The sequence below is a fragment of the Clostridium sp. AF34-10BH genome (assembly GCF_003478095.1).
Classification (GTDB): domain Bacteria; phylum Bacillota; class Clostridia; order Lachnospirales; family Lachnospiraceae; genus Acetatifactor; species Acetatifactor acetigignens.
Genome location: NZ_QUEC01000013.1, coordinates 33,739 through 91,037 on the forward strand (window position 1 = coordinate 33,739; position 57,299 = coordinate 91,037).

Sequence of the window (57,299 nt, forward strand, 5' to 3'; positions counted from 1 at the left end):
GAGAGAAGGAAAAGTAGAAATAAGCCCCGGGGAAGTCAAGAAGCCGGGGCGTGAGAGGAAGAAAAGTAAGAATAAGCCCCGGAGAAGTCAAGAAGCTGGGGCGTAGGAGAAAGAAAAGTAAGAATAAGCCCCGGGGAAGTCAAGAAGCCGGGGCGTAGGAGAAAGAAAAGTAAGAATAAGAGTCAAGTCCAAATTTGTGTGTACATTCATCTTCCAGCTATGTTAGTCCGTCTATGCTGCCTTTATCTTCAGGAGATTTGATTGAATGGAGCTTAGTTTGTCATAGTACTCTTTCATATCAAAAATTCTGTGACCGACACTCCAATCATTATGATCATCCTGAAGAACTGCACCAATCAGTCGAATAATAGATTCCGTATTAGGGAAAATCTGAATGACCTTTTCTCGTCTTCTGATCTCTCTGTTTTCACGCTCTATTATGTTGCTGGTTCTTAATGCAATACGATATTTTGAAGGTAATGCCATGATTGTTATGCTATCTTCAAACCCTTCATCAAGGACAACCATTGCTTCATTTGCAACGTCCTGATATTCATCGTATATTGATTCTTTTAGTCGACGGGCTTCTTCAATAGTAGTTGCATTGAACATATCTCGCAATTCAGAAGCTAAACCAGTGCTATATTTTTTGGGACACTTATCTATGATATTTCTAGTAAAATGAGCCTGACAACGCTGCCATGAAGAACCAGAGAAGCATTCCTTTATTGCTTCAACAAGCCCTGCGTGTGCATCTGATATCACAATATCCACGCCACGTAAGCCACGACTTTTAAGACTTTCAAAGAAGTCCTTCCAGGTGTTTACTTTCTCAGAATCGTATACTTCAAAACCGAGTACTTCCTTGTGACCTGTATTGTTTATCCCAATAGCGACAAACAATGCTTTGGACTTGACACGATGATCTTCGCGAACTTTTAAATATATCGCATCGACAATAATAAATGGATAATGTTCCGGCAGTAAACGTTCTTTAAAATGTTTAATTGGAACATCAAGTTCCTTACAAATTTCAGAAACAGTAGATTTAGAGAAAGACTCTCCACAGAGTTCTTCAGTTACTTTTTTGACATTTCTGGTTGATATACCCTGCACTACCATTTCCATCATGGTTGTAATTAAAGCTTGCTCATTACGCTGGTAATTCTCGAATAAGGAAGTCTTAAATGGGACATTACGATGTCTAGGAACTTGTAATTCAATCTTTCCGATGCGAGTGGTTAATGACCTTGTCCGGGTTCCGTTTCTGTAATCAGAACGTTCCTGCGAACGTTCATAGTTATTAGCACCAAGTTGTTCGGTAGATTCAGCTTGAAGAACCTGATTAAGTAAAGCTTCCATAAGTTTGCCAAATGCTTCATCCTTAGTTTCTGAAAAAAGTCCTACAAAAAAATCACTATCTAATGTAAAATGTAATTGAGCCATGGGTTTCGTCCTTTCAATTATGTTTTGTGTGGTAACTTAATTATAACTGAAAGATGAGCACTTGGCTCTTTTTATATAGATTTGTAATTTACACCATTATATAGACTTTATCAGAATAAGCCCCGGGGAAGTCAAGAAGCCGGGGCGTAGGAGAAAGAAAAGTAAGAATAAGCCCCGGAGAAGTCAAGAAGCCAGTGTGCAGAAGGAGGAAAAGTGAAAACTACACGCGAAAATATAAAAAACAGAATAGAAGAAATTAATAAGGAATTAGAAAAGATAACAAAATTGGACAAAAAATTTCCGCAAGGAGAATTGCAATGCTTCAAAAATGAAAACCGCTACAAATGGAAAGTAAAAGAGGAAAATGGAATACGCTATCTTCCGAAAACCGAAAGAAATCAGGCAGAAATACTGGCATTGAAGAAATACTATGAGTATAGAAAAAAGGAATTGGAGAGTGAAGCAGCGGGATGGGAAGCCTACTTGAAGAAGACAGACAAGATGAAAATAAACTCCGAACATCTATTAAATCATCCGGAATATGGAAAATTGCTGGCTAAGAATTTCAGACCATTGGATAAGGAACTAGAGCGGTGGCAGGAGGAACCCTATGAAAAATGTACAAAGCATCCGGAAAATTTATTGGTACAAGGAACGCATGGGAAGATGTTGCGGTCTAAATCAGAAGCAATTATTGACAGAATGCTATATCAAAATAAAATACCGTTTCACTATGAAGAAAAACTGGTTTTGGATGGAATAATTTTATATCCAGATTTCGTGATACGACATCCCTTTACGGGACAATATTTCTATTGGGAGCACTTTGGGATGATGGATAATCCGGATTATTGCAATCATGCTTGTGACAAAATAAAGCTATATTGCCGACATGGTATCATTCCTTCGGTAAATCTGATTCTCACCTATGAAACAAAGCAGTGTCCTCTGAATGCAGACAAAGTAGAAATGATCTTGCAGGAATATTTTGGTTGTAGCAAATGGGATGCCGTGGTAGGATAAAACATATCAGTAATAGTAAAATAAGGGGGATATGCAAAATGAAGCACCTGATCATTGTAAAATTTAAAGAGAATATATGGAACCGGGAGGATGCGGCGAGCAGGGAGATGCTTGCGGACATAAAGAAGATCTTCAATCGGACGAAGCAGATAGAAGGCGTTCATACGGTGAACATTTATGAAAATGTGACACCGAGACCGAACCGGCATGATCTGATGATCGAGATGGAAATGGATCCGGAGGCACTGTCTGTGTATGATGCTTCCGCAGATCATCAGGAATGGAAGGCAAAGTACGGGAAGTATATTCAGACTAAGGCCATTTTTGATTACGAATAAAAGAAAATCAGCATGAAAGAATACCAACATCTGATCGGCAGGATAATCATTGTGGCAGCTATTGTGATTGCGGAAGATTGACCGCACATGCACTGGAGCAGCTGAATGGAAGTATTGGTGCAGGTTTTAATACGATTGCAAGTCAGATCCATTAACAGATGACAGAAGGGCTGGAGGCAGCTATGGAAGAATTTGATATCAGAGAAGCTACACCGGAAGATGCGGAGAAGATCATCGCATATTTAGCGCAGGTAGGTGGAGAGACAGATTATCTGTCCTTTGGAAAAGAAGGGCTTCCTATTTCGACAGAAGAGGAAGAGAAATTTATACAGAATATAAATAAGGAGGAACATTCCGTTCTCTATGTAGTATGGAAAAATGGAGAGATTATCGGAGATGCCAGTCTAAGCGGATTTTCCAGAAGGATGAGCCACCGCGCCGAATTCGGAATCTCTGTGGTCAAGTCGGAATGGGGGCAGGGAATTGGCAGTGCTCTATTGCAAAAGATTATTGATTATGCAAAAGAACATACGATAGAACTGATCAATCTGGAAGTTAGAAGCGATAATATACGAGCTATTCATGTCTATGAGAAATATGGCTTCCGGAAAATCGGGACCTCGCCGGCGTATTTTAAGATCGACGGGGAATACTACGATTTTGATCTGATGGTATTAGATCTTAGATAGGAAAGCTACAAAGAAACACAAAGGAGCCATAACACCATGGAATTTTTTGACATCGTAGATGAAAAAGGCATTCCCACAGGGGAGAGCATAGAACGCACACAGGCACATAAAAAGGGTGTCCGCCACAGAACCGCCCATATCTGGATCGTGAGGGAACAGAACGGAAAAGCCCAGCTGTTATTGCAGAAACGCTCTGCAGAAAAAGACAGCTTTCCGGGGCGGTTCGATACTTCTTCCGCCGGACATATTCAGGCGGGGGACGAGCCGGAGGAATCTGCAATACGGGAACTTCACGAAGAACTGGGAATCCAGGCATCTAAAGAGGAATTGCAATTCGCCGGATGCTTTGATATTCAATACGAAAAGGAATTTCATGGAAAAATGTTTCGGGACAACGAGGTTGCATTCGTCTATATGTACACTAAGCCGGTAGATGCTGCGAAGCTTATCCTGCAAAAAGAGGAAGTGGAGAGTGTGGAGTGGTTCGATATGGAGGAACTGGATACCGCATTGCAGCCGCCTAGAGATCAGCGATTCTGCGTCCCCACGGAGGGCTTCCGGATTGCTAAACGTTGGTGGGAGAGCAGAAAATAAAAGCTGAACGGCACGCATAAGCAGTAAGTCCCGAGAAAAGAATTGTCGCACAGTTGACGAGGGCGGGGAATTTCGGCAGACAGAGGCCGGGGATGTGCAGGAGTACATGGTAGAAGATAAGCAAAGCATAAGAGTGGACAATAAAAAGAGGGTATGGAAAGAGAAAAATCCGTGTGTATAAAAAATGGATGTACGGATGGATCTGGAGGATCTGTTTACCAGACTGGTGATTAATTACGGGAAATAACAAAAGAGCTGCCCTCATAATGAGGACAACTCTTTTATGTTAATAAGATTTTCACCAGATGAAATTACTTCACAGTCACGGAAGTGATGTGAGGGTTCACACCTTCGTACCAGTACAGGAAACCTTCCATATCGATGGTGTCACCGATCTTTAAGTTCTTTACAGCGTTGTAAACATCGGTGGTGTTGTCGCACAGATAAGACTCAACGGTGAAGGTATAGGTCTGACCATTCAGAGAAACGTTGAAGTACAGGTCGTTACCGTCTTCACCGGAACCATCGTAGTTGTACAGGAAAGCAACATCATTGCCGGTGGCATCCTGGCTGGCTTCTACAGTCATACCCTTGAAAGCTACGAACTGGTTCTGATAGTTGATCAGATCATCAGTACCTAACAGATCGGTCACATCGGTAACGGGAGCGATGTAGCTGCCCTCTTCGATCTCGAAGGTAGCACCTTCAGCAATCTCTACTTCACCGGACCACTCGGTCTTATAACCGGTTACTTTGATCTTGGTACCGGGTACCAGCTTAGCATAATCCTCTTCGGAACATACGGAATTGTAGATGAAGTAAGCACCATCCTGATCCTGGGTGTACAGGGTAGCCTTATCTTCCCACCAGGACTGTTTAGCCTGAACATAAGCCTCGATCACAACTTCGGAATCGAGATCAGCAGCCATGTACTCTTCGTAGGTCATAACACCCTCGGACTTCTCATCAGCAACAGCTTCAGCAGCCTCGGTAGAAGCTTCCGTAGCAGCGGCTTCGGTAGTAGCGGCTTCGGTAGTAGCAGCCTCGGTGGTGGCAGCAGCGGTAGATTCAGCAGCAACGTCTGCATTGCTGTTTCCACATGCAGCGAGAGACAGAACCAGAGCCATAGCCATGGTTAATGCAAGTGTCTTCTTTTTCATAATAATCCTCCATTCCTGCGCTTGTGGCGCATATGGGTCTGTGCAGATACACAGACATCTCCTCAATTTATCCGGCGCATTCAGACACCGAACAGTTCCATTATACCTGAAACGTAAGATAAATCAAGGCTTTTTGCAAAAAGAGCCCCATGCGCAGGATAATACCACCAGATATTATCTTACGAATGGGGCTGAAAAATTACTTCTTTCTGTTTTTTAAATATTCCCGCCCTACATACAGGAGGATCAGAACCCAGGTGACTGCAAGTGTGCTTAACAGGATCACGGAAGCCCGGGGCATGGCACCCAGTTCCTTTTTGCCGAAGGAGGCATCACTTCCCTGACCGAGACGGTACAGGCTTTCTACATCGCTGTAAAGCTTTTGTATGTAGGTATCATCCACAGTCTCTTTTCTGCGGGTGGACTTCACCACGTTTTCAATCAACTGTCCGGAGGCATCACGTAAGGATGCGGAACCGTTAAATACCGGTGTAACGAAGGTGTTGTCTACGTTGTCAAGCAACAGTTTGGAAGCCTCAATTTTCACCGCATAATGCGTACTGTTATCCGCACCGCATTCGGACAGATAATCCTGATACTCTGCGGAGTTCTGTGCCTTAGAGGTTACAGGTACATAGCCTTCTGTCTCGGAATAAGCAATCTGCACATCGTTGGTGAGCAGATACTGGGCAAACAGCCAGGATGCCAGTACTTCCTGAGAGTCTGATTTATTGAAGACGCAGACGGAAGGACCCTGAGAGATCATTTCGGGATGCTCCGGGTCAAACTGGGGAATCATCCGCACGGCGGTCTCAAACTGCACCAGAGAATCCTCGCTGATATCCGACAGCGGAGCGTCCGTACCCATCCAGGTGGCTCCGGCGGTGGAATCAATGGCGAAAATACATTGCCCGGCATTCAGGAAGTTCGCAGGATAACCGGAGATCTTGAAGGTGGAAAAGGCACCGCTTTTTACATGTCCGGCAATACCATACAGGAGATCCGTGGTAGTATCGTTGAAAAGTTCAATGCTGCCGTCAGCCGTGGAATATCCCGCATTCTTTTGCTTTAACATCTGGATCATCATGTTATCGGTGGACTTGTAGATAAATGGGATCAGTACATTCTGCCCGTTGACCACATAGGTGCCGTCCGCATTTTGGGCGGTGGCAGCCTCGGAGACTTCCCAAATGAAGTCCCAGGTCAGTACATCCGGCAGAGTATATCCAAGATTTTCCACGTAGGTCTTATTCACGTAGCAGGCCTCGGTGGAACGCATGTAAGGAACGGCATAGTAATGACCGTCGATGGAGCATTCATTCAAAAACTGAGGAATGACTTCTTCTCTGGCAGGACCGTCATAGGCAAGCTCCGTGCCGCCCAGACCGTATTTTTCATCGGCAAACAGGTCATCCAGAGGAACTACGGTATTCTGCCCGGTGAGGTAGGTGGCAATGTGATCCGGGTAGGTGATGCAGACATTGGGTGTCGTATTGGTGGAAATATTGGTAATGACATCGTTGTAAATTTTGCCGTAATCCGTGTATAGATTCAGGTTCACCGTGATATTGGGATACAGGGCTTCAAAATCCGCAATGGCTTTCTTGTAGATTTCCGTCTGGGTTTTGTTGGTATCATTTTTCGCCCAGAAGGTGATCTCATAGTTCCTGGAAGTATCGAAATCCTCAGGAACAGTGAATTCCGGCAGACCTTTCGAACCATGGCAGCCGGTCAGGGACAGAGACAGAGTGCCCACGGCACATAATAATGCCAGTTTTTTGCTGAATCGACTCATCCTTTGGTACCTCCTCTGGCAACGCCTGCCATGACTTTTTTACGGAATACGAGGAACAACACCACCAGAGGAACGGAAATCACGACCACCGCAGCCATCATGGCGGGGATGTTCTCTCTGCCGAAACCATTCTCACGGATCTCCTGGATGCCGTTGGATACCAGATAGTAATCCGGATCATCGGTGATCAGTCTGGGCCACACATAGGAGTTCCAGCATTCAATAACCTTCAGAATCACGATGGTGATCAGCGTGGGTTTGCAGATGGGCACCATGACCTTGCGCAGATATCGCAGATCGGAAGTACCGTCTACCTTGGCGGCATAATACAGCTCGTCCGGAATCTGTGCGAAATTCTCCCGCAGCAGATAGATATAAAATACGCTGGTCACGGAAGGCAGGATCAGACCGGTGAAGGTATTGCGCAGATCCAGATTCGTGATGGTGGTGAAATTCGTAATGACCACCAGTTCATTGGGAATCATCATCAGAGATAAAAATAACGTAAAGATCAGATCTTTTCCGGCAAAGTTCAACCTTGCAAAAGCGAAGGCTGCCAGGGTGATGACCACCAGCATGATGGCAGTGGTGACCACGGTGAAAAACAAAGTGTTCCACAGGTATCTTCCCAGAGAAACAGTGGTAAAAGCGTCCACGTAGTTCTGCAAAGTGGGAGACAGGGTGAAAAACTTCGGAATATATTCTGCATTATAGGAGCCGTAGCTTTTTACGGAGGTCAGTACCATCCAGTAAAAGGGGAACAGTACGATCAGCGCCCACAGACACAGAAAAAAGTAGATGACCCCATTGCGGATATTGCCGTGGATCCGGGTGCGTTTCTCGATTCTTTCATAATCAGATGTAACATCAGACATCACAAAGACCTCCTTTCCTATACATAGTGGACATGCTTTTTGCTGACCAGCAGATTGATGCAGGTGATGGTCAGGACGATGGCAAACAGCAGGATTGCCGCAGCGGAAGCATAGGAAGGATATCCGCCACTGTCGCCGTAGAGCATGTCGTAGACGTAGCCGACGATAGTATTCATCTCTGCGGCATTTAAGTTCGTGCCGAAGAGTGCCACGGCATCACTGTAGGCTTTGAATGCGCCGATAAAGCCGGTGATGATCAGGTAGAATACCATGGGGGAGATCATGGGCAGTGTGATCTTGGTGAACATCCGGAAACGGGAAGTGCCGTCCACTCTTGCCGCATTGTAGTATATGGGGTTCACACTGGCGAGAGCACTGGTCAGGATCAGGATCTTAAAGGGCATAACGATCCAGATGGTGTAAAAGCACAGCACGAACATTTTCACCCAGTAGGGCCCGTCGATGAAATCCACGGAGCTGCCGCCGAAAAACTGGATCAGTAGATTGATCAGACCGTCGGAGTAAGGAGTCTTTTTGAAAAGAATCATGAAGACCAGACCGACCGCCAGAGTATTGGTCACATAGGGCAGGAAAAATATGGTCTGGAACAGATCCCGCAGCGGTTTGATGGAGCTTAAGGCGGCGGAGATCAAAAGCGCCAGTCCGGTGGAGACCGGAACGGTGATGATGACCAGAATAAAGGTATTTTTCAATGCCTGTAAAAAGTACGGATCGTGGAGCACATAGGAGTAATTGTACATGCCTATGCCGTAAAAGGTCTGGGATGCAGAATTGTAACCCTCTTCAAAGGAGTACACGAATACGTCGATAAGAGGATAGATCATAAAAGCACCCAGGAACAGGAATGCCGGCAGGAGATAGAGCCAGGCTTTCAGATTTTGCTTTTCCATAGGATATCTGCCTTTCTAGAAACGGATGCGTTCTTCGGTGTCGGTACTAAAGAGAAATACTTTTGCGGGCTTTAAGGCAAAATGTACTTTCCCGGTGGGAAGAGATCTGCCTTCGTCCGCATCAATGATGGAACGGATGGTAACGTTCTGGGATTTCTCATGGGTGGAAACAATACTCACATCCCGGCCCATGACTTCCAGACGCACCAGGTCACAGGAGAGCGGTCCGTCCTCTTTTAAGATGAAGCCTTCCGGGCGGATGCCGACATGCACGGGCTGATCCGATACTCCGGGAGTGGACAGGACAGCTTCGGAGCCAATATATAACTGCTCATTTTTTACCTCACCGGAAAATACATTGATGGGAGGTGTGCCGAGGAACTTTGCAACGAACAGATTCACGGGATCATCATATACGTTCTGGGGCTTGCCGATCTGCTGTACGATACCGTCCTTCATCACGACGATCATATCGGAGATGCTCATGGCTTCGTCCTGATCGTGGGTAACGAAGATGGTGGTGATCTGCGTCTCCTGCTGGATCCGGCGGATCTCTTCTCTGGTCTGGAGACGGAGTCTGGCATCCAGATTGGAGAGAGGCTCGTCCAAAAGAAGAACGCGAGGCAGCTTGACTAAGGCTCTGGCGATGGCAACACGCTGCTGCTGACCGCCGGAGAGCTCATTGGGTTTGCGCTCTAACAGGTGATCGATCTGTACCAGCTTTGCCGCTTCCAGCACGCGCTTACTCATCTCTTCTTTGGAAAGTTTGTCAGCACCCTTCAGATTCTCTAGAGGGAACTGAATGTTTTTTTCCACAGTGAGGTGGGGGTAGAGGGCATAGTTCTGGAACACCATGCCGACACCGCGGTTCTCGGGCGGAAGTCCGGTGACATCATCTTCGCCGAAAAAGATTTTGCCCTCGGTGGGTTTCAGCAGACCGCAGATCAGATTCAGGGCAGTACTTTTGCCACAGCCGGAGGGACCTAAGAGTCCGATCAGCTTGCCGTCGGGGATCTCGAAGTCGAAGTCATTCACGGCAATGACATCCTCGCGATTCTTCCTGCCGCGGACAGGACCGCGGGCGGGGAATTTCTTGGTCAGATGCTGTAATACGATTTTCATGTGTATATTTCCTTTCTTAATTAATGAATCTAAATCCCATAGGAGTCCTTCAAATCACTGGATATATGATCCAGGTCGGGGTATACGAAGCTTTCGGAGATGCCGAATACCCGCAGGCTTTCTATAAAGTATTGTTTCCGCCCGGAGGGAATAATGATCTTATACAGCATATTTTCATCGCAGATGTCTTCCAGACGTTCCAGAGAGTTATGTACGGTGAAGTTGGAGTACTGGGAATACATGCGGAGGTTGTTTTCTGTGGAGCTGCAAGCCAGGATCTTGTTTTTCAATTCCGGATTGTGGTGGTTGTGTTTGAAGGCGGGCAGCAGCATTTCCTGGGTGGTGTCCGCATCAATGGGATAGATGCAGTTGCCGAAGCCTTCCTTCTCGTTCAACAGACCCGGTGTCAGTACCCAGACGCAGGCATCGGTGTCTGGAGTCTCCCGGTAAGTCTCCGTGGCGAAAAATACGGCGATCAGGGGAGACTGAGTCCAGTCTAACATTCTCGTGGGCAGACCGTAGTGCTGCATCAGGGAGACCCAGCCGGCGTAATTGTGTTTGTCGGGAGGATTGTCCAGGATCTGTCTCGCCCGGATATAGAAATCATTGGCAATATAGCGTTCGGAGTCCAGTCTTTTCTGGCTTCGTTGGATGGAAGGGATCAGAGTCAGATCCGCGTTCTCTTCCCCGCGGAACCAGAGGCGGACGCCGTGCTTTTGGCGTAACGTACTGACGAACTGCAGGAGTTCATCGATGGTGCTTACTTTTTGTGTTAACATGATAGACCTCGTTCTTATTTTATCCTAGTTGGATGCCTGCGGATTGTTTTGTGCTATTCGCATATCGGGGCATCAAGCTACTTTATTATAGATGGTTTTTCTCAGTTGTACAAGTATCCATTCTGTGGTATGGTAAAAGAAAGAATACGGAAAACGTTTTTATAATAAAAATAAAGCACACAGGAAGGAGTACACTATGGCAAAATGGCTTGATAATGCAATCTTTTATGAAATTTATCCCCAGTCTTTTCTGGATACCAATGGTGACGGTATCGGTGATTTTCAGGGTATCATAGAAAAACTGGATTATATTAAGGAACTGGGATGTAATGCGATCTGGATGAATCCCTGTTTTGCATCCCCCTTCGGAGACGCAGGCTATGATGTGGCGGACTACTATCAGGCAGCTCCCAGATACGGCACCAATGCGGACCTGAAGCGCCTGTTTAACGAAGTACACAAGCGGAATATGCATATCCTGTTAGACCTGGTGCCGGGACATACATCTGTGGCACATCCCTGGTTTAAGGAGTCCTGTAAGGCAGATCGTAATGAATTTACTGATCGTTATATCTGGACCGACAGCACCTGGGGACAGTTGGAGAATATGGGAAGTCTGTGCGGTATCTCCGAGAGAGAGGGCTCAGTGATCGTGAACTTTTTCGCACACCAGCCGGCACTCAATTACGGATTTTATAAAAAGACACAGGACTGGCAGCAGGATCCCGATGATCCGGGTCCTAAGGCAACACTTGCTGAGATGGAAAATGTCATGCGGTTCTGGATTGGCATGGGTTGTGACGGCTTCCGTGTGGATATGGCAGGTTCGCTGGTGAAAAACGATGAGGACGGCAAGGGAAACATCGCTCTGTGGAGAAAGGTAAGAGCGTTCCTGGATGCGGAGTTCCCCGACGCAGTGCTGGTATCCGAGTGGGGAGAACCGGACAAGTCCCTGCAGGGTGGCTTCCATATGGACTTTTTACTTCATTTCGGACCGTCTCATTATAACGATCTGTTCCGCTGCGAGGAGCCTTTCTTCTCCGGAAGAGGAAAAGGTGATGTGGCAGCCTTCGTGGAGAAATACAAGGAGAATTATGAAAAAGCGCAGCGGAAAGGTCTGATCTGCATTCCTTCCGGCAACCACGATATGGACCGTCTGGCGAGAAGTATTCATGGGGATGAGCTAAAGGTGGCATTTGCCTTCCTGCTGTCCATGCCCGGTGCCCCCTTCCTGTATTATGGGGATGAGATCGGTATGCGTTATGTGGAAAATCTGCATTCCGTAGAGGGCGGTTACGGACGTACCGGTTCCCGCTCGCCTATGCAGTGGGATCATACCACCAACGCCGGCTTCAGTGCGGCACCGAAGGAAAAGCTCTATGTAAAACAGGACGAGGCTGCAGATCGTCCCACGGTAGAGGCCCAGATGGCAGATCCGGATTCCCTGTACCATGAGATCCGGAAACTGATCGATATCCGTCAGGCGCACAGCGCATTGCAGAGCCGTGGAGAGATCGAGTTCGTCTATGCGGAGGAAAAGCAGTATCCTCTGGCGTATCTGCGCAGCGACGACAAGGAGAAGATCCTTGTTATCATCAATCCGGCGGACAGAGAGGTCAGCTTTGACGGAGACTGTGCGGTGAAGGAAGCTCTGTATACCTTCGGCGACGAAGCAACATTTGCAGGTGGAAAGGTTACCGTGCCCGGGGGCAGCGCCGGATTTTATCTGTTGTAATTGTGTGAATGTGCCTTGTGAAAATGGATGATCTGTCCGGCATAGTGGATGATTTGCGTAAAAAATATTGCGGATTGTCCGGTGAAGTATGCTATAATGAGCGCAGGCAATGGGCACTGCGAGAGTATTGCCGGAAAGAGAACCGTATGAACCAGGTAAATTATCAGAAAGAATTAGAGAAAATTTTAAATACCTTACAGGAGAAGGGCGAGGCAGCGTCGGATTACCGACCGCCCCGCCTGTTTCTGCATAGCTGCTGCGCACCCTGCAGCAGTTATTGTCTGGAATATCTGTGCCGTTATTTTTTGATCACGGTATTTTATTACAATCCCAACATTTCCTTTTCGGAAGAATATCGAAAGCGCGTGGCGGAGCAGAAGCGTCTGATCGCAGCTTATAATAAAGAAGAAAAGGGCTGGCCCATCGACATCGTGGAGGGAGATTATGAACCGGAGCGTTTTTATGAGATGGCGAAGGGGTATGAGAACTGCCCCGAGGGAGGAGAGCGGTGCTTCCGCTGCTTCGATCTGCGGCTGCGTAAGACGGCGGAACTGGCGTTTGCCGGAGGCTTTGATTATTTTGCAACGACCCTGACCATCAGCCCTCTGAAAAATGCGGCGAAGATCAATGAGATCGGGCAGGCACTGTCCGGGGAATATGGTATCCCCTGGCTGCCCTCGGATTTCAAGAAAAAGAACGGGTATAAGAGATCCATCGAACTGTCCGCAGAGTATGAGCTGTACCGGCAGAATTACTGCGGCTGTGCCTTTTCCAAGGCGGAGCGGGAAGCACAGATTATAAATGCGTAATTGCGTCTTGCGGGATAGGGGATTTTAGGATATAGTAGAAATATTGAAAACAGCGCGGCAGCGTGAGAGATAGAACTTGTGACTGCACAAGATATTCCGGTACATTACAGGAAGTAACGGAATACCGGCAGATTACTGAAAGGTATGAGGATTGACTGACATGAAGAAATTTTTAGAAATGCTGACAGAGGAAATGCAGCAGGCATTTACCGCAGCAGGCTATGACGGAAGCTTAGGAAAAGTAATGCTTTCCAACCGTCCTGACCTGTGCGAATATCAGTGTAACGGCGCCATGGCGGGAGCCAAGCTGTATAAAAAAGCCCCCATCATGATCGCAAACGACGTGGCAGAGCAGTTAAAAGACAGCAAGGTATTTTCCGAAGTGGTGGCAGTAGCCCCCGGATTCCTGAACCTGAAGGTCAGTGAGGCATTTTTGCTCACCTATTTACAGGGCATGGAGGCAAATGAAAAATTCGGTCTGGAGAAGCCCGAACATCCCAAGAAGATCATTATCGACTACGGCGGCCCCAACGTGGCAAAACCTCTGCATGTGGGACATTTACGTTCCGCAGTGATCGGTGAGAGCGTAAAACGCATCAGCCGCTATGTGGGACATGAGGTTATCGGTGATGTGCATCTGGGTGACTGGGGATTACAGATGGGTCTGGTGATCACCGGTTTACAGGAGAGACAGCCGGAACTGGTATATTTTGATGAGAACTACGCCGGGGAATATCCCGAGGAAGCTCCGTTTACCATCAGTGAACTGGAGGAAATCTATCCCGCAGCCAGCGCCAAGTCCAAGGAAGATCCCGAGTACAAGGCAAAGGCCATGGAAGCAACCTTCAAATTACAGAGCGGTGTCAGAGGATATCGTGCGCTGTGGAAGCACATTATCAATGTGTCTGTGAACGACCTGAAGAAGAATTATTCCAAATTAAACGTAGAATTCGATCTGTGGAAGGGAGAGAGCGATGTCCATGACATCATCCCGGAAATGGTTGCCTATATGAAGGACAACGGTTATGCGCACTTAAGCGAGGGTGCACTGGTGGTGGATGTCAAAGAAGAGACCGACACCAAGGAGATCCCTCCCTGCATGATCTTAAAGTCCGACGGGGCCTCTCTGTACAATACCACAGACCTGGCTACTATTATGGAGCGTATGAAGCTGTATCATCCCGACGAGCTGATCTACGTGGTGGACAAGCGTCAGGAATTGTACTTCGAGCAGGTATTCCGCTGTGCCCGCAAGACGAAATTGGTAGAACCCGAGACCGAGCTGAAGTTCTTGGGCTTCGGTACCATGAACGGCAAGGATGGCAAACCCTTCAAGACCAGACAGGGCGGTGTTATGCGTCTCGAGAATCTGATCAAGGATACACAGGATGAGATGTACAAAAAGATCAAGGAAGGCCGCGACATGGAGGATGCCGAAGCGAAAAAGGTAGCGGACGTGGTAGCTATCTCCGCATTAAAATACGGTGATCTGTCCAATCAGGCATCCAAGGATTATGTTTTTGATATCGACCGTTTCACCTCCTTCGAGGGAGATACCGGCCCCTACATCCTGTATACCATTGTGCGAATCAAGTCTATTTTGAATAAATACAAGGAGCAGGGCGGAGACCTGACCGCTGTAAAATTACAGCAGCCCGGTAATGCGTCCGAGAAAGAGCTTGCCATGGAACTGGCACAGTTCAATACCATGATCGCTACCGCTGGAGAAGAACTGGCACCCCATAAGGTATGTGCCTATATTTACGATCTTGCCAATGCGTTCAACCACTTCTACCATGAGACCAAGATCTTAGGTGAAGAGAATGAGGAGCGTAAGCAGGGACTGGTAGCACTTTTAGTGCTGACCAGAGATATCCTGGAGACCTGTATTGATATGCTGGGATTCGAAGCTCCGGAGAAAATGTAATAAAAATAATATCTATTTAGTAAACCCGCTGAAAAACGGGGACACAAAGCCAGATGGGTCTAAGGTCTGAACATAGAGAAAAATCAGACTATGACAGCCGGTTGCAGCAGATTCCTGAGTGTAGGGGAGTATGTTTATCGTGAGCCGTCTGTCAGTGCACATTTTTGGCAGACGGCTTTTATTGTGCCGTAGAAGGGGAAAACGATGTCTTTAAACTATGAGCAGAACGAAAATGACATCCTGAATAAATTATTGCCGGAATATAGACAGCATTCTGTACAAAGAAAAAGCAATCCAGAAGCAGTTACAGGACACATTGGAGAAAGTGAAGCTGAGTAACGAGATCATTTCCTCCATCGCCAGAACTTACCAGTATATTTCACGGATCGATATTCAGGCAGATTATTTCGAAGAGATCAATAACCGGGATACCGAGCATCTGAAGTTCACGAAATCGGGAAAGCTGTCGGAAAGCAATGAAAAGGTATGCAGACAATACGTGGCGGAGGAGTATCAGGAGGCATTTTTCAAATTTGTGGATCTGAAGACCCTGCCGGAACGCATGAAGAATGAAGAGACGTTAGTCCTAGAATACCGGATGAAGGATGGCGACTGGCACAGACTCCGTTTTGTGGAAAAAAAGAGAGACGAAAACGGTGTACTGACCCATGTGCTCTGCCTGATCCGCAGCATCAGCGATACCAAGAAGTGGGAACATGAACTGATGTATCAGGTGGAGGAAGCCAGGAAGGCAGCAGCTTTGAAGGCCCGTTTCCTGTCAAATATGAGTCATGATATCCGGACACCCATGAATGGCATTATCGGCACGCTGAATCTGGCAAACCGTTATCCGGATGATCTGGAGGTACAGAGAAAGTGCCGGGAACAGATCATGACTTCATCGAAGTATCTGGTCTCTATCGTGAATGATATTCTGGATATGAACAAACTGGAGTCGGGAGGTGTAGTGGAACAGGAGATTCCGTTTAATCTGGCAGAACTGCTGAACCGGGTTAACCTCGGCAAGCAGAAGCAGGCGGCAGAAAAGAATGTGGAATATATTGTTGACTGGGAACAGAGTGATATCCGCCATATGGATCTGGCAGGGAATCCAATCTATGTGGAGAGACTGCTGACCAATATTTCTGATAATGCGGTTAAATTTACCGGACCGGGCGGCAGTGTGCGTGTCTGGTGTGCAGAAAAATATGCGGACGAGGAGCGGGTAGTCTATGAATTCGGCTGTGCCGATACTGGTATCGGCATGAGTGAAACCTTTCTGGAACATGCTTTTGAACCGTTCACGCAGGAGAATGAGACCAGCAGATCCAGGTACGAAGGCACAGGACTGGGACTTGCCATTGCAAAGAAAATCGTGGACAGGCTGGATGGAGACATTGCCATAGAGAGTAAAAAAGGCGTCGGAACTACTGTGACCATGACACTTCCGTTCAAAATCGGGGAACCGGTGGAGAAGGAGAAGAACGTAAACTATGAGGAAATCCCGGTGGAAGGTCTGCGGGCGCTGTTAGCAGAGGACAATGAACTCAACATGGAGATCACAAAATTCATGCTGGAGGATTACGGGATCCACGTAGAGTGCGCTGCAGACGGAGAAGAGGCGGTACAAAAGTTCAAAAATCTGAGCTGGGATATTACGATGTGATCTTCATGGACATTATGATGCCGAAGCTAAATGGCTGGGATGCCACCCGCAGGATCCGGTCCATGAAACGGTCGGATGCCGGAAATGTCCCCATCATTGCCATGAGCGCCAATGCCTTTGCGGAAGACATTATCAACAGCCGATGGATGAAAAGAAGCTGTTGGAAACAGTGAAGGAATGCATTATGTTCCGGGACCATTCCTGAAGAAACAGCATAGAAACAGCCTAGAAAAGGGCAGAGGATATCCTCTGTCCTTTTCCTATATTAGGATGACTTATCGTGCAACATTACGTACTGAAAATGGTGGGACAACCGGATATAATAGCTACAAAGACAGGAGTTTTTTCTGTGAAGCATGTGGCCTACATTATGGAAAGGAGAAAAATTATGATTTCATTTATATTGTGTCTGTTGCTGTTAACCATTTTATTCGGAATCGCATATAAGATTACCGGGGCAATTTTAAAGGCCTGTGTGTGGCTGCTGATCCTGTTGCCCATCGGCCTCATCCTGTCGGGCGTGGGAGAGATCTTCTGCTGTACAATCATTTTAATACCGGTAGGGATCGGAATTATCAAGGCCGGGATCCGGATGATATTGCCGGGGTAAAGAAATAAAATGATAACAGACTGCCTGATGTGTGGTAAAATAAAGTTATCGCATATCAGGCAGTTTCATTATTATTGATATATAGTATTGATAAATCAGGAAAGGTGATGGCATATGGAGATCAAAAGTATACTGATCAAAGATACAACGAGAGAAGAGCGGATCCGCATTATACAGGAGGGTTTGAACCAGTGCGGTGGAGCCTGTGACTTCTGCAACGGTTGTGATAATCTGGGCGGTGGTTCCGTGGATACATTTTATGAACCGTACATTAACGGGGAGAAGGAACTGCGGCAGCTGAATGAGGAATACAGAAGCAACATGGGACTGGTGAGATAGGAGACGGGCTATGTTTTTCATACCGTGTATTAAGTGGAATAAGCACTATTATGTGCGGACAAGCTGCTGTAATACGCTGTATGAACTGGATCCGGAGATGGGAAAGGCCATTGCCCGGGGAGAGCAGGTACTGATTCGCCCGGAGCATTTGCAGAGAATTTCAAAAGTGACCTATGGGTATAACTATAAACATTGCAATTACTGTGGGTATGAGACAGCAGAAAATTTTGAGTATTGCCCAAAGTGCGGTAAGAAATTTTAAAAGCGAGAGGGGACGTGAATCTGTCTCGATTTCAAAAGGGAGTGTTACTCACAAGGACCATTGTCTTTCCAGGCACCTTTCCATTTTGGTTTTTCTGTGGAACGTTTTGGTAGATTCATAGTGTTCATCAGGCGGTCCACTCTGCCGAGACTGATGTTTATGCCATAATCACGTTCTAATACACGACGGATCTTGTAAGCACCAAGAGAGTTATCGTAATCAGTATAGATTTGTAAAAGGTGCTTACGAATCAACGGATTTTCTTTTGTACGAGGTGCTAAATCTGAATAAAAGTGCTTGTAATAAGTACTGCGATTTATGCGAAGAACTCGACAAAGAGTTTTGATATCGTATTGATGACGCAGCTTATGCACGGCATCTAATCGTTGCTTGAGTGTGGCGTGAATATGGCAATCGCTTTTTTTAGTATTTGGTTTTCTTCTTCCAGCTGAGCCATACGTTTTTGAAGCTCTTTCACCTGCTTTGCAGTAAGAACTTCACCGTCATCAGTTTCAACAGTTGAATACTGTTTGACCCATCTGGAAAGAGCAGTTTGAGATACGCCGTACTCTTTGATAAGAGAGGCCTGAGTTTTACCATTGTGGTAAAGCTCAACGAGGGTTCGTTTGAAATCCTCATCGTAATGTTGTTTTGTGGACATAAAAGATACCTCCTTTTGGTGTCTATGTTAATAGTAAGTCTATTTAACCAATGTGTCCACTTTTATAAGTATAATGCAGGTAGTACACATGATAAGAATTGCTGTTTGTGATGATGAAAATGTAATTGTGAATCAGATAGAGCATATAATTTCTGAAGTATGCAAGCGGGAAAGCATTCCCGTGAATATTGATGTTTTTTACAGTGGTAGGGAACTCAAAAGGCAGGTTACATCAGGAACAAAGTATGACATCATCTTTTTGGATATTCAGATGAAGGGTGGCGATGGCATCATTGCGGCTGAAAATATACGGAAGGTGGATGATAATGTACTTCTGATTTATGTATCAGGCTATGATAAATATATGATGGAATTGTTCCGGTTGGATGTATTTGGATTTATAAAGAAACCAATCGATGAGGAGATATTGACAAAGACATTTCTGGAAACTTATCAGAGAGTCTGCAGTAAAATGGTCTATTTTACCTTTTCTTATAAGCATGAAGAATATAAAATTCTATGTAAAGAGATTTTATACTTTGAAAGCAATGCCAGGAAAGTTACAATATATACGCAAAACGGGGAGCATTACACATTTAACGGGAAACTGTCAGAGATAGAACAAAAAATGTCAGATGGAAAAATACCTTTTTTGAGAGTACATCAGTCTTATCTGGTAAATTATTATTTGATTAGATCAAGGACAAAAATAGAAATAACGTTGGTAAATGGGAAGAAACTGCCTATAAGCGAAGAACGGCAGAAATACTTTAACCAACAATACAGCCATCTTCTGGGAGGGGAAATCAATGTATAATCAAATAGAAGATATTCTATTAAATATTTCTATTGTTATCGCAACCGTATGGATTGTAAAAAGATTTTGGGGAAGCTTTTTTGAAGAAAAGCAGAATAGTATACTTTCTGTTTCTCTGTGGATTGTTTATTGCATATTCCAATTTTTCTTTGGTTATCATAATGGGCGCCTGCAAATTTTTGCAACCATTCTGAACATTTTACTGATTCTGTCCATAGCGATGGTTGCCTACCAAAGCCGTGGAAAGGAAAAATACTTTTTATTGGCTACATTCTATGCAGGCTGGTCGTTGATTGAGGTCTTTGTCTTTTCCCTAATCAATAGCTTTGACATAGGGGAAAGCCAGCAAAGGGATATTATTGGGTTGGTATTATCGAACATCCTGATGATCCTTTCTGTATATGCACTGTCGATGGTGGCAGAAAAAAGAAAGGAGAGTCCGGTACCGGGAAAATATTATTTTTTTCTCCTGTTGGTGCCAGTGGGAAGCATAGTCATTGCGATCAATGAATTTTGCTCAGAAGGAAAGTCCTTTTTTGCTGTTATCACTATCAGCATTCTTATCTTATTTAATGTCATTATTTTTGAATTGTATGTAAAAATAAATAAAGTTTTTGCTTATGAAAAAGAACATACAGTTTATGCCCAGCAATTTGATATGATCGAAAAAATTACGGTATCGCAAAAAAAGATGTTGGAGGAATTTTATGAGGACAGGCACAATCTGCTGAATAAACTTGAATTTATATAATTATCTCTCTAACTTTCCCTATTTTATAGGCTTTCCCGCATGTCCATTAGTGAAATGATATGTAGTTTCCCTTATTTTTGCCCTTATGAGATAATCACAAGGGAAATAAGGGAAATTTTTTAGTCATTGCCCACCACTTTATCAAGAAGCCGAACCGATTTTCGTTTCGCATCTCTTGTGGAGTGAGCATAGACGTTCATTGTGGTACTGACATCTGAGTGTCCCAACAATTCCTGCACATCTTTTGGGGCTGCTCCATTTGCTAAAAGGTTGCTTGTATAGGTGTGACGTAACTGGTGGAAATGAAAGCCTTCAAATCCCTCTAATGTTTTTGCCACCTTTCTGCATACCGTTCCCAAAGTAGTCGGAAGTTCCAGGCAACCATCCGGTCTTAAGCAAACAAAAGAAATTTCTTTATAATCTGCTGGGACTTCCTCTGTTCTGTCTAAGCAGTAATATTCGTAGTACACTCTGTTTTTCTCTTTGACCTCTTTGTAGTAGTTCGTGTGATAAAGTTCTCCGTACTGCATTCGATTTTTTAACTGCTCTTTCCGGGCATTACGGAAAATCTCTACCAGTGTATCTCCAAAATCAACAACCCTTACTTTTTTCCGCTTGGTTGGTCCGATGATATATTTGCGCTTTGAGCCATCATATCGGATGCTGCGTCTTATGGTAAGGCATTGTTCTTCCAGATTTACGTCCTGCCATGCCAAACCGCAGGCTTCTCCAATACGAAGCCCGGCATAATAGGCTATCTGGATTGGAAGTATTGCGGCTGGGTTCTTTTTTTGCAGATAAGCAAGCAATCTTTCATAATCTTCTCGTGAAATTGGTTGGACATTTCCGTCCATATCCTCATCGGAAAACAAATCCACTTCATCCGTCTGATACCGCAGTTTAATATACTGCATGGGATTGAACGTAATATACTGCTTTGGAAATACTGCAAAACGGAAGGACTGCTGCATGACTGCGGAAAAAGAATGGATATAATCTTTGCTGTAACCCTTTCTCTCTTTTCCGTCGGGATGAACTCCCCCGAAGGAAAGCAAATCAAAGAAGGATTGCAAATGTTCAGAGGTTACATTTTTCAGTTTCCGTTCTGCCAATGGGTGTTTCTTGATATTTCGGATTGTTCCGAGGTAATTCTCCACCGTACCATTGCTGAGCGTACCTGTTTTTAATTCCTCCTCTGCCCACACATCCAAAAGCTGTCCGACTGTGAGATTTTCCGCTTTGGCAACAAATTTCTTTTTCTCATAATCATCCATTGCCTGACGGAGCAGCTTTTCAGTTTCACTTTTGCTTTCTGTTCCAACGCATTCTTTCTGAACAAGATTGCCGCTTGCGTCCTCTACATAGAAACGGTAGTACCATTTCTTTCCTTTTTTTCTTACAGATCCTTTTGCCATAATCGTATGTCTCCTTTCGATATTAGACAATCGGAACTGATGAAATGCTTCGTGCGTGTAAGTATATCATAACTCCGGTTGTCTTACTATACCGATTCGGAATCTTCGTATAAGACTTCTGATAAAAGATTTGCAAGCCTTTGTTCTGCTGCTTTTGGTTTCTTGGAATAGAGCCTTACAACGTCTGCCATCTCATTAAAAGCATTGATGGTGTGAGTGATTTCCCTTAAGAACATAATCTCATTATATTCCTCATTCGATTCAAACCCTATTGTTTTGGCAATATCCGTCTGACCAGCATTTCCCTTGAAGTTTTTGCAGGCGAACTGGAAGGAATCCAAAAACAGACCATATTGTTTTAACATCAGCAGTAATAAATCTTTTGAAAAAGCATCTTCTTCTTTGGTAAGGGCAAGCGGTAACTGTTCCAGAATATCTCCCATCGCATCACGAATCTGTAACTCTCTCTTATCCGTAATGTCGGTTTCATATTCATCTGTTTCCCCTTTGAGCCATTCCACAGATACATGGAGTGCTTCCGAAAGACCTTCCAGCACCATTTTTTTCGTATTGTCAATCGAACCATTCTCATAACGCAGGATTGTAGAAGCGGTAACACCCATCTTTTCTGCGACATAAGGCTGTGTCAGATTCAATTCCAGACGGCGCTGTTTTACTCTGCTGCCTATCAGCTTGCGTAGTTCTTTATCTTTCATGCTGACTGCCTCCTTTTTCGGTATGTATGAATTATAGCATTGTTTTTCTATAATTGCAATATGCAATATAATATTTGTTTTTAATATTTCGTAACGCTTGACAAAAAGATGTGAAAAGGATATACTTACATCACAAGAATTGCATAATGCAATTTATAAGGAGGTGATTATATGACGCAAAGAAAAATTGCATTATCCATCGAAGAAGCTGCTGACTATACGGGAATCGGCAGAAATACCTTAAGACAGCTTGTAGAATGGAAGAAACTTCCAGTATTAAAGGTTGGTCGCAAAGTCCTGATTAAAACCGATATTCTGGAAATGTTTATGGAAGCTAATGAAGGTCGTGATTTGAGGGATAGAGGAAATGTAAAAGCCGTAACAAGAACTGCGGCAAATTAAAAAGGCGGCTTCCCAAGAAACCGCCAAAGGTTCTATCAGACCGAAGCCATGATATACCTACACGCAAGAAGATTATACCATGTGCTTCTTCTGATACGCAACCGAGAACTTATGTTTGTAAAAGAAAGGGGAATGTAATCATGGCAAAATCAACAAAAAGTTATGAAGAACGAATGCTTGAAATGGAAAAGAAGGAACAGGAAAGCCTTGAAAAAGCAAAACGATATGCAGTACAGAAGAAAGAACTTCTGAAACGAAAGAAAGCCGAAGAAAGTAAAAAACGAACCCATAGGCTCTGTCAGGTTGGCGGTGCGGTGGAATCCGTTCTCGGTGCGCCTATTGAGGAAGAGGACATCCCAAAGCTGATTGGTTTTCTGAAAAAGCAGGAAGCCAATGGGAAATTTTTTTCAAAGGCAATGCAGAAAGAAACAAATACCGATATGGAGGAAGTGTAATGGCGGGGGATGAGTTTTTCATTCCCTTCATTGCTTTTTCATGAAGGGCGCACTTATGGACAACCAGAGGTCGTCCCAATAAGTTTGCCACAAGTGGCAACCGGTCTGCGTTCACGCTTGCCGGGCTCGTTCCGTCGGCGGGGCTTTCAGCCAGACCTGCTCATGCCGCAGGAGGCACTCTTCGCCAGAGAGGCGCATTCCATGCAGGCTGCTATGCGCAGGGCACTCTTACGCAGAGGGCGTTCCGGCAATGCTGCTTTTCCTAAAACCGAAAGCAATGTTGCCGGAAATCTATGCCGGATGTGCAGAAAGGAGGAATCCAGACATGGCGATTTTTCATTACACAGTCAAAATAGTCGGACGAAGTAAAGGGAAATCTGTTATCTCCGCTTCCGCATATCTCAATGGGGATGTGATGAAAAACGAGGAAACCGGGAGAATCAGTTATTACACTTCTAAAAAAGAAGTGGTCTACACTCGGCTGATGATGTGTGAAAACGCACCTCCTGAATGGCAGATAGTACCAGAAGAAAATATAAAACGCTTTCAAAAATCTGTCCGATACAAAAGATCAGAAGATAAAGAAGCTGCTTTAGAAAAATTTAAAATCACATTTCAGAAACAAAGGTTATGGAATGAGGTATTGAAGATTGAAAAAAATGCAGATGCCCAACTTGGCAGGTCATTTGAATTTGCCCTTCCCAAAGAATGGAACAGACAGGAACAAATTCAATATACAACTGACTATATTCAAAAAACTTTTGTAGATAGAGGAATGTGTGCTGATTGGAGTATCCACGATAAAGGGGATGGCAACCCCCATGTCCATCTGCTTCTGACTATGCGTCCTTTTAACCCGGATCATTCTTGGGGAAAGAAAGAAGTCAAGGATTGGGATTTTCTCAGAGATAAAAACGGAAATATCGTGATTGATGAATCCCATCCGAACTGGTGGCAGGATAAGAAAAACCCTGACCGTCATGGAATCCGTATCCCTGTATTAGACGAAAACGGAATTCAGAAGATGGGTGCAAGAAACCGCCTGCAATGGAAACGGGTGCTGACCGATGCTAACGGATGGAACAATCCAAAAAATTGTGAACTGTGGCGGAGTGAATGGGCAAAGGTGTGTAATGAACATCTTCCTTTGCATAATCAGGTCGATCACCGTTCTTATGAAAAACAGGGAAAACTCCAGATTCCTACCATCCATGAAGGCGCTGACGCAAGAAAGATTGAACAAAAGTTTCTTGCCGGGCAGGAAATAAAAGGTTCGTGGAAAGTAGCGGAAAATCAAATCATAAAACAACAAAACACGTTATTGCAAAAGATACTGGACACCTTTGGAAAAGTATCGGGTGCATTATCATTATGGAAGGAGCGATTAAATGACATTAGAAGAAAGCCGGGAAATTATACCCTTAATGGAATCCATGATTGGGCAAATCGAAGAACAGCAGACCTTAATGGCAGAAATGATTCTGGAAATGCAGAACCGGGACACCCAACTCTCTCTTATGCAGGAACAGAATCAGAAATTGCAAAAATTAAACAGCGAGTTATCCGAGCTGCTCAACATTTTGCCAAATACCGAGGAACTGCTTTCCAAGATGGAAGAACAGAAAACGAAGATAGAACTTTTGGAAAACGAAAATCAGCAATGGCAGAAATTGGTACAGAAACTGAACAGCGAAAACAGTTTATTACTGAAACAGAACACCGAATTGCTGAACTGGAACAGCAGATAGAGAAAGGACGTGATATAGATGAACGAATCCAGAGAATCAAAGAACGCCGAACAGTTGGAAGAACTTCTCCTCTTGACCGAGGAGATACAAGAAGAACTGGAACAGAAAGACCAGCTTATCGTGGAACTAAAGACGCAGCTCAACGAATCTCTGACCTTGAACGAGAAATTAAACAAAGAGAACAGAGCCGGGAATATTCAAGCATTAAAGAACGACTTGAAGCTAGCAGACAGAGCATTGCGGAACGAGAAAGAGAAGCTGCGAAGCGCAAACGTCACGATAGGGGAATGTCAAGATAAAATACGATGCTTAACACAACAACGGGATTATGCCCGGACACATCAGAAAATCGTAGAGATACCGGTAGAAAAGCCGGTACTCTATAAAAAATGCGAAGCCTGTGACCGGACAGCCTATCAGAATGCAAAAGCAAGATACGAAACACAAAAAGAGCAACTTGCAGGACAATATAAAGCAAAAACGGTAATGTTCCAAACAACCTTGTTCCTTCTTGCATGGTATTCGCTGACAACCACTCTTTTTCAGGCAGTACAGTCAGATGTGTTCCTTTCCGATTGCAAATCATTCTTCCATGATGCAGCATCATTCATACAAACTTTTATTGGTTGGACGATTGATGCCGGGCAATCTGTGGCACAAATCAGCACAAAAATTCCAAATGAGATTATAGCCGGAATCATATATTGGTTATTGCTGATATTGGTTGTGGGAATATGTGTGGCAGGGACAGGAATACTGGCGATACTGATAGAAATAAAGGTTATAGAATTATATAAGAAAAACTGTTGGGATGTTATTACCCTACTGATGATACTGACAAGTGCGGCTGTCATCATTTATTTTGGAGAAGTAATTAAAAAAGCATTATCAATAAATCTGTTGTTCTTTTGGTTAATTTTACAAGGAATATATCTTACAATTCGACGCTATATAAGTCAAGATACTGATTGACTGGATACAAATTATTTGATAAAATATAAATAGAAATACAGCAGATCAAAGGAGGTAAAACTTATGAGAGCAAAGAAAGTGATTGTAGGGGTAGCTATTAGTGCAATGTTAATTTCTTCATCAATTGGGCATGCGGACGAAAAGTTGGACTGTGTAATGCCTGACATGTTATGAGGTACACACAAGAACAAATATCGACAGCACTTGTATTACTAAAAGCGACAGGATCCCCAGACAAAGTTGTCCAAACCTTAGGGTATCCATCTGCACCAATGCTTTATCATTGGCGTAAAAAGTATCCTGAATATTACGATGTTCCAAATCAAAAGCATTGGAGACAAGCTCCAACAGAATTGAAACATGACGTAATTAAACGTTGCCTTATTAAGGGCGAGCCTGTAAAATTAGTGGCAGAAGAAATCGGATACACACCTTCCTTGATATATAAATGGATTAGGGAGTATCGGGAGAAGGGATGTTTTCAACCCATGAAAAAAACTACTGCCAACATTAATGTAAATCCAAACGATATCACATCTGCGGAAGATATCAATGAGCTTAAAGCTCAGATGCTTGATATGCAGATGGAAATAGATATTCTTAAAGAAACAATCAATGTATTAAAAAAAGACCCCGGCATCGATCAGACAGCTCTCTCAAATCGGGAGAAGGCAGTGATAATCGATGCCCTGAAAAATAAGTATTCACTGCCGGATCTTCTAAAAAAACTAAACCTTGCAAAAAGTAGCTATTATTATCAAGAAAAAACCATTTATGCAGAGGATAAATACTCCAATCTTCGCAAAAGAATCATACAACTGTTTCATGAAAATCGTGATATATTTGGTTATCGGAGAATTCATATGCTGCTTCATCGTGAGGGTATAAAAGTTTCTGAAAAAGTGGTTCGTCGTATTATGAAGCAGGAAAAACTAATTATCAGACGAAAACGCAGACAGAAATATAACTCCTATAAAGGTGAAATAACACCTGCGGTGGAGAATGTTATAGATAGAGATTTCCATGCTACAAAACCAAATCAAAAATGGCTTACTGATATCACAGAGTTTTCTATCAAAGCAGGAAAAATATATCTTTCGCCGATAATTGACTGCCTTGATGGTATGCCGGTGAGTTGGACTATAGGCACTTCTCCGAACGCAGAACTTGCCAACACCATGTTAAGGAATGCTATTGCTACACTTAAACCAAACGAAAAACCTATCGTACATTCTGACAGGGGATGCCATTATCGTTGGCCAGAATGGATACAGATAATGGAAGAAGCAAACCTTACACGATCCATGTCCAAGAAAGGTTGTTCTCCTGATAACTCTGCATGTGAGGGCTTCTTTGGTCACCTCAAAACAGAAATGTTCTATGGACATGACTGGGATGAATATAGCATTGAAGAATTTATCCAGGAGATAAATAGCTATATGGGTTGGTATTGCAAAGATAGAATTAAATCAACACTCGGAGGACTTAGTCCTCTAGATTATAGAAGGAGTATAGGCATAGCGGTCTAAAAAATGTCCGCATGCCCATTCCAGTAATGGCATTTTCTGTTACAAACGGGAATAAGACATTTGATAAAAAGTGGGAATTGAGCACTACATCTGATGGCGGAAAAGGTGTTTTGACTTATGGTTATAATACTCTTGCTATTAATGAAGATTATGCACACGCATATCATTCAACTAAAGATCATTACGCATATGTCAAAAATGGAAATGGTTCTTTTTCGGGTTCAAATGTTGGTAAAGGTAATTGGTCTAAAATTGAGGTTGCTCATAAAGGAAATAGTATTACCTACGGTAATAGCTACTAAACAAAGGTTCGGGATAATGGCTGAGTGGTTGGAATTCCAACCACTCTTTTTTGTGGAGTGTATATAAATGAAGAAAAAAATAAAATATATAGGAATTGTTTTGGTTATTTTGTTCTGTTGCTATAATTTATTTTGGTACTTCGGGAGTTATAAACCATATAACGAATTTCAGAAAGACTTCCCTGAAATAGAAGAATCTGGAGTAAAAATTTACACAGATAAAGATGGATTCCAGTATAGTGTGTCTGTCCCTGATTATTTGCTTTGGAATGGAAATCTTGCGATAGCTGAGTCAGATGTTCGATATGCACTAATTATTTGGATAAAACCATTTCACCAAGGAATAAGTCAAGGCGTGCTATTTAATGACTATAAGGATTTGAATACTCAAATTATGTTGTCAAGTAGCAAAAAAGCTGAAGATCAAGAAGATCAATGGATTGTTGATGAAAATAGCACAATATTGACTACGATATTTGAAAAAGCAAATAAAGTATGGAATCTGGGGTTGAAATAAATGAAAGCAATTAAAAACTTATGTTTGTTTTGTTTCCTGATTTTTGGAATACTTATGCAATCTGAAATATTTCAAGATCAGCTTTGGAACTTTTCTACAGCATATTTTACGTCATCACGCTATGAAGTTGCTAGTGAAGATATGTCGCAGTTTCTGAAAGATGTATCAGAAACTGCAACGGAGAATGATGTACATATTTTTTCTCAGTACAATGAAATCAATAATAAATACCTTTCAACACTTCATATTTATGGCGATGATAAAGTAATCAGACAAACATTAAAAAATACTGCAAACATAGAAGAATCAGAATATACCGCTTTAGTTTCCGGAATTACGAAAGTAAAATTTCATAATCTCTCAGAATTGCAAAGTACCTCTGTGGGTTATGAAAACTTTATCTCATACATAGGAAATGAGGACAATATTATCTCTGCATATCAGAAATTATCAGAAAAATATAGCTTAACTTATCCAGAATATTGGAATTCTACGGAAAAGGACATGATTTTTATTATATGGGGTATGATTATTGCATTGATGATTGTTCTAAATGTAATTGAAGTGGTTAGGCGAAAAAAAGAGGTTGTTGTACGAGTTTCCTTAGGAGAAAGTGCTGGTTTCATAGCATTTAAGGCTGCTTTATTCGATGTAACTTTTGACATTGCATTATTTATTGTTGCAAAAATATTGCTGTCAAATTATATATCGGGAGCATATGAGAATAGACTCGTCACAATTTTATATTCCATTGGAATTATTCTTTCCACTATTCCATATTGTTCTTTTTGCTTTTTTGATATTAGAAAGGCATTCGCAAATGCAACACACAAAAGAGGAGTGGATTTTTTAATTTATTCGTTAAAATTTATAGCAGGGGTAGCCGCTGTTTTTACAATTATCACTAATATTAGTAGTATTCATAATAACCTATTTACAAATGAACATTTGTTAGAAGAATATTATGATGCAAATTATTTTACCGTAAAGACTACTGATTTTAATGCTGAAAAAGAAGAAGCTTTTTGGAATAAACTATACAAGAATGAATATAACACATTAAAGCCTGTAATATGCTTGAATATTTTAAATGATAAAAATGATGTGATATATGTAAATAATCATGCAAAAGATATGTTACAAGGTTTTACGAAGCAGATAAATGCAGTAGAGAATGAATCTTCTGATTTGATTATTTTCATTCCAAAGAATAGATATTTTGCTAAAAACAAGCAATTAGCCTATGACTCCTTGAGCCATGTTTTAAATCATGATAATTTACAACAATTAAATATTCAGTACATAGAGTATAGCGAAACAGAATACTTTTCCTATTTAGATACAAGTAGAATAAATGGTATCGAAAAAAGCAAAAATCCGATAATTATTTATCAGGCAAACAAAGATTTAGCAGTCAATGGTGGGTATCTTGAAAGCTATAAAGCAGGAGCAGTTTTATTTCAATGTGATGAAAAACAGCTAAGAAATATCAGCAAAAAGTATGAAGATATGCTTGGAAATTATCAGCTAGTAATTACAAACGTACATGAACAGTATTTATATAATCACACATTTTTAATAAAACTCGTGGGATTTTTAAGTTCTCTTTGTACGATTGTATTGCTTTTAAATATTATGATTATTGTTACCGTAAGTAGACTAGAGTTCCGAGAAAATGCAATGAAAATTTCCTTGATGAAAATCTTTGGATATAGTTTATTTGAACGGCACAAAACACTTCTTAAAATGATTGTAGTGGAAAATTTTGTGATATTAGTAGGTATGCTTATCTATTCTTTATTATCGGTACAGACTGAAGTAGGAATTAGCATTCTTGTTAGTTCATTTATGGCACTAATAGAATTTACAATTATTTTCTTTAATATCACAATTGTTGAAAAAACAAACATACCGAAATCATTAAAAGGAGGTTGCTTATGATAATAATTGAAAATCTATGCAAAGCATATAATGATAAAATTTTGTTCAAAAATTTTCATTTGGAAATTCCAGATAGCAGTTTTTTGGTAATTAGTGGCGAAAGTGGATGCGGAAAAAGTACTTTACTTAATATGATTGGAGGTATTGAAACTCCTGACAAAGGTTCTATTATTGTGAATGGTTTTGATGTGACAAAAAAAGGAAAAAAGCAGAAATATTTCAAAGAAGTTGTTGGATTTTTATTTCAAAATTTTGCCCTTTTGGAAAACAAAACAGTAAAAGAAAATCTAGAAATAATAAAAAAATCAGGTAGAACGGATATTTTAATAAATGAAGCTCTTGAAAAAGTTGGTTTACAGAAAGTAATTAACAAAAAAGTCTATCAATTATCTGGTGGCGAACAGCAGAGAGTTGCGTTAGCTCGTTTAATGCTAAAGAAATGTTCGATTGTATTAGCAGACGAACCAACTGGTTCCTTAGACAAAAAAAATAGTGAGATTGTTATGAATATATTGCATGAGTTAAGTGAACAGGGAAAAACAGTTATTGTTGTAACTCATAGTGAAGAAATTGTAGCACAAGAAAAGCATGTTCTATATTTATAATACCCATAATAGAAGAATATGTTCTTTCGGGAGACACCTCCTCTAAGAACATATTCTTTTGGTTAAAATTGATTATAAAGATACTTTTACTTCAGTATATTCGCTATATTGATGGGATATATATTTGCATATTATTTATATGGATAAGAATTATAACTCTAGTGAGTCTTCTGCATCTACCCACATCTGTAAATTACCCTCAAGATATAATCTTGCATATTCCAAAGGCTCATCCACAGCCAATGAAGTAAGCGCACATTCTGATCCGTATGTGGTTTTTAGATTTTTTTCAGCTTTCCAGCAATCAATGCGAAGCATATATCCGGCACTTGTGTAAACATCAATACTATCGTGATTTATGTTGTATTCTGCATAAATTGTTCTCATCGTATCTTATCTCCATTTTCTTTTAATAATCAGTTATAGAGTTAAATATCGAAAACATTTCAATCAGTTCACCATGTCGTTATTGTTATACTGTGTTATGAAATTTTCTTTCCCTTATTTTTTCCCATATTAAGGTTCATGAAAACCAATGTGAGAATATAACACAAGGGAAAGAGTAAGGGAAAGCTCACTTGCTACAAACTTAGTATTTTCAAGGGTTTGCGAAGAATTTGATAATTAAATATAACAGTTATTAAATTTCCTAAAATATGTGAATAAACTTATTGTTTTAAAAAACAGCGTTGAAAACAGTGATAAAGAGTCTGTAATCAGAAACCTGAATCAGATTATCAAAAACAGCAATATTTCCGAAAACATTTCCAATACCGGCAACAGTACCATTGATTGTCTGATTAATTTCAAATATGCCGTTGCTAAGGAATACGGGATTACATTTCAGTTAAAAATATTTATTCCAGAGGAGCTTTCCATGGAACCATGTGATATTGGCATAGCACTGGGAAATGCACTGGATAATGCAATAGAAGCTGTCCGGGACTGCAGGCAGCACCAAAAGGTGATAGAAATATCCATGGGAGTGAAAAAGCAGGCGCTGGTCATGCTGATAAAGAATCCATATGAGCATGTCTTAAAAAACGACAGAAGCGGAAAATATCAATCCACAAAAACAGAAAGCGGCAGACATGGATATGGATTAAATTCCATAGCAAGAATTGCAGAAAAGTACCAGGGCGAAATTCTAGTGGAAGCACAGGATTCTGTATTTTGCCTGACCGTTGTTATGAATTTGCCGGAAAATTGACAGCTATTGCCGTATTTTTGACATATTAGGGATTATTTTGAGGGGAATATGATACCTGACTTTGGGAGTTGAATCTTAAAATATGGTGCTAAGCCACGGATTAAAACCTGTGGCTTAGCATTTTTTCTGATGTCTCCGTCGTTTAAAAAGTAGGAACTTAACGGCAGGCCGATAAGTGCTGAAAATTCTTTTATAAATTTAGAACCCCGTGCAAGGTTGATATACTTTCGGTCTGATATTTTACAACTCGGAACTCATGGATAAAATTAAAGATATCCTAAAGACGGATGACCGTTGTCATGAATCTACTGGAAAATTGACAGCTATTGCCGTATTTTTGACATATTAGTGATTATCTTGCGGGGAATATGATATGATTACAAAAATAGTTCATTAAGGGGGTATACATAATGAAGAAAAATGAAAAGAAAACTGTATTAGCAAAAGCATTAACATCCGTTGCTGATGGAATGTTATCAAAAGCTGCAAACAGCAGATGTGCACTCATATACCATCAGCCTAAACAGCCGGAAGAAGTGAGGAAATTCAGGAAAAACAAATAAATGAGAAAAGTAGCAAAGTTGTTGACAGATTATGTTATCAAAAAGAGCATGGTTGATGAAGCAGATCGGGAAGTCTATGAATATGGATTTGTCATAACCTTGGAAGTTGGGTTATTTTTGGTTGCAAGCTTGTTCATCGCACTGAAACTCGATATGGTCTTAGAAGGGATATTTTTCTTTGTGATTTTCTCACCATTGCGTTCCTATGCAGGTGGTTTGCATTTGGAAAAATTCTGGATATGCTTTGTTTTGTCATGCTTAACATATATTACTACTCTGCTTGTAGTTAAGAATCTCTGTTTACATGAATTTGTTTCACTTATTGTATTATTCGCCCTGGAAGTATTTGTGTATGTGTTATATCCAGTTGAGAACAGAAACAGGGAGATAAACGAAGAAGAGAACAAGTGTTTTAAAATAAAGCTGATGAAATATTTATGCTTGGATTTTTTTATCGGAATAGTTTGCACTATATTTGAAAAGGATAGCTACTTCTTGGAGCTAAATATAATATTTTTAATAGTTGTAATCACAATGCTGATAGGGAAATGCAGAAATCATTTGAAAAATGTATGTAAAAGCTATGTTCCAGGAAAAGGTCTCTGGTAGCTGGGTCAATGTGGAATCATGGGAAGATTCGAGCAATACCATAACAGCATCTGGCTTGGAAATATATCTGGTTTCCAGAGGTACATATCGAGTTACAATGACGTGTAGTGTTAATGGAGAAATTAAAACGGCAACATCGGCAGAAAAGAATTATCAGTTTGTAGAAAAATGTAATGTGTATTGCAGGTGGGGAAATCTGCTTTGCAACTATGGATGGGAGTGGTGCCCATGAAGAGTCTATAATGGCGAGAAATTTGAGAAGTGAAACGGAGGAGATTTTGAATGAAAATATTGACAAAAGTTATGGATTTACTTGCATTATCGGTTATCTTGTCTTTTATGATTTTGATGTTTTCAGGATGCCAGATGGCTTCCGGTACTCTTTCCGAAAAGGAAATTACTGTGTTTAACACAGAATTTTTCAATGGTGACATAACGAACATGAACAATATGCTGTTATCCAGCGAGTATAGTCAACCAGATGAAATTAACTTGTTTGAGTTATTTTATAATGGCGTTGGAGGAGCGTTTGGCGAAGTATCGGAGGATGAACTGTCAATGCTGACAGAGTTATGTAGTGATGCCCCGTATTTGGATATCATAAAAATCACAGCAAATGAAATGGATGCTTTTTTGCAGGAAAAAATGGGAATAAGTCTGGCGGAGACAAAAAAGACAGGCTTGGACAGTTTCTATTATTTGGAGCAATATGACAGTTACTATCTGATTATGGGAGACTCGAATTTTGATTGGTGTATGGTTACTTCCGGAACTTGGGAGTCAAATAACAAACTCATACTGAAATACGAAAAAGAGTATGAGGGGGGGCAATGGGTGGTCATTTTACAAAAGACGGATGATGGTTATTTGTTTATTTCTAACCAGAAGGCAGATTAAACAAGTTCAGACGAGAAAGAGAGGTATTTTATGAAGAGAAAAGAGGAAGCAATGAAAAAGTATATTGCGAGTTTTTTAGCTATTTGTATGATCTTTGTTATGGTTCCGATTTTGCCCGCAGAGGCGGCTGGCCTGGAAGATACAGAAAGGGTGGAGATACTTGAGTTGGTAGAAAGCTACATGGATAGTCGGGAAACAGCAGTCATGACCGGGGACACGGAAAGCTTGAGAACAGTGGCTGTCAACGGCATCGTGAACGATGAAAATGCTCACAGAATTACATTGTCCGAAAATAACGTCAGCGTTTCTGATATGTCTTTTCAAATTTCTGGGATTGACATAGAGGATACAATAACTTTTGTGACATTATATGAGAGCATGGAATATGTAGATGACGGTGTTGTGAAGACTGCAGACATTGAACACAACCTGACTATCATGTACGATGAGGCATATGATGTAGCCAAAGTAGTGTCTGACAGTTATAGGGAGACTGTGTCAGGATTCCAATCCTGTTCTTATGTTTCTGAAGAAATTCAAGCTGTTAGTGAAGCGTTATACAGCTTGAATTCCATAAATACTGATTATTGTGCTGAAATTGTCAGAGTTGCAGAATCCCAGGTTGGGTATAAAGAAAAGGCTTCCAATTCAGACTTGGATAGTTTCACAGCGAACGCCGGTTCTGCAAACTACACCAAATATGGTCAATGGTATGGGCTTAACCCCGCAGCATGGTGTGCAATATTTGTTAGTTGGTGCGCAAGTGAAGCGGGCGTATCAACATCCGTTATTCCTAAGTATTCTTCCTGCTCGACAGGAATGAAGAATTTCAAAGACATGGATTGTTTTTATTACAGTTCTGCTTATAACGGAAGCTATACACCTGAGGTCGGCGATATTTTCTTTACGGGCACGAGTACAACATCTAGTAGCCACACTGGCATTGTAGTTGAGGTGTCAAGCACACAGATTACTGTTGTGGATGGAAACTGGAGTGATAAGGTTTCGAGACATACGTACAATTTAACAGATAGCAGTCTTATAGGATTTGCAAGCCCGATTTATTAAACATAAATATTTGACATTAAAGTAGCACAAGGAGAAAGAACTTGGTTATATTGAGCAGATTATAAAAGGTAATGTAAACCGAATTATGAAAAAATCGTATTCCTTTCCATTGGGGTGAACGATTATATTTTGCTTACGAAAGCCCCGTCAAGGTTGAATTTAACGGCTTTCAGTCCGGTCTTGACTGATCTTCCGATGCAAAATTTTGGTCACCCAAACCAAAGAAAGGGGAGGTAAAGGCACAGCCTTGGAACACTTGATTTTACTGGAGTTGGGGTGATTTTGAGCGTATAAAGTTGACACTACCTATAAAAAATGGGAGGGTGAAATATGAAGAAAAGAATAATATCTTTGGCAATTGCTGTTATGTTCGGATGCTCTATTTATACTTCTGCTATTACTACATATGCAGAAGAAGCATGTGGAGAAACGGATACTGTGAGCAAGGGAACTTTACTTTATGAGACAGAGGTAATAACACAAAAAGATTATGACGAAGGATTCCAAAATTATGCCCTTTCTGCAGCAACAGTAGACTTGGCAGTAAGTATGCACACTTTTTCCAACAATAATTTGGCAAATGTTGTCGGTGTTGTAAGAGATTATGATACAGAAGCCTTTATTCCAAATGCTACAATTTCTGTAGATGGGGAAGTTGCGGTCATTACGGGTGAAGATGGACGTTTTCAAATAAAAAATCTCCCTTCAGGAACATACGATTGGGAAATAAATGCAGCAGGGTATTTTGCGGCAAATTATAGTAATTATGATGTTGACAGTGCGGATGGAACTACAATTTTTACATTCTATATAAATGATGACTTTTCTGTTTCGCAGGATAGAGAAGAAATAATGCATGATATAGGAGGACAAACTGTACTGCCTTCTATTATAGATAGAGGAAATTTTGCAACATCATCTGTTGCCAGAGCAATGAGTTCTGTTCCGGATGTAAGCAATTCTATTGCGGTTTACTATAATAATCAAACAAAAACTGTTGATAGAGAGACATATATCTATACTGTATTATCTTCGGAACTTTACGGAAAAAGTTATTACACTGGTAAAGGACTAACTTCAACACAGGTTAGTGAATTGTATGAAGCACAGGCAGTGGCGGCAAACACCTTCTTAGAGTATGCGCTGAGTGTTTATTCGAATCATTCGGGTAAAGATTATAAGGTTTGCTCATCTTCTTGTTGTCAGGTATATGATCCTACTAAGGTTACCGAGGAGGCAATAGATGCAACGGCAAATATTTTTTATACTTCTGGAGGTAAATCTAAAACGGATATTGTAATGTATAAACCATCATCTACAACTTATGATTATATTTGGGGTGCCTTTTTCTCAAGCTGTAGTGGTAATGGAACAAAAGATCATTCTACGCAGCCTGCTTTGAAAGCTGTAAGTTGCACAGATATTGCAACTGGTGCGGGAGGACATCGTTACGGGCTATGTCAAATGGGTGCCGCATTGCGTGCAAAAAATGGTGATTCCGCATCGAATATTTTGTTGTATTATTACACTGATTGCAGGATCATATCCTGCACATTAAAATAGAAAATGTGCCAGAAAGAGATTAAGACGAGTATGGGTAAGATGAAAAATAAGGTTTTGCCGGTCTCTGTTCTTGTGTTGTTTATGCTGATGTGCATCAATGCGTGTGGAATATCGAAATCCAGGGATAGTGCTGATATGGTCTCAGAGCTTAATAACAGGATTATAGAAAAGGTAGCAGAGAATTACGAAGAAGGTAACATCAGTGCATTAGATATTGTTATAGTTCGGATTGATTTTGGTTCTTTCTCGCAAGATAATGCCAGTGAAATATTCGTGTTATGCAAGATTTTGAATACCCCTCATGTTGCAGGATTGGATAAAACGGTGGGTATCCTTTTAGATGCTGATTCATTAGAAATGGTAGCATATAAGGAGTTTGCGGCTGATAAAGTAGTTATAAACTGTATTCAAGCGAGTGACGGACAAAGCAGAATATTGGTATCAAAAACCACAACATATCAAGGAATATCAACACAGGAAATTCAGCTTTTAGCTGTCGAAGGCAGTCAATGGGTAGAAATTCCGATAGATGCGCTAAAGATCATTGGAGATGAATCTTTTTATTATATGGATATAGTAGATGATTTGATTATTGTGGCATCTGAGGATAAATTGATAAGTTCTGAAGAAATCGTAGCAGTATTAAAGTGGAACCCTGAGACAGAGCAGTTTGTTTTGGAACAGTAACGGGTTTGGCGGTGTGCAAGTCCAAATTATTAAATAACAATGTGCATAAAGAAAAGCGGAAATCTGGCTATATTAGATGAAATCACCATGACCACTAATTCCTTTGTCTATCAGAATGCTGAAAGCGGTGATGCTAAAGTTTAATTTTTATTTAAAACCGTATTTTCCAAAGAGGGAAGAAGTTCGGCAACCGTAACTTTTTCCACGGAGTCAGCTTTCGTACCTTTTGTTTTAGGCTTCTTAACCCTGGTTTTAAGAGGAGAAAACCGGCGCATTTTAAACTCTGGTTTAACCATTATCACCGTCAGAAATCCAGAAGTAAACAAAAGTAAACATATTATTTGATACTTTGAGAAATCAAAAAAATCGGAAACGCTGTATTTATCAGCATTTCCGACCCTTTTAACCTAATAGCGAGAGGGGGATTCGAACCCTCGACACTGCGGGTATGAACCGCATGCTCTAGCCAACTGAGCTATCTCGCCATATGACCAACCGAAGTTGGAATGGAACCTATAGGGCTCGAACCTATGACCCTCTGCTTGTAAGGCAGATGCTCTCCCAGCTGAGCTAAGATTCCATTTCGTTGCTCTCGCAACTGACTTGTTAAGTATACAATGGGTACATCGCTTTGTCAACAAGTTTTTTGCTATTTTTGTAAAAATTTTGTATGCAATTAAAACAATAATAGATGATGAGCATATTTTCAACATGGAGTTACAAAGTATGATATAATGAGCCTCAGAGAAAACCAAGCGGCTGCGAAGCAGACATTTGGTTTTCTGGGCTCATTAGCGAACGAATAATCACGCGAAGCGGGATGTGAAGTGCGAAAGCACGAATTCGTGAGCTTATGATATAATGAGCGCAAGAGAGTCAACACGCTTGCGTGATTGGCGAACGGCGAATTGAATCATGAATTCATGAACTTAACACATAATGTAGATGGGGGAAACTATGAAAAAGAAAAAATTAATTGCGCTACTGCTTTTTAGTACCATGCTGTTTACTTCCTGTGGGCAGAAAAATACCTCGGAAAAAACAGAAAACACAGAATTTCGTGAGGAGGCAGTCGCAGAAAGTACAACAGAAGATACCTCTACACAGGTAGAGGTCGTGACGGAGCCGGAAGACACAAACCGCACGGAGTACTGGCTGGAAGAGCAAAGCAACGTTTCTGTATGTTTAGACCGGGAGCAAGATAACTATGTCATTGTGGACGGAGAACAAGAGATTCCGTTTCAACTTGACGGTCATCCCCTGACGCCTCTGGAGATCGTTGGAGCGTATAAGATGGATGTGGACGGAGACCAGAAGGAAGAGTACGCAGTTACCTTTTGCGATGGGAGGGGCACCGGGATATATCTGATGGGACTTGCCGTTATAGAAGAAGGAAAGGAACAACCGGTATTCTATCTGTCCTCTGATGACATCGTAGAAAATATCGACGGAAGGATTACCTACAAGTACGATGCCAAATACCAGATGCTTGGTATATACACGGGGAATGAAAAGAATGAGGAACCGGCTTGGCAGGCTTGTCTGCAGACAGAGGAAGAAGAGTGTGGGGGCAGATTTGAGAGCACCTGCTTTGGTTCGCATGTCTATATAGAATATAAGGAAGGGGAGTTCTGGATTCATGGTACTCTGCCATTATTTTTCCAGGGCCGTGCGATAGAGTATGGACCAGCACCCGGTGTTTCTGCACCGCTCACTTTTTCGGAAGGATATGAGTATTCTATAGGTAAAATAGGTGTACAGGCACCATATGAGAATGCGGAATATGGGAAGCCGATAGCGTATAGTGAGGTGTTGGCACAGTTTTCGGCAGATATTACCCATGACGGACAGAAGAACACGATTCTTCTTACCGTTCCGGAAGGTGCTACGCTACAAGATGTAATGAATGGAAGAACTGCATTCGGACAGTTCTATGTATCAGCCGAACAGCATTATTTGGCAGAAGAAGGGGAGGGTGATTTTTCTGAAATCCACGCTTTCATAAACAGAGAGTTTTCTCCTACACATGTGGGAAATGGGCAGATGTTTGTTACGACAGTAGAGGGAAAAGACTATCTGATCCAGACAAATTTCTGGAGCGGAATGGATACACTTACTTACCAATATGAGGTCTTCTTTGAAGATCGTAATGCAAAATACGAAGTGGAATCAGCGAAAATAGAAATGGGAGAGAGCAGTTCCAAAGAGGATATTTCAGAATTTTTCAGCAATTTAAATACATGGGTCAATGATTCGACCTATGTTGTGTATGTCGCGGATATCGATTATGAACCGAATCTGTTCTATTCTACGGAGGATCACAAGATATCCCCCGCAGAATACCTGACTGAAAAAGAAAAACAATGGCTGGAAGCACTGGAATCCTTATAATGCCTTTTTAACCGAAATTGCCTTCATGGGGCACATTTCCTGACAGCAGAAGCAGGAGATGCAGCCTTTTCTACGGAATTTTGCCTTGCGGTTTTCAATCTTAATTACATGAGCCGGGCAGCTTTCCGCACATTTTCCGCAGCCCACGCATTTCTCCGCATTGAGCTGGGGATAGGACTTTAACAGTCTGGATGCAACGAAGGTAAACGGTTTTCGTAAAAATCGTGGGACTCCGTTCGTGAAATCCAGCTTGATGGTATCCGGCTTCCGGAAGGGAGACAGCCCCACGGGAACCGAGTCGCCGACAAGCTCCAGTTCTTTTGGATGAGCCAGTCCTTTTTCCACGGCTTGTCGCAGCATGACGATTTCCATGGGATCCAGCCCCATGAGTCCGGCGGCAAAGCAGTCCTGGGTGTAGAAATCTCTGGCAGCCAACAGCATGTGCAGCGGATGGGAGGTACCGCCGGTGGGACCGTTGCCTTCCATGGCATCGATGGCATCAATGACGGTAAGCTGCGGTGCTACAGTCTGCGCCAGCTCTAAGAGCATGTTGGAGAAATCTTCAATCTCGGGCCAGCGATAGTGCATCTGCGGCTTTTCCAGACCGGGAATCGTACCGAAGAGATTCTTGATGCCGCCGGAATAACCGGTCATGGCGTGGGTTTTCAATTTACAGATATTGATAATGTAATCTGCTTCCACGATGGGCGTGATCAGGTGAAAACTGTGGTTCTTGAATCCGGAGGGACAGTTGACGGTCTGCGCGGAAAAATCCATATTCAGTTCGGCTTCCGGACTAAGCGCATCCATGCCACAGACATGGTAGACATGCTTCATGGCTTCGGCATTGTAGAGACCGCCGGAACTCTCGGCGATGGTGATATGCTGCATGCCCTGTTCCCGTAGCCAGCGGATCACGGCTTTTACCACCAACGGATGCGTGGTAGCCGGAAAATCGGGGGACTTTGCCATGACCATGTTCGGCTTGATGACGATCTTCATCTCCGGACGCAGGTCTGCCGCAATGTTTAAAGCCTCCATGCTTTTACAGATGGCGGGATAGATCAGGTCTTCGTTATATTCGGGTACAATGTGTAATGTCTGTATCATAAAAATCTCCATGCCTTTCAGAAAGTTCATGTTTTTATTCTATAGTAAAGGAAATTACTTGTTTTTTCAATCCTTCCATGCTATACTACGAAATGTTGTTGAGATTTGATGGAAGAAATCAGAAGCGCATCGCAATGATTTCTTTTTTTGTGCAACAATTCAGAACCAAGGTTATTTTCATAAATGCACGTGAAATGCTTGCATTTCAAAGGGCATTTTTGAAAATGACTTTGGTGAGAACCCAGACATTCGCAAAAGGAAAGTCTCAAAGAGACGATTTTGCGAATGCGGTTCTGAATTGTTGTGTGGAGTTAATTAAAAGGAGCATTCAGTGAGTTATTTTTTGGAAAATGAAGAAGCAGTAAAGGAACAGGAAATTTTGCAGGACGAGACAAGCGTGCAGCAGGAAAATGAGCAGGAGCAGGACGGTATCGCCTCCATCGAGCCGTTATTGGATAACCGCATTGTGCGCGCTATCCGTGAGATGGGATTCGAGAAGCTGTCTCCGATCCAGGAGCAGGCGATTCCTTATTTATTACAGGGCGAGGACATCATCGGACAGGCACAGACCGGTACCGGCAAAACCGCAGCATTCGGTATCCCTGCTATTCAGCATATCAATCCGGACGTGAAAAAATTGCAGACGATCATCCTGTGCCCGACCAGAGAACTGGCAATTCAGGCAGCGGAAGAACTGCGTAAAATCGCAAAATATATGCACGGGATCAAAGTGCTTCCCGTATACGGCGGACAGGACATCAGCCGCCAGATCGCGGGTCTGCGGGGTGTGCAGATCATCGTAGGCACTCCGGGACGTGTTATGGATCATATGCGCAGACATACGATCAAGCTGGATCTGGTCAACATGGTGGTACTGGATGAAGCAGATGAAATGCTGAACATGGGCTTCCGTGAGGATATGGAACTGATCCTGGGACAGATTCCGGGAGAGCACCAGACCGCACTGTTTTCCGCGACGATGCCGAAGCCGATCCTCGAGATCACCGATCGTTTCCAGAAGGATGCCAAACTGGTAAAAGTAGCGGCAAAAGAATTGACGATCCCACTGGTATCCCAGAAATTTTATCGTGTAAAAAATCAGGACAAGGATGCAGCCTGCGTGAGACTGCTGGAATATTATCAGCCGAAGCTGACACTGATCTTCTGTAATACGAAGAAGAAGGTGGACGAGCTGGCGGATCTGCTGAAGCAGCAGGGATTTCAGGCGGAAGGACTGCACGGCGACCTGTCCCAGGCGCAGCGTGATGTGGCGATGAACCGTTTCCGTAACGGCGGCGCCAGCATCCTGATCGCTACCGATGTGGCAGCCAGAGGGATTGATGTGGATGATGTGGAAGCGGTCATCAACTATGACATTCCACAGGATATTGAGTATTACGTGCACCGTATCGGCAGAACCGGGCGTGCCGGCAGAAAGGGCAGATCCTTTACGTTTGCAAACAGCAGAGAGATCTACAAGATTCGTGAGATCGAGAGAGTCTGCCATACCACGATCACCGAGAAAAAGCTTCCCGGAGCGGCGAAGGTACTCAAGGCGAAAGCAGACAAGTATCTGAACAATGCATGGGAACTGCATGAGCATGAAGACATCGAACTGATGAAGAGCTTCCTGCAGCGCAAGATGGAAGAGGAAGGCTGCGACGCACTGGATCTGGCGGCAGCCATGCTGAAATATCAGGTCGGCGACAAGGGCGAGGAGATCGCCGCAGATGATTATGTACAGCGCCGCGGACGGTTCGGAGAGAAGGGACGTTTCGGCAGAAACGATGGCGAAGGCCGTGGTTTCGGCAGAGGAGACGGCAGACGGAGGTTCAGCCGCGAAGACGGGGACCGCAGAAGATTCGGCCGTAGTGACAGAGACCGCAGAGATGATGGCAGCACCGGTTCCGGAGAGGACAGAAGACGTCGCAGAGACGAGAACCGCGAGGACGGAAGAAAATGGAGCGGCCGCGACAGAAAGGCAGCGGACCGTAAATACTCCGGGGACAGAGCGGAGAGAGAAGCGAAAAAGAGAAAGAAACGGGAAGAGCCGGGCATCGGTAACAGCTTCCCCAAGAGAAAAAAATCTTAAGTAGATGAGGAATTTTATGTATTTGCCGCAAAAGCCGCAGTTGTGCTTTCGCGGCAAATCGTGTATAGTTAGGAAAGAATAGATAGGCATAATTCAGAAAGGTCTGCGGTATGAAAACACTGAAAAAACAGATACCTTATATCCTGTTGGGAGCCACACTTCTGCTCCTTTTGGGACTTAATATTATCAGCCAGGATCACTGGCTGGATTCCGATATGGCGGCAGAGATGATCTTTTCCCGGATCCTTGCGGGGGAGCATCAGATGGTTTCAACGACGAACTGGTATTATTCCACGGAGTTCCGTGTGCTGTATACACAGCTGATCATGGGACCGCTGTTCCGGATCTGCAACAACTGGCATGTGATCCGCACGATCACGAATCTGGTGTTTTACGGGCTGATGCTGGCTTCCTATTATTATTTTATGAAGCCGTTAAAGGTATCCAGAAGGCTTACGGTGTTAAGCTCCTGTCTGTTGCTTTTGCCTTTTTCCGAGACCATGATGACACACATGCAAATGGGCAATACCTACATGTCCCATGTGATTCTGGTGTTGTGGTTCTTCGGTATGTATCTGCGGCTGTGCAGTGGAGAATACAGTACAAAACGCAAGGTCAGCCTGTGGATCTTCTATGTACTACTGGCTATTGTCTGTGGAATGTCCGGCGTACGTTACCTGCTGGCATTACAGTGCCCGCTGGTACTGACTTCCTTTTTCTATCTGCTGGGTGGTGAGGAATTTCAGAGCTTCCGCGGAGAGATGACAAAGGAGCATTTCCGCTCTTTACTTTCTACGGACAGGATGCGATATTTTCTGTATAGTCTGGCGGGGGCATTTTTCGCGGTAGCGGGCTATGGCATCAATGTAGTGTTCATCAGTCACAAATACGTATTCCAGACCTATGGTGCCACGAATTTCATTGCTCTGTACCACGGGGTGCTGTTTGACCGGATCCAGAATGCAGTAGGCTGTCTGTTAATGCTTTTTGGTTATATTCCCGACAAGGGCTTTTTATCCCTGCGTGGTATTGTGACCATGGCGGCCTTCGTAATGCTGGGCATCTACGGATATGTTACGGTGAAGAACGGAAAGATAAAGCAGAGTACAGGATTTCGCAGCCTGATCACACTTTTCCTGAAAGTCAGCTTTGTCCTAAATCTGTTTGTGTTTATTTTCACCACCAGCACCATGGTGCCGCGGTATTATATTACGATTTTTATTTTTGCACTGCCGGTATTGTGCTTTTATCTGGAAGAGGAGAAAATGCCATTTGACCGTCTGGCGGTGACGGCGTTGCTTACAATCTGTCTGATCCTTGGAACGGGCAAAACGGTGATGTCTTTCCTGACGGTGGACAAGAACGAAACGAAGCGTCCCGTGGCGCAGTTCCTTGCGGAAAACGGGTATGATTTTGGCTTTGCTACTTATAATAATGCCAATATCATTACAGAGCTTACCAATGGCGAAGTGGAGATCGGCAACATCGGAGATCCCGAACATCTGGAATATTTCAAGTGGTCTTCTCCCATGAAATATTATGAGGAAGGGTATCATACCGGGGAGACATTCCTGCTTCTGACGTCGGAGGAATGCGCGGAATATGCATCGGCGCCTGCGCTGAAACAGGGCAATAAGGTGTATGAGGACGGCAGTTATACGGTCTATGTATTTGACAGTACGGAGGATCTGATGGACTGTGCTGTGGCGAGAAAATAATGACAGAGATTTCGTATATTGCAGACGACATTGTTGGCACCCGGCACTGGCCGCAACGGGACAGAACGGTTTGGGGACTGGCTGGTTGGAGAATCGGGTAAGACACAGGGATGTCGGTACTTTTTGAAAAAGGATAACGTCTGCGGAAAGGTTGTAAGTATGAGAATCGGAATGGGATATGATGTACATCGTCTGGTGGAGGGAAGAGACCTGATCATTGGCGGTGTGAAAATACCTTATGAAAAAGGACTTCTGGGACATTCGGATGCGGATGTCCTGCTCCATGCGATAATGGATGCGCTGCTGGGGGCAGCGGCGCTGGGAGATATCGGAAAGCATTTTCCGGATACGGATCCCGCATACAAGGGTATTTCTTCCATAAAATTGCTGGAAAAAGTGGGCGAGCTGCTGGAAGAAAATCATGTGTTTATCGAAAATATTGATGCGACGATCATCGCGCAGGCACCGAAGATGCGCCCCCACATTGATACCATGCGGGAAAATATTGCCAAGGCTCTGCTGATCGATGTGGGGCAGGTCAATGTGAAAGCCACTACCGAGGAAGGACTGGGATTTACCGGCAGCGGAGAGGGAATCTCCTCTCAGGCAATCTGTCTGGTGACTACGCCCTTTGACCTCACTGCGCAGGCGGTGCAGGGGGGATGTGGAAGCTGCAGCGGATGCCCGAAGAGCTGATAATTTCGGAAAATAAGAACTTGACAAATAGGTCGATAGGATATAGACTTTGATTAGAACAAGGTCTGTATACTATCGACCTTTTATAATGTGATGAGTGCAGAAAAGCCAATAGGATTGCATAATTGGCAAGGGCTGGATTAAGAAGGATACAAGGAGGAATGGAAATGTATCAGATGACGGAGACGGAATACAAATTTGCAGAGCTGATCTGGGAGGAGGAACCCATCGGTTCCGGAGAACTGGTAAAACAGTGCGCGGAGAAGTTCGGCTGGAAGAAATCCACTACCTATACGTTCATTAAAAAGCTGTGTGAGAACGGTATTTTCAAAAATGAGAATGCCATCGTATCTTCCGTATTGAATAAGGAGGAATACCACAGAGCCCAGGGGGAGGCTTTCGTGGAGAAGGCTTACGGCGGTTCGCTGCCGAAGATGATCGCCGCATTTATCCAGAGCAAGAAGCTCAGCGCAGCGCAGATCGCTGAGATCGAAGCTATGATCGAGGATTATAAGAGCTGACGGAGAAAACAGCTGCGGCACCGGAGGGGCAGTGGGTGCTTTTGGAAGAATAAAATACTATTGTGATTACAAAGGTTCTATGCTAATATAAATGGCATAGGGCCTTTTTCTATTATCAGATCTGTTTTCTATTAGAATCCAATGTCGGAGAAATTTTCCAATCCATTGAAATTAGGTAGAAAATATGCTTTTAACTTCATTCTTGCAACTAAAAACAGTTGCAAAAAACGAGCAGAAAAAATATAATATAATTAACAAGGGGTACAAATGGGACAAAAGGAAAAACTAATTGAACAGTTAAAAAGCAGACCGAAGACATTTACCTTTCATGATGCGGAAGTTTTATTGGATTATCTGGAATTTACGAAATCCAATAAGGGGAAAACCAGCGGTTCCAGAGTGATGTTTACCAGTGAGGAGCATGGGAGTATATTACTACATAAGCCGCATCCGCAAAAGGAATTGAAAGCATACCAGGTCAGACAATTACGTGATCTGTTGGAACAGGAGGGATTGATTTGAAAAATACGATGGAATATAAAGGGTATGTCGGCAGCGTAGAATTTTCCGAGGAGGATGGGATTTTTTTCGGAAAGGTAATGGGGATTCGTTCCCTGATCTCTTATGAGGGAACCGATGCCAGGAGTCTGGTAGAGGATTTTCATGGGGCGGTAGATGATTATCTGCAACTGTGTGAAGGACAGGGGAAAGCTCCGGAAAAAGCATACAAGGGAAGCTTTAATATCCGGATCGCACCTGAGACTCATAAGCAGCTTGTGATCCATGCAACTGCATGCCAGATGTCACTGAATGAATATGTGAGGGAAACGTTGGAAAAAGCAGTGATGTAGAAAACTCCGGGGTTGACAAAACCCGTATTTTTGCATATCTTATTTAGTAGGAATGATCGTATATTCAGTAAAGGCATGGAGCAGGAAAAGTACTTTTCGGTGGGACGCCAGAGAGAAGCTGTTAGAAGCTGGGAGCGGCTTTCGTCTGAGGAAAAGGAAGTGCGCCTGTGAGCTGATCCGGGGAACGTTAACAGTAATCAGTATCCGGATCCGGTGAGCACCCGTTATGTGCGTGACGCCATAGGCGTAAGAGTGAAGGGCATCGTCCCTTAAGTAGAGTGGAACCGCGGATAAATTCGTCTCTAAGAGAAGAGTTTGTCTGCGGTATTTTTTTGAGACGATTCAAATATCAATTTGCAAAAGATGTCTGAATAGTCGAAGTATATTTCGAGGTGAGAACATGGGCATCATCAAAAATTTAAAAGAAGAAGTCCGTATTATCAGGGAGCGTGACCCGGCGATCCATTCTTCCATGGAGGTACTTTTGTATCCCAGTTTCAAGGTCATGATCCATTACCGACTGGCTCACAAGCTATATGTGAGCGGGCATTATTTCTGGGCCAGATATATTTCCCAGCGTGGTGTACGTAAGACGGGCATTGAGATCCATCCCGGCGCGCAGATCGGCAAGGGATTTTTCATTGATCACGGCAACGGTGTCATCATTGGTGAGACTACCATTATCGGCGATAATGTGACAATGTATCAGGGCGTGACCCTGGGCGGTACCGGCAAGGAGCACGGTAAGCGTCACCCCACCATCGGCAACAACGTCATGATCAGTGCGGGTGCGAAAGTACTGGGTTCCTTTACCATCGGAGATAATTCGAAGATCGGTGCCGGAAGCGTGGTCTTAGGTGAAGTGCCCCCCGGATCCACGGTCGTGGGTGTACCGGGACGCGTAGTAAAGCGTAACAACGCAAGCCTCCCCCAGGAGACCATGAACCAGACAGATCTCCCCGATCCGGTGCGGGAAGATATCACGGTATTGCAGCGTGAGAACTCCGAACTGACCAACCGCGTGCTGGAGATGGAAGATGAACTGAAACAGCTGCGCAGGCTGGTGGTAATGAGCGAAGAAGCGAAAACTGATAATACAGTTAAGACAGGAAAGGATAAATCATGAGTATTCAAATCTACAACACTTTAAGCAAGAGAAAAGAAGAATTTAAGCCCCTGGAGCCGGGAAAGGTAAAAATGTATGTCTGCGGACCTACCGTATACAACCTGATCCACATCGGCAATGCCCGCCCCATGATCGTATTTGATACGGTGCGCCGTTACATGGAATACAAGGGTTACGAAGTAAACTATGTATCCAACTTCACAGACGTGGATGACAAGATCATCAAGAAGGCCAATGAAGAGGGTGTGGAGCCCAGCGTGATCTCCGAGCGCTATATCGCAGAGTGCAAAAAAGACATGGAGGGAATGAATATCAAGCCCGCTACCAAGAACCCTAAGGCTACCGAGGAGATCGGCGGCATGCTGGATATGATCCAGACTCTGATCGACAAGGGGCATGCGTATCCCGCAGCGGATGGTACGGTATATTTCCGGACCAGAAGCTTCAAGGACTACGGCAAGTTGTCTCACAAGAACCTGGACGATCTGCAGGGCGGTAACCGTTCCCTGTTAGTCTCCGGTGAAGATCAGAAGGAAGATCCCCTGGATTTCGTATTGTGGAAGCCGAAGAAAGAAGGCGAGCCTTACTGGGATTCCTGCTGGTGTCAGGGCCGTCCCGGCTGGCACATCGAGTGCTCTGTTATGAGTAAGCGTTATCTGGGTGAGGAGATAGATATTCATGCCGGTGGCGAAGATCTGATCTTCCCTCATCACGAGAATGAGATCGCACAGTCCGAGGCAGCCAATGACAAGCCTTTTGCAAGATACTGGATGCACAATGCCTTCCTGAACATTGACAACCGCAAGATGTCCAAGTCTCTGGGCAACTTCTTTACTGTTCGTGAGATCTCCGAAAAATATGATCTGCAGGTACTTCGTTTCTTCATGCTGTCCGCACATTACAGAAGCCCGCTGAATTTCAGTGCCGATCTGATGGAAGCAGCAAAGAACGGCTACGAGAGAATCGTTACCAGCGTGGATAACCTGAAGTTCCTGCTGGAAAAGGCAGCAGATGCCGAAATGTCCGAAGAAGAAAAGCAGTTAGTTACCGAGGCACAGGGCTTTGAGACCAAATTCGATGAAGCTATGGACGATGATTTCAACACTGCGGATGCGCTGGCAGCTATCTTCGAGCTGGTAAAATTCGTCAACTCCAATGCGAAAGCAGATAGCAGCAAGGCATTTCTGGAGGCTCTGAAACAGGAAATCGTGACTCTGTCCGATATCTGTGGACTGATCGTAGACAAGAAAGCGGAAATGTTGGACAGCGATATCGAGGCACTGATTGAAGAGCGTCAGGCAGCCAGAAAGGCGAAGAATTTCGCAAGAGCCGACGAGATCCGTGACGAGCTGTTAGCCAAAGGCATTGTGCTGGAAGATACCAGAGAGGGTGTAAAATGGAAGAGAGCATAACCCTTCTTACGAAAATAAAGGAAGCATTTGCTTGCGAAGGACAGGATGTCCGGGCGTATTCTCCGCTGACCCTGGCCTATATCGGAGACGGGATTTATGAGCTGGTGATCCGCAGCGTGGTGGTGGAGAGAGCTAACCGTTCCGCCAATGATCTGCATAAAAAGACGACACGTTATGTAAAGGCACCGGCGCAGTCTGCCATGATCGAGGCACTGCTTCCGGAACTGACGGAGGAAGAGGAAGCGGTGTACCGCAGAGGACGCAACGCCAAATCATACACCACCGCGAAAAACGCTTCCGTGGCAGATTACCGCAGAGCTACCGGTTTTGAAGCATTGATGGGCTATCTGTACCTGACGGGACAGATCGACCGGATGTTGCAGTTGATCAAAGACGGCATCCGTCTGGCAGGCATGGAACTGTAATAAAAATTCACAATAGAAAGGACAAACATGGGATATCAGGAATTTACCATAGAAGGCAGAAATGCCGTGATCGAGGCCTATCGTGCGGGCAAACCCATTGACAAGTTATTCATTCTGGATGGCTGTCAGGATGGCCCCATGATGACCATTAAAAGAGAAGCAAAAAAGCATGATACATTAGTAAAATATGTGACCAAGGAGCGTCTGGACCAGTTATCCGAGACCGGAAAGCATCAGGGAGTCATTGCCTATGCGGCAGCTTATGAGTACGCGGAGGTGGATGATATTCTGGAAGGCGCAAGAAAAAAAGGGGAACCGCCTTTTATTTTCCTGTTGGATAACATTGAGGATCCCCACAATCTGGGAGCCATCATCCGTACCGCCAATCTGGCCGGAGCCCACGGAGTCATCATTCCGAAGAACCGTGCGGCGGGACTGACCGCGACGGTGGCAAGGACTTCCGCCGGAGCATTGAATTATACGCCGGTAGCCAAGGTGACGAATCTGGCCAAGACCATTGAAGAATTGAAAAAGGACGGTCTGTGGTTCGTGTGTGCGGATATGGGAGGCACCACCATGTATGATCTGAATCTGAAAGGCCCGATCGGTCTGGTCATCGGTAACGAGGGCGAGGGCGTAGGACGTCTGGTGAAGGAAAAATGCGATATGGTGGCATCCATTCCCATGAAGGGGGATATCGATTCCCTCAATGCTTCCGTGGCAGCAGGCGTACTGGCTTATGAGATCGTGCGTCAGAGATTACAGGCGTAATATAGGAGTGGAAAAAAGGGGAAAGCATGGCAGAGCATTTCAAATATGAAGAGATGACGGATGAAGAACTCATCGACCAGCTGCGGGAAGGTGACAGACAGGTGATGGATTACATCTGCGACAAGTATAAAAATCTGGTGCGAAGCAAGGCAAAATCCATGTATATTCTGGGCGGAGACAGCGAAGATCTGATCCAGGAAGGGATGATCGGGCTGTTCAAGGCAGTGCGGGATTATGACTGCGGCAGAGATGCCAGCTTTTATACCTTTGCAGATCTGTGTATCAGCAGACAGATGTACACGGCAGTGCAGGCTTCCAAGCGCCTGAAGCACTCACCGCTCAACAGCTATGTATCTCTGTATGAGCGAAGCAGCGAGGGCACGGACAATGAGGAGAAAAATCTCATTGAGGCTCTGGCGGCCAGAACCCAGATGAGTCCGGAGGAACTGTTCCTGGACAAGGAGCGGGTGGAAGATCTGGAGAGAGCTATTGAGACAGAACTCAGCAGCTTTGAAAAACAGGTGCTGGATTTGTACCTGACGGGAATGAGCTATACCCAGATCGCCAAGGTGCTGGGAAGAGACGAAAAGTCTACGGACAATGCCTTACAGCGTCTGAAGAGCAAAATCCGGAGACTGGTGTGATGCAAAATAATGAGAGAAGAGAACACATTCTTGAAAAAATTTTTCAGGAATGTGTTTTTTATAGTTTTTTAATAGAATCTGCAGAGTTGGAATATTGACTTAAAACCCGGCATAGGAGTATACTGCAAATGCTGACCGACCGGCCGGTCGGTTAATAAAGCAAATACATATTCATAACTATTCAGAACCACATTCGCAAAACCGCCTCTGCGAGGCTGTACTGAATAACATGCCTGCATGTTATTTGCTCATGGTGGTTACTTTCGCCCATTGGCTCTGAATAGTTACACATATTTCAGAAAGGCGAAAAGATCATGCACAATACATGGAAAAGAAATTGCAGCGTCGGAATGGCGTTGTTGATGGGAGGCAGTCTGTTGCTCGGAGGCTGCGGCAGCAATGGGGCACAGGATGCTGTGGAGACTTCTGCGGTAGTCGTGGATATGAAGCAGGCCCAGACCGGAAAACTGACCTTGCAGAACAGCTTTGTGGGAACGGTTTCTCCCCAGGAGATGGTCTATGTCATTCCCTTTGCTTCCGGTACAGTGACGGATACTTATTTTGAGGTGGGAGATCAGGTCAATGCCGGGGATGTTTTGTTCAAAATCGATGACTCTGCAGCAAAACTGCAGTTAGAACAGGCACAGCTCAGTGCGGCCAATGTAAGGCAGCAGGCAGACAGTGCCCTGACCACCCAGCAGGAATCCGCCAATATCCAGATGGATAGCAGCAGAGTGCAGGCACAGTCCGGGTATGATCAGGCACAGATCGCGTATGTCCAGGCGAAAAATGCCTATGACCAGAACTATGATGATCTTTCAGATCAGATCGACGCATGTAATGCAAATATTACACAGCTGGAGAATGCCATAAAAGCAGCGTCATCCAGTGTGAGCGGCGGAAATGCGTCAAGTGTTGTGCAGATGAAGACGCAGATCGAGACACTGAAAGGAACGAAGAAACAGCTGGAGTCCAGCAGAAATTCTCTGGTGGCCGGATTACAGCAGGCGGAATCCGCTTACAATGCAGCAAAGAGCAGCATGAATATTGTGGATCGTTCCCAGGCATTGTCCCAGGGACAGGCACTGGAGGATACGAAGAAGCAGCTGTCCACCAGTGAACAGCTGGCAAATGTGGGCGTGGAAAGTGCGGAACTGGCATTATCCTACTACACTGTCAAGGCTCCCATCTCCGGTACAATCCAAAGCAAGGGAGTGGAAGTCAACGGCATTGCCGGAAGCAGCAATCCTGCGTACACCATTGCCAATGAAAATATGATGACCGTGACTTTTCAGGTCAGCGAAGCTGTGAAAAATACACTGACCATGGGGCAGGAAGTGACCGTGGAGCGGGGAACCACCAGCTACGCCGGCAGCATCACCGAAATCGGTGTGGCAGTGAATCAGCAGACCGGTCTGTTCCAGATCAAAGCAGCGGTAAATGCCGATGGCAGTGCATTGCCCAGCGGTGTATCCGTGAAACTGACGACCGATACCTATCATACGAACGACAGTGCGGTACTGATTCCTTATGATGCCGTGTACTATGATAATACCGGCTCTTATGTATATTTAAGTGTGGATGGCAAGGCCGTGAAGACCTATGTGACCACGGATCTGTTTGATGATACACAGATTTCTGTTACTGAGGGAATACAGCCCGGAGATACCGTGATCACCAGCTGGTCTCCCAAGCTGATGAACGGTGTGGAAGTCACCGCACCGGTGAAGGCAGAAGAGTAGGGGGAGGCAGCAGAATGAATTTGACAAAGCTTGCTCTGAAAAGACCGGTATCCTGTTTTCTGGTGCTCCTGGCACTGGCAGTATTCGGCATCAGCTCCATTTTCGGATTCAAGATGGAACTGACTCCCGACATTGAGATGCCTATGCTCATCGTCATGGCTACTTATCCCGGTGCAGATCCGGAGAGCGTGGATGAACTGGTGGCATCCGTTATTGAAGATTCCGGTTCCACTCTGAGCGGTGTGGATTCCGTGAATTCTTATTCCTTTGAAAATTATTGCATGGTGTTGTTTACCTATGAATACGGTGTGGATATTGATGAATGTCACAACGATCTGCGTGCGGCCATGGAGACGGCGAAGTTAAGTCTGCCGGATGACGTGGATCAGCCTACCATCATTGAGATGAACATGAACAGTATGGATGTCATGACGATCTCCGCAGTGGAAGTCGGCGATGTGGATCTGTTAAAAGTAGTCAATGAATCCGTGGTACCGGAACTGGAATCTCTGTCCAGCGTGGCACAGGTATCCGTCACCGGTGGTTCCGAGGATTATATCAAAGTAGAACTCAATGAGACCCTGATGAAGCAGTACGGTCTGACCATGTCCAGTGTGGCACAGATGCTGGGAACCGTAGACTTTACTTATCCTGCAGGCAGCGTGACCCAGGGCAGTCAGGACCTCAGCGTGGCGACGTCCATGGAGTACAATACGGTACAGAAGCTGCGGGAAGTACCCCTGATGACCACCAAAGGACAGGTCATTACCTTACAGGATATTGCAAATGTTACCACAGCATCCAAGGATGCTTCCAGTATCAGCCGTTACAACGGACAGGACAATGTCAGCATCGGCATTAAGAACAAGAGTAGTGCCGGTACGGTAAATGCCTGCCGGGATGTGAAGGAAAAATTACAGCAGATCCAGGCGGAGAATCCGGCCATTGAATTTGATGTCACCTATGATGCCAGCTCCTCCATTATCAGCGCTCTGACCAGTGTGGCAGAGACCCTGTTATTAGGTGTCGTATTGACCATGGCGGTGCTGTTCCTGTTCTTCGGTGATTTCAAAGCCAGCCTGATCGTCGGAGCCTCCATGCCCATTTCCCTGTTCCTGACCCTGATCCTTATGAGTATGATGGGATTCTCCATGAACATCGTAACACTGGGCTCTCTGGTCATTGCCATCGGTATGATGGTAGACTCTTCCATCGTCGTGATCGAGAGTAGTTTCAGAAGACAGAAGAGTACGCCGGATCTGAAACAGGCAGCCTTAGAGGGAACGAAGGAAGTGACGGCTTCTATTATCGCTTCCACCATTACCACCATCGTGGTATATCTGCCGCTGGCCACTATGAAGGGCCTGTCCGGACAGATGTTTGAGCAGCTGGGATTCACCATTGTATTTGCCATGCTGGCATCCCTGATCGCAGCTATGATGCTGGTACCGTTGTTCTACACAGTATTTAAACCGAAGGAAAAAGAAAATCTGCCCATCGATAAGCTGTTGAAGAAATTTACCACATGGTATCAGAAGATCCTGCGGAAGCTGATGAAGCGCAGAAGGACCGTCGTTGGTGTGGCTGTGGCTCTGATGATCGGCACGGTTCTGCTGGCAGGAACGCTGGACATGGAGCTGATTCCTGCAGCGGATGAAGGAGTCGTGGCGGTTACGGTGAATTTCCGTTCCGGTACCACACTGGAAAAAGAGGATGAAGCACTGAAGCTGTGGGAACAGATCGCTGAAGAGGAACCGGATGTGGAATTCTATTCCGTATCCATCAGCGGCTCCAGTGCAACCCTTACTGCAGATCTCATCAAGAAGAGAACCCTGACTACAGCACAGGTAGTAGATAAATGGAATGAGATTGCAGCCGGTATGACGGATATGGATGTTACGGTAACATCTTCCGGCAGCAGTATGAGCTCCATGATGAGCACCAGCAGCTATGAGATCGATTTACAGGGCAGTGACAGGGCAGAACTGGCACAGGCCGCAGAAGACCTGCAGGCAGAGATCGAGAAGATTGACGGTGTCGTAAAGACAGAAAACTCTCTGGCCAACTCTACGACGTTGGCCAAGGTAGTGGTAGATCCTCTGAAGGCAATGCAGTACGGGCTGACACCCATTCAGGTCGGCATGACCATACATAACGTATTAAGCGGTATGAATCCGTTGACGATCACCAATGATGGTTCGGAGTATGCGGTATGGCTGGAATATCCGGAAGGAAGCTATGATGATCTGAACCTGCTGATGGATCTGGGACTGGATACTTCTTTTGGCACCGTGGTACCGTTAAGAGATATTGCAGAGATCAATTACGCACAGAGTCAGGAGACCATCATGAAGCAGGACGGTCTGTATCAGGTCAGCGTGACGTCCACTATGACCTCCGAGAAGATATTTGATGCCCAGAATGCTATCAACGATCTGGTGGATCACACGGTATTCCCGGATTCTGTAACCCCGGCAGACAGTATGATGACTGGAATGATGAACGATGAGTTCCAGGCATTGTTGCAGGCAATTCTGGTAGCTACATTCCTGGTATTCCTGGTGATGGCAATGCAGTTTGAATCCCCCAGATTCTCCTTCATGGTCATGATGTGTATTCCTTTTGCACTGATCGGATCCTTCCTGCTGTTGTTCATTACGCAAAGTACCATTAGTATGGTATCCCTGATGGGATTTCTGATGTTGATGGGTATTGTGGTAAATAACGGTATTCTGTTCGTGGATTCCGCAAATATGCTGCGGGAAGAGGGAATGTCCACTGAGGATGCGCTGGTGGCTTCCGGAAGTACCCGTCTGCGTCCTATCCTGATGACGACATTGACAACGATCCTGTCCATGATCCCCATGGGACTGGGACTGGGCGATAACGGTGTCATGATGCAGGGAATGGCACTGGTTATCATCGGCGGTCTGACGGCTTCCACGATCCTGACCCTGATCCTGATCCCGACCTTCTATCTGATCTTCGATAAGCGGAGCAGACAGGAGAGAAGAGCGGCTAAGAAGCTGGCAAAATCTCAAAGATCTGGAAAAACGGGGGATGCGGAAAATGAGTAAAATAACCGGATTGGAGGCACCGAACCAGGTGCCTCCCAAGGTGACCGCCATGTACCGGGCAGTCAGCACACTTTTGCGGGAGGACAAGGATATCTCGGAAATGAGCGTGTCCATGATCACCGGGCTGGCGGGCATTGGCAAGGGAACTGCTTATGAATATTTTGATTCCAAGGAAGAGATCATTGTCTGTGCCCTATTGTATGAAATCCGTACAGTAACGGAGCAGGCTTCCCATCAGATTCAGACCTGTCCGGATCTGGAGACCCAGATCCACAGAATGCTTTTGTTGGTGGAAGAACATTCCCAGTGTGTGGATGCCATCATGGCGTTTCTGCATCTGCTGACGGATCATTCCAAGGAGGGAAATCTTCTGCGGCAACGGATAGCGGAACAGAAGGAAAACGGGCCGGTGGATCTTTTGGTCCGCCAGATCATAGACAGTGCACGGGCGAAAGGAGAACTGCGGGAGGACATTCCGCTGTCTTATATTACCAACGCGCTGTTAGCTCGGATGATTTCCTATCTGATGTACCAGTGCCACCATATCGGTAATGATATGCCCCCAGAAGAGATGCGCAGACTGGTCACTGAAAGCATAATGAATGAATTGTGCAAAAAAAATATATAATTTAAAATAATTCTATTGACAAAGTGAGATACCTTTGATAGAATGTAACACGGTGATTGCGTTAGCAGTCACGTGATGCTGCTGTGGCTCAGTCGGTAGAGCGTCGCATTGGTAGTGCGGAGGTCACGGGTCCGATTCCCGTCAGCAGCTCTTTTGAAAAGCGTGGAAACCTTGAAAATACAAGGTTTCCACTTTTTTTGTGTGCCTGAAAGTTTACAGACGATGGTAGACAACCAGAATAAACCAGATGTACACTTGCACGGGCCAACGATTCAGCTTACAATATAAAATAGTAAATTTATGTTCGGACACAAACCAACCCGGTCAGATGAGGAAAACGTATGGAGGAACTGCACAGAGTATGTAAAAATTTCACACGTCATGACAAGAAGACCCGTACGATCCTGCTGTGCGAGATGCTGGAGTACACGAATGTATTTTTGGAGGCGGCATTCCGGGCGGAGGGGTATTCCTTCGAGACTTTAAAGAACCCGGTGAAGGACCGCACTCTGGCACTTCGCTATATCAGTAGCGACTATTGCTATCCGACGGTATTGATCCTTGCACAGTTCCTGGAATATCTGGAA

General features: G+C 44.0%; 60 protein-coding genes, 3 tRNA genes, 1 riboswitch and 1 other annotated feature (1 of these 65 running past the window's edge). Of the genes, 48 read left to right on the plus strand and 15 right to left on the minus strand.

What is annotated here, in order from left to right:
* Positions 1-231: 231 nt before the first annotated feature.
* Positions 232-1,446 carry an IS256 family transposase gene (locus DWZ61_RS10115; protein ID WP_117467615.1) on the minus strand — a complete coding sequence of 405 codons (1,215 nt, stop codon included), beginning with the start codon at positions 1,444-1,446 and terminating at the stop codon, positions 232-234.
* 285 nt (positions 1,447-1,731) lie between these two features.
* On the opposite strand from DWZ61_RS10115, the gene DWZ61_RS10120 reads away from it, so the two are divergent.
* The 4 genes from DWZ61_RS10120 (at position 1,732) to DWZ61_RS10135 (ending at position 4,090) form a co-directional block, all read left to right on the plus strand.
* Positions 1,732-2,469: an ATPase gene (locus DWZ61_RS10120; protein WP_147326703.1), complete on the plus strand. Its 738-nt coding sequence runs from the start codon at positions 1,732-1,734 to the stop codon at positions 2,467-2,469.
* A 38-nt stretch (positions 2,470-2,507) separates the two neighbouring features.
* The gene (locus DWZ61_RS10125; RefSeq protein ID WP_182427048.1) at positions 2,508-2,807 is read left to right on the plus strand and encodes a Dabb family protein; all 300 of its coding nucleotides are present in this window, start codon (positions 2,508-2,510) and stop codon (positions 2,805-2,807) included.
* A gap of 182 nt (positions 2,808-2,989) precedes the next feature.
* Positions 2,990-3,496, plus strand: a complete 507-nt coding sequence (locus tag DWZ61_RS10130) for a GNAT family protein (protein WP_118538402.1) — start codon at positions 2,990-2,992, stop codon at positions 3,494-3,496.
* A gap of 36 nt (positions 3,497-3,532) precedes the next feature.
* Entirely contained in the window at positions 3,533-4,090 is a 558-nt protein-coding gene (locus tag DWZ61_RS10135) for an NUDIX domain-containing protein (protein ID WP_118538344.1), read from the plus strand.
* A gap of 311 nt (positions 4,091-4,401) precedes the next feature.
* Here DWZ61_RS10135 and DWZ61_RS10140 read toward each other — a convergent pair whose 3' ends face one another.
* From DWZ61_RS10140 to DWZ61_RS10165, 6 genes are all read right to left on the minus strand, one after another.
* Positions 4,402-5,250: a hypothetical protein gene (locus DWZ61_RS10140; RefSeq protein ID WP_022312838.1), complete on the minus strand. Its 849-nt coding sequence runs from the start codon at positions 5,248-5,250 to the stop codon at positions 4,402-4,404.
* Between the two features lie 199 nt (positions 5,251-5,449).
* On the minus strand, positions 5,450-7,045 hold the full coding sequence (locus DWZ61_RS10145) for an extracellular solute-binding protein (protein ID WP_118538346.1): 1,596 nt from the start codon (positions 7,043-7,045) through the stop codon (positions 5,450-5,452).
* The gene (locus DWZ61_RS10150) at positions 7,042-7,920 is read right to left on the minus strand and encodes a carbohydrate ABC transporter permease (protein ID WP_022153394.1); all 879 of its coding nucleotides are present in this window, start codon (positions 7,918-7,920) and stop codon (positions 7,042-7,044) included. Before DWZ61_RS10150 ends, DWZ61_RS10145 begins: the two co-directional genes overlap by 4 nt.
* Before the next feature lie 17 nt (positions 7,921-7,937).
* Entirely contained in the window at positions 7,938-8,831 is an 894-nt protein-coding gene (locus DWZ61_RS10155) for a sugar ABC transporter permease (protein ID WP_118538348.1), read from the minus strand.
* Positions 8,832-8,846: 15 nt separating this feature from the next.
* Positions 8,847-9,953: an ABC transporter ATP-binding protein gene (locus tag DWZ61_RS10160; RefSeq protein WP_118538350.1), complete on the minus strand. Its 1,107-nt coding sequence runs from the start codon at positions 9,951-9,953 to the stop codon at positions 8,847-8,849.
* Positions 9,954-9,982: 29 nt separating this feature from the next.
* Entirely contained in the window at positions 9,983-10,732 is a 750-nt protein-coding gene (locus tag DWZ61_RS10165; protein ID WP_022153391.1) for an FRG domain-containing protein, read from the minus strand.
* A 196-nt stretch (positions 10,733-10,928) separates the two neighbouring features.
* Here DWZ61_RS10165 and DWZ61_RS10170 point away from each other — a divergent pair, with 196 nt between their 5' ends.
* From DWZ61_RS10170 to DWZ61_RS10205, 9 genes are all read left to right on the plus strand, one after another.
* A complete protein-coding gene (locus DWZ61_RS10170; RefSeq protein ID WP_118538352.1) occupies positions 10,929-12,467 on the plus strand; it encodes an alpha-amylase family glycosyl hydrolase in 1,539 nt (512 codons plus the stop codon).
* A gap of 146 nt (positions 12,468-12,613) precedes the next feature.
* Positions 12,614-13,276: an epoxyqueuosine reductase QueH gene (locus DWZ61_RS10175; RefSeq protein ID WP_118538404.1), complete on the plus strand. Its 663-nt coding sequence runs from the start codon at positions 12,614-12,616 to the stop codon at positions 13,274-13,276.
* A 160-nt stretch (positions 13,277-13,436) separates the two neighbouring features.
* Positions 13,437-15,203, plus strand: coding sequence for an arginine--tRNA ligase (gene argS / locus DWZ61_RS10180; RefSeq protein WP_118538354.1), 1,767 nt, complete (start codon positions 13,437-13,439; stop codon positions 15,201-15,203).
* Positions 15,204-15,211: 8 nt separating this feature from the next.
* Positions 15,212-15,312, plus strand: a riboswitch (cyclic di-GMP riboswitch).
* Between the two features lie 95 nt (positions 15,313-15,407).
* The gene (locus DWZ61_RS20385; protein WP_255713338.1) at positions 15,408-15,542 is read left to right on the plus strand and encodes a hypothetical protein; all 135 of its coding nucleotides are present in this window, start codon (positions 15,408-15,410) and stop codon (positions 15,540-15,542) included.
* Positions 15,529-16,869, plus strand: coding sequence for an ATP-binding protein (locus tag DWZ61_RS10185; protein ID WP_118538356.1), 1,341 nt, complete (start codon positions 15,529-15,531; stop codon positions 16,867-16,869). The genes DWZ61_RS20385 and DWZ61_RS10185 overlap by 14 nt, the downstream gene beginning before the upstream one ends.
* 5 nt (positions 16,870-16,874) lie before the next feature.
* Entirely contained in the window at positions 16,875-17,042 is a 168-nt protein-coding gene (locus DWZ61_RS10190; protein ID WP_145985593.1) for a response regulator, read from the plus strand.
* Between the two features lie 215 nt (positions 17,043-17,257).
* Positions 17,258-17,479, plus strand: coding sequence for a hypothetical protein (locus DWZ61_RS10195; RefSeq protein ID WP_118538358.1), 222 nt, complete (start codon positions 17,258-17,260; stop codon positions 17,477-17,479).
* A gap of 114 nt (positions 17,480-17,593) precedes the next feature.
* Entirely contained in the window at positions 17,594-17,818 is a 225-nt protein-coding gene (locus DWZ61_RS10200; protein ID WP_022153385.1) for a hypothetical protein, read from the plus strand.
* Between the two features lie 10 nt (positions 17,819-17,828).
* A complete protein-coding gene (locus DWZ61_RS10205) occupies positions 17,829-18,080 on the plus strand; it encodes a zinc-ribbon domain-containing protein (RefSeq protein WP_117466691.1) in 252 nt (83 codons plus the stop codon).
* A gap of 379 nt (positions 18,081-18,459) precedes the next feature.
* Here DWZ61_RS10205 and DWZ61_RS20195 read toward each other — a convergent pair whose 3' ends face one another.
* Positions 18,460-18,741, minus strand: coding sequence for an IS3 family transposase (locus DWZ61_RS20195; protein WP_022153383.1), 282 nt, complete (start codon positions 18,739-18,741; stop codon positions 18,460-18,462).
* 88 nt (positions 18,742-18,829) lie between these two features.
* Between DWZ61_RS20195 and DWZ61_RS10220 the strand changes: the two genes are divergently transcribed.
* Both DWZ61_RS10220 and DWZ61_RS10225 read left to right on the plus strand, forming a co-directional pair.
* Entirely contained in the window at positions 18,830-19,558 is a 729-nt protein-coding gene (locus tag DWZ61_RS10220; protein WP_118538360.1) for a LytTR family DNA-binding domain-containing protein, read from the plus strand.
* Positions 19,551-20,309 carry a hypothetical protein gene (locus DWZ61_RS10225; protein ID WP_118538362.1) on the plus strand — a complete coding sequence of 253 codons (759 nt, stop codon included), beginning with the start codon at positions 19,551-19,553 and terminating at the stop codon, positions 20,307-20,309. The genes DWZ61_RS10220 and DWZ61_RS10225 overlap by 8 nt, the downstream gene beginning before the upstream one ends.
* A 119-nt stretch (positions 20,310-20,428) precedes the next feature.
* Here DWZ61_RS10225 and DWZ61_RS10230 read toward each other — a convergent pair whose 3' ends face one another.
* Both DWZ61_RS10230 and DWZ61_RS10235 read right to left on the minus strand, forming a co-directional pair.
* Entirely contained in the window at positions 20,429-21,724 is a 1,296-nt protein-coding gene (locus DWZ61_RS10230; RefSeq protein ID WP_004843517.1) for a tyrosine-type recombinase/integrase, read from the minus strand.
* Between the two features lie 86 nt (positions 21,725-21,810).
* A complete protein-coding gene (locus DWZ61_RS10235) occupies positions 21,811-22,440 on the minus strand; it encodes a helix-turn-helix transcriptional regulator (RefSeq protein ID WP_004843518.1) in 630 nt (209 codons plus the stop codon).
* A 171-nt stretch (positions 22,441-22,611) separates the two neighbouring features.
* Between DWZ61_RS10235 and DWZ61_RS10240 the strand changes: the two genes are divergently transcribed.
* The 9 genes from DWZ61_RS10240 to DWZ61_RS10285 all read left to right on the plus strand — a co-directional run bounded on the left by DWZ61_RS10240 (position 22,612) and on the right by DWZ61_RS10285 (position 30,911).
* Entirely contained in the window at positions 22,612-22,842 is a 231-nt protein-coding gene (locus tag DWZ61_RS10240) for a helix-turn-helix domain-containing protein (RefSeq protein ID WP_004843519.1), read from the plus strand.
* Between the two features lie 140 nt (positions 22,843-22,982).
* Positions 22,983-23,297, plus strand: coding sequence for a hypothetical protein (locus DWZ61_RS10245; RefSeq protein WP_004843520.1), 315 nt, complete (start codon positions 22,983-22,985; stop codon positions 23,295-23,297).
* 325 nt (positions 23,298-23,622) lie between these two features.
* Positions 23,623-25,344, plus strand: coding sequence for a MobA/MobL family protein (locus tag DWZ61_RS10255; protein WP_015529842.1), 1,722 nt, complete (start codon positions 23,623-23,625; stop codon positions 25,342-25,344).
* On the plus strand, positions 25,283-26,017 hold the full coding sequence (locus DWZ61_RS10260) for a DUF6040 family protein (RefSeq protein ID WP_118538366.1): 735 nt from the start codon (positions 25,283-25,285) through the stop codon (positions 26,015-26,017). The genes DWZ61_RS10255 and DWZ61_RS10260 overlap by 62 nt, the downstream gene beginning before the upstream one ends.
* A 170-nt stretch (positions 26,018-26,187) precedes the next feature.
* A complete protein-coding gene (locus DWZ61_RS10265; protein ID WP_118538368.1) occupies positions 26,188-27,546 on the plus strand; it encodes an IS3 family transposase in 1,359 nt (452 codons plus the stop codon).
* Positions 27,547-27,557: 11 nt separating this feature from the next.
* Positions 27,558-27,848, plus strand: a complete 291-nt coding sequence (locus tag DWZ61_RS10270) for a hypothetical protein (protein ID WP_118538370.1) — start codon at positions 27,558-27,560, stop codon at positions 27,846-27,848.
* Positions 27,849-27,915: 67 nt separating this feature from the next.
* Positions 27,916-28,365, plus strand: a complete 450-nt coding sequence (locus DWZ61_RS10275; protein WP_004843525.1) for a hypothetical protein — start codon at positions 27,916-27,918, stop codon at positions 28,363-28,365.
* Positions 28,366-30,306, plus strand: coding sequence for a DUF1430 domain-containing protein (locus DWZ61_RS10280; RefSeq protein WP_004843526.1), 1,941 nt, complete (start codon positions 28,366-28,368; stop codon positions 30,304-30,306). It abuts the gene before it with no gap.
* Positions 30,303-30,911 (plus strand): ATP-binding cassette domain-containing protein, encoded by a 609-nt coding sequence (locus tag DWZ61_RS10285; protein WP_004843527.1) that lies wholly within the window; start codon positions 30,303-30,305, stop codon positions 30,909-30,911. The genes DWZ61_RS10280 and DWZ61_RS10285 overlap by 4 nt, the downstream gene beginning before the upstream one ends.
* A gap of 150 nt (positions 30,912-31,061) precedes the next feature.
* Here DWZ61_RS10285 and DWZ61_RS10290 read toward each other — a convergent pair whose 3' ends face one another.
* Positions 31,062-31,298 carry a DUF6061 family protein gene (locus DWZ61_RS10290; protein ID WP_004843528.1) on the minus strand — a complete coding sequence of 79 codons (237 nt, stop codon included), beginning with the start codon at positions 31,296-31,298 and terminating at the stop codon, positions 31,062-31,064.
* Between the two features lie 271 nt (positions 31,299-31,569).
* Here DWZ61_RS10290 and DWZ61_RS10295 point away from each other — a divergent pair, with 271 nt between their 5' ends.
* The 7 genes from DWZ61_RS10295 to DWZ61_RS10325 all read left to right on the plus strand — a co-directional run bounded on the left by DWZ61_RS10295 (position 31,570) and on the right by DWZ61_RS10325 (position 37,508).
* Entirely contained in the window at positions 31,570-32,121 is a 552-nt protein-coding gene (locus DWZ61_RS10295; protein WP_118538372.1) for an ATP-binding protein, read from the plus strand.
* Between the two features lie 410 nt (positions 32,122-32,531).
* Positions 32,532-32,684 (plus strand): cyclic lactone autoinducer peptide, encoded by a 153-nt coding sequence (locus DWZ61_RS10300; protein ID WP_117466699.1) that lies wholly within the window; start codon positions 32,532-32,534, stop codon positions 32,682-32,684.
* Complete coding sequence (locus DWZ61_RS10305) at positions 32,685-33,293, plus strand: accessory gene regulator B family protein (RefSeq protein WP_117466701.1); 609 nt, start codon at positions 32,685-32,687, stop codon at positions 33,291-33,293.
* Positions 33,294-33,575: 282 nt separating this feature from the next.
* Positions 33,576-34,190: a hypothetical protein gene (locus tag DWZ61_RS10310; protein WP_117466703.1), complete on the plus strand. Its 615-nt coding sequence runs from the start codon at positions 33,576-33,578 to the stop codon at positions 34,188-34,190.
* A 30-nt stretch (positions 34,191-34,220) separates the two neighbouring features.
* A complete protein-coding gene (locus DWZ61_RS10315; protein ID WP_118538374.1) occupies positions 34,221-35,258 on the plus strand; it encodes a CHAP domain-containing protein in 1,038 nt (345 codons plus the stop codon).
* Between the two features lie 330 nt (positions 35,259-35,588).
* A complete protein-coding gene (locus tag DWZ61_RS10320; RefSeq protein WP_118504063.1) occupies positions 35,589-36,821 on the plus strand; it encodes a carboxypeptidase regulatory-like domain-containing protein in 1,233 nt (410 codons plus the stop codon).
* 30 nt (positions 36,822-36,851) lie between these two features.
* Positions 36,852-37,508, plus strand: coding sequence for a hypothetical protein (locus DWZ61_RS10325; RefSeq protein WP_117466709.1), 657 nt, complete (start codon positions 36,852-36,854; stop codon positions 37,506-37,508).
* A gap of 140 nt (positions 37,509-37,648) precedes the next feature.
* Here DWZ61_RS10325 and DWZ61_RS19750 read toward each other — a convergent pair whose 3' ends face one another.
* From DWZ61_RS19750 to DWZ61_RS10335, 3 genes are all read right to left on the minus strand, one after another.
* Positions 37,649-37,804, minus strand: coding sequence for a hypothetical protein (locus tag DWZ61_RS19750; protein ID WP_176865097.1), 156 nt, complete (start codon positions 37,802-37,804; stop codon positions 37,649-37,651).
* Between the two features lie 115 nt (positions 37,805-37,919).
* Positions 37,920-37,993: transfer RNA gene (locus tag DWZ61_RS10330), tRNA-Met, on the minus strand.
* Between the two features lie 22 nt (positions 37,994-38,015).
* Positions 38,016-38,088 (minus strand) — tRNA-Val (locus DWZ61_RS10335).
* Between the two features lie 377 nt (positions 38,089-38,465).
* Between DWZ61_RS10335 and DWZ61_RS10340 the strand changes: the two genes are divergently transcribed.
* Positions 38,466-39,899 (plus strand): hypothetical protein, encoded by a 1,434-nt coding sequence (locus DWZ61_RS10340; protein WP_118538376.1) that lies wholly within the window; start codon positions 38,466-38,468, stop codon positions 39,897-39,899.
* Here DWZ61_RS10340 and DWZ61_RS10345 read toward each other — a convergent pair.
* Positions 39,894-41,009 carry a DUF362 domain-containing protein gene (locus DWZ61_RS10345; protein WP_182427049.1) on the minus strand — a complete coding sequence of 372 codons (1,116 nt, stop codon included), beginning with the start codon at positions 41,007-41,009 and terminating at the stop codon, positions 39,894-39,896. The two genes, DWZ61_RS10340 and DWZ61_RS10345, sit on opposite strands and share 6 nt — an antisense overlap.
* Positions 41,010-41,340: 331 nt before the next feature.
* Here DWZ61_RS10345 and DWZ61_RS10355 point away from each other — a divergent pair, with 331 nt between their 5' ends.
* From DWZ61_RS10355 to DWZ61_RS10430, 16 genes are all read left to right on the plus strand, one after another.
* Positions 41,341-43,101, plus strand: a complete 1,761-nt coding sequence (locus DWZ61_RS10355) for a DEAD/DEAH box helicase (RefSeq protein WP_243026389.1) — start codon at positions 41,341-41,343, stop codon at positions 43,099-43,101.
* 110 nt (positions 43,102-43,211) lie between these two features.
* Positions 43,212-44,819, plus strand: a complete 1,608-nt coding sequence (locus DWZ61_RS10360) for a hypothetical protein (RefSeq protein WP_118538380.1) — start codon at positions 43,212-43,214, stop codon at positions 44,817-44,819.
* A gap of 159 nt (positions 44,820-44,978) precedes the next feature.
* Positions 44,979-45,515: a 2-C-methyl-D-erythritol 2,4-cyclodiphosphate synthase gene (gene ispF, locus DWZ61_RS10365; protein ID WP_118538408.1), complete on the plus strand. Its 537-nt coding sequence runs from the start codon at positions 44,979-44,981 to the stop codon at positions 45,513-45,515.
* 167 nt (positions 45,516-45,682) lie between these two features.
* Positions 45,683-46,036, plus strand: coding sequence for a BlaI/MecI/CopY family transcriptional regulator (locus DWZ61_RS10370; protein WP_347475431.1), 354 nt, complete (start codon positions 45,683-45,685; stop codon positions 46,034-46,036).
* Positions 46,037-46,303: 267 nt separating this feature from the next.
* On the plus strand, positions 46,304-46,558 hold the full coding sequence (locus tag DWZ61_RS10375; protein WP_117466724.1) for a type II toxin-antitoxin system HicA family toxin: 255 nt from the start codon (positions 46,304-46,306) through the stop codon (positions 46,556-46,558).
* Entirely contained in the window at positions 46,555-46,887 is a 333-nt protein-coding gene (locus tag DWZ61_RS10380) for a type II toxin-antitoxin system HicB family antitoxin (RefSeq protein ID WP_117466726.1), read from the plus strand. The genes DWZ61_RS10375 and DWZ61_RS10380 overlap by 4 nt, the downstream gene beginning before the upstream one ends.
* A gap of 67 nt (positions 46,888-46,954) precedes the next feature.
* Positions 46,955-47,194: a binding site (T-box leader), on the plus strand.
* Between the two features lie 99 nt (positions 47,195-47,293).
* On the plus strand, positions 47,294-48,013 hold the full coding sequence (cysE, locus tag DWZ61_RS10385) for a serine O-acetyltransferase (protein ID WP_347475432.1): 720 nt from the start codon (positions 47,294-47,296) through the stop codon (positions 48,011-48,013).
* Positions 48,014-48,015: 2 nt separating this feature from the next.
* Positions 48,016-49,425 (plus strand): cysteine--tRNA ligase, encoded by a 1,410-nt coding sequence (cysS, locus tag DWZ61_RS10390; protein ID WP_118504119.1) that lies wholly within the window; start codon positions 48,016-48,018, stop codon positions 49,423-49,425.
* On the plus strand, positions 49,410-49,850 hold the full coding sequence (locus DWZ61_RS10395) for a ribonuclease III domain-containing protein (protein ID WP_022312152.1): 441 nt from the start codon (positions 49,410-49,412) through the stop codon (positions 49,848-49,850). The genes cysS and DWZ61_RS10395 overlap by 16 nt, the downstream gene beginning before the upstream one ends.
* A 27-nt stretch (positions 49,851-49,877) precedes the next feature.
* Positions 49,878-50,621: a 23S rRNA (guanosine(2251)-2'-O)-methyltransferase RlmB gene (gene rlmB / locus DWZ61_RS10400; protein ID WP_118538386.1), complete on the plus strand. Its 744-nt coding sequence runs from the start codon at positions 49,878-49,880 to the stop codon at positions 50,619-50,621.
* Between the two features lie 26 nt (positions 50,622-50,647).
* On the plus strand, positions 50,648-51,265 hold the full coding sequence (gene sigH, locus DWZ61_RS10405; protein ID WP_022312154.1) for an RNA polymerase sporulation sigma factor SigH: 618 nt from the start codon (positions 50,648-50,650) through the stop codon (positions 51,263-51,265).
* Positions 51,266-51,579: 314 nt separating this feature from the next.
* Positions 51,580-53,007: an efflux RND transporter periplasmic adaptor subunit gene (locus DWZ61_RS10410; protein ID WP_118538388.1), complete on the plus strand. Its 1,428-nt coding sequence runs from the start codon at positions 51,580-51,582 to the stop codon at positions 53,005-53,007.
* A 14-nt stretch (positions 53,008-53,021) separates the two neighbouring features.
* The gene (locus tag DWZ61_RS10415; protein WP_118538390.1) at positions 53,022-56,084 is read left to right on the plus strand and encodes an efflux RND transporter permease subunit; all 3,063 of its coding nucleotides are present in this window, start codon (positions 53,022-53,024) and stop codon (positions 56,082-56,084) included.
* The gene (locus DWZ61_RS10420; protein WP_182427050.1) at positions 56,077-56,712 is read left to right on the plus strand and encodes a TetR/AcrR family transcriptional regulator; all 636 of its coding nucleotides are present in this window, start codon (positions 56,077-56,079) and stop codon (positions 56,710-56,712) included. Before DWZ61_RS10415 ends, DWZ61_RS10420 begins: the two co-directional genes overlap by 8 nt.
* 77 nt (positions 56,713-56,789) lie before the next feature.
* Positions 56,790-56,862 (plus strand) — tRNA-Thr (locus tag DWZ61_RS10425).
* A gap of 191 nt (positions 56,863-57,053) precedes the next feature.
* Positions 57,054-57,299, plus strand: partial view of a hypothetical protein gene (locus DWZ61_RS10430; protein ID WP_118504010.1) — the 5' portion only. 1,002 nt of this gene lie beyond the right edge of the window; only the first 246 of its 1,248 coding nucleotides appear in the window; its start codon is at positions 57,054-57,056; its stop codon lies off the right edge, out of view.

What these genes read in the sequence shown, in the direction of transcription:
- DWZ61_RS10115 (WP_117467615.1), bottom strand. Translation starts at nt 1,446, where the DNA reads ATGGCTCAATTACATTTTACATTAGATAGTGATTTTTTTGTAGGACTT.
- DWZ61_RS10125 (WP_182427048.1), top strand. Translation starts at nt 2,508, where the DNA reads ATGAAGCACCTGATCATTGTAAAATTTAAAGAGAATATATGGAACCGG.
- DWZ61_RS10130 (WP_118538402.1), top strand. Translation starts at nt 2,990, where the DNA reads ATGGAAGAATTTGATATCAGAGAAGCTACACCGGAAGATGCGGAGAAG.
- DWZ61_RS10135 (WP_118538344.1), top strand. Translation starts at nt 3,533, where the DNA reads ATGGAATTTTTTGACATCGTAGATGAAAAAGGCATTCCCACAGGGGAG.
- DWZ61_RS10140 (WP_022312838.1), bottom strand. Translation starts at nt 5,250, where the DNA reads ATGAAAAAGAAGACACTTGCATTAACCATGGCTATGGCTCTGGTTCTG.
- DWZ61_RS10145 (WP_118538346.1), bottom strand. Translation starts at nt 7,045, where the DNA reads ATGAGTCGATTCAGCAAAAAACTGGCATTATTATGTGCCGTGGGCACT.
- DWZ61_RS10150 (WP_022153394.1), bottom strand. Translation starts at nt 7,920, where the DNA reads ATGTCTGATGTTACATCTGATTATGAAAGAATCGAGAAACGCACCCGG.
- DWZ61_RS10155 (WP_118538348.1), bottom strand. Translation starts at nt 8,831, where the DNA reads ATGGAAAAGCAAAATCTGAAAGCCTGGCTCTATCTCCTGCCGGCATTC.
- DWZ61_RS10160 (WP_118538350.1), bottom strand. Translation starts at nt 9,953, where the DNA reads ATGAAAATCGTATTACAGCATCTGACCAAGAAATTCCCCGCCCGCGGT.
- DWZ61_RS10165 (WP_022153391.1), bottom strand. Translation starts at nt 10,732, where the DNA reads ATGTTAACACAAAAAGTAAGCACCATCGATGAACTCCTGCAGTTCGTC.
- DWZ61_RS10170 (WP_118538352.1), top strand. Translation starts at nt 10,929, where the DNA reads ATGGCAAAATGGCTTGATAATGCAATCTTTTATGAAATTTATCCCCAG.
- DWZ61_RS10175 (WP_118538404.1), top strand. Translation starts at nt 12,614, where the DNA reads ATGAACCAGGTAAATTATCAGAAAGAATTAGAGAAAATTTTAAATACC.
- argS (WP_118538354.1), top strand. Translation starts at nt 13,437, where the DNA reads ATGAAGAAATTTTTAGAAATGCTGACAGAGGAAATGCAGCAGGCATTT.
- DWZ61_RS20385 (WP_255713338.1), top strand. Translation starts at nt 15,408, where the DNA reads ATGTCTTTAAACTATGAGCAGAACGAAAATGACATCCTGAATAAATTA.
- DWZ61_RS10190 (WP_145985593.1), top strand. Translation starts at nt 16,875, where the DNA reads ATGGACATTATGATGCCGAAGCTAAATGGCTGGGATGCCACCCGCAGG.
- DWZ61_RS10195 (WP_118538358.1), top strand. Translation starts at nt 17,258, where the DNA reads ATGATTTCATTTATATTGTGTCTGTTGCTGTTAACCATTTTATTCGGA.
- DWZ61_RS10200 (WP_022153385.1), top strand. Translation starts at nt 17,594, where the DNA reads ATGGAGATCAAAAGTATACTGATCAAAGATACAACGAGAGAAGAGCGG.
- DWZ61_RS10205 (WP_117466691.1), top strand. Translation starts at nt 17,829, where the DNA reads ATGTTTTTCATACCGTGTATTAAGTGGAATAAGCACTATTATGTGCGG.
- DWZ61_RS20195 (WP_022153383.1), bottom strand. Translation starts at nt 18,741, where the DNA reads ATGTCCACAAAACAACATTACGATGAGGATTTCAAACGAACCCTCGTT.
- DWZ61_RS10220 (WP_118538360.1), top strand. Translation starts at nt 18,830, where the DNA reads ATGATAAGAATTGCTGTTTGTGATGATGAAAATGTAATTGTGAATCAG.
- DWZ61_RS10225 (WP_118538362.1), top strand. Translation starts at nt 19,551, where the DNA reads ATGTATAATCAAATAGAAGATATTCTATTAAATATTTCTATTGTTATC.
- DWZ61_RS10230 (WP_004843517.1), bottom strand. Translation starts at nt 21,724, where the DNA reads ATGGCAAAAGGATCTGTAAGAAAAAAAGGAAAGAAATGGTACTACCGT.
- DWZ61_RS10235 (WP_004843518.1), bottom strand. Translation starts at nt 22,440, where the DNA reads ATGAAAGATAAAGAACTACGCAAGCTGATAGGCAGCAGAGTAAAACAG.
- DWZ61_RS10240 (WP_004843519.1), top strand. Translation starts at nt 22,612, where the DNA reads ATGACGCAAAGAAAAATTGCATTATCCATCGAAGAAGCTGCTGACTAT.
- DWZ61_RS10245 (WP_004843520.1), top strand. Translation starts at nt 22,983, where the DNA reads ATGGCAAAATCAACAAAAAGTTATGAAGAACGAATGCTTGAAATGGAA.
- DWZ61_RS10255 (WP_015529842.1), top strand. Translation starts at nt 23,623, where the DNA reads ATGGCGATTTTTCATTACACAGTCAAAATAGTCGGACGAAGTAAAGGG.
- DWZ61_RS10265 (WP_118538368.1), top strand. Translation starts at nt 26,188, where the DNA reads ATGAGGTACACACAAGAACAAATATCGACAGCACTTGTATTACTAAAA.
- DWZ61_RS10270 (WP_118538370.1), top strand. Translation starts at nt 27,558, where the DNA reads ATGCCCATTCCAGTAATGGCATTTTCTGTTACAAACGGGAATAAGACA.
- DWZ61_RS10275 (WP_004843525.1), top strand. Translation starts at nt 27,916, where the DNA reads ATGAAGAAAAAAATAAAATATATAGGAATTGTTTTGGTTATTTTGTTC.
- DWZ61_RS10280 (WP_004843526.1), top strand. Translation starts at nt 28,366, where the DNA reads ATGAAAGCAATTAAAAACTTATGTTTGTTTTGTTTCCTGATTTTTGGA.
- DWZ61_RS10285 (WP_004843527.1), top strand. Translation starts at nt 30,303, where the DNA reads ATGATAATAATTGAAAATCTATGCAAAGCATATAATGATAAAATTTTG.
- DWZ61_RS10290 (WP_004843528.1), bottom strand. Translation starts at nt 31,298, where the DNA reads ATGAGAACAATTTATGCAGAATACAACATAAATCACGATAGTATTGAT.
- DWZ61_RS10300 (WP_117466699.1), top strand. Translation starts at nt 32,532, where the DNA reads ATGAAGAAAAATGAAAAGAAAACTGTATTAGCAAAAGCATTAACATCC.
- DWZ61_RS10305 (WP_117466701.1), top strand. Translation starts at nt 32,685, where the DNA reads ATGAGAAAAGTAGCAAAGTTGTTGACAGATTATGTTATCAAAAAGAGC.
- DWZ61_RS10310 (WP_117466703.1), top strand. Translation starts at nt 33,576, where the DNA reads ATGAAAATATTGACAAAAGTTATGGATTTACTTGCATTATCGGTTATC.
- DWZ61_RS10315 (WP_118538374.1), top strand. Translation starts at nt 34,221, where the DNA reads ATGAAGAGAAAAGAGGAAGCAATGAAAAAGTATATTGCGAGTTTTTTA.
- DWZ61_RS10320 (WP_118504063.1), top strand. Translation starts at nt 35,589, where the DNA reads ATGAAGAAAAGAATAATATCTTTGGCAATTGCTGTTATGTTCGGATGC.
- DWZ61_RS10325 (WP_117466709.1), top strand. Translation starts at nt 36,852, where the DNA reads ATGGGTAAGATGAAAAATAAGGTTTTGCCGGTCTCTGTTCTTGTGTTG.
- DWZ61_RS19750 (WP_176865097.1), bottom strand. Translation starts at nt 37,804, where the DNA reads ATGGTTAAACCAGAGTTTAAAATGCGCCGGTTTTCTCCTCTTAAAACC.
- DWZ61_RS10340 (WP_118538376.1), top strand. Translation starts at nt 38,466, where the DNA reads ATGAAAAAGAAAAAATTAATTGCGCTACTGCTTTTTAGTACCATGCTG.
- DWZ61_RS10345 (WP_182427049.1), bottom strand. Translation starts at nt 41,009, where the DNA reads ATGATACAGACATTACACATTGTACCCGAATATAACGAAGACCTGATC.
- DWZ61_RS10360 (WP_118538380.1), top strand. Translation starts at nt 43,212, where the DNA reads ATGAAAACACTGAAAAAACAGATACCTTATATCCTGTTGGGAGCCACA.
- ispF (WP_118538408.1), top strand. Translation starts at nt 44,979, where the DNA reads ATGAGAATCGGAATGGGATATGATGTACATCGTCTGGTGGAGGGAAGA.
- DWZ61_RS10370 (WP_347475431.1), top strand. Translation starts at nt 45,683, where the DNA reads ATGTATCAGATGACGGAGACGGAATACAAATTTGCAGAGCTGATCTGG.
- DWZ61_RS10375 (WP_117466724.1), top strand. Translation starts at nt 46,304, where the DNA reads ATGGGACAAAAGGAAAAACTAATTGAACAGTTAAAAAGCAGACCGAAG.
- DWZ61_RS10395 (WP_022312152.1), top strand. Translation starts at nt 49,410, where the DNA reads ATGGAAGAGAGCATAACCCTTCTTACGAAAATAAAGGAAGCATTTGCT.
- rlmB (WP_118538386.1), top strand. Translation starts at nt 49,878, where the DNA reads ATGGGATATCAGGAATTTACCATAGAAGGCAGAAATGCCGTGATCGAG.
- sigH (WP_022312154.1), top strand. Translation starts at nt 50,648, where the DNA reads ATGGCAGAGCATTTCAAATATGAAGAGATGACGGATGAAGAACTCATC.
- DWZ61_RS10410 (WP_118538388.1), top strand. Translation starts at nt 51,580, where the DNA reads ATGCACAATACATGGAAAAGAAATTGCAGCGTCGGAATGGCGTTGTTG.
- DWZ61_RS10415 (WP_118538390.1), top strand. Translation starts at nt 53,022, where the DNA reads ATGAATTTGACAAAGCTTGCTCTGAAAAGACCGGTATCCTGTTTTCTG.
- DWZ61_RS10420 (WP_182427050.1), top strand. Translation starts at nt 56,077, where the DNA reads ATGAGTAAAATAACCGGATTGGAGGCACCGAACCAGGTGCCTCCCAAG.